The organism is Actinosynnema sp. NPDC023587 (assembly GCF_040640215.1).
GTDB lineage: Bacteria > Actinomycetota > Actinomycetes > Mycobacteriales > Pseudonocardiaceae > Actinosynnema.
This window is the reverse complement of the sequence record NZ_JBFABG010000013.1, coordinates 1-56,944: the sequence shown is the minus strand read 5'-3', so window position 1 is coordinate 56,944 and position 56,944 is coordinate 1. Positions and strand designations below refer to the sequence as shown.

The 56,944-nt window shown below is 73.9% G+C and carries 51 protein-coding genes and 1 pseudogene (1 of these 52 cut by a window edge); 38 read left to right on the top strand and 14 right to left on the bottom strand.

What is annotated here, in order from left to right:
- The 4 genes in view from AB0G01_RS28060 to AB0G01_RS28045 are tightly spaced (at most 2 nt apart) and all read right to left on the bottom strand, a layout consistent with a single transcriptional unit that may run on beyond the window.
- Nucleotides 1-391, bottom strand: partial view of a hypothetical protein gene (locus tag AB0G01_RS28060; RefSeq protein ID WP_360951224.1) — the 5' portion only. Its footprint begins 122 nt before the window's first position; only the first 391 of its 513 coding nucleotides appear in the window; it begins with the start codon at nucleotides 389-391; its stop codon lies beyond the left edge, outside the window.
- Between the two features lie 2 nt (nucleotides 392-393).
- Nucleotides 394-1,122: a metallophosphoesterase gene (locus tag AB0G01_RS28055; protein ID WP_360951221.1), complete on the bottom strand. Its 729-nt coding sequence runs from the start codon at nucleotides 1,120-1,122 to the stop codon at nucleotides 394-396.
- Nucleotides 1,119-1,367, bottom strand: a complete 249-nt coding sequence (locus tag AB0G01_RS28050; RefSeq protein ID WP_360951218.1) for a BON domain-containing protein — start codon at nucleotides 1,365-1,367, stop codon at nucleotides 1,119-1,121. The genes AB0G01_RS28055 and AB0G01_RS28050 overlap by 4 nt, the downstream gene beginning before the upstream one ends.
- Nucleotides 1,364-1,918: a nucleotidyltransferase family protein gene (locus AB0G01_RS28045; protein ID WP_360951215.1), complete on the bottom strand. Its 555-nt coding sequence runs from the start codon at nucleotides 1,916-1,918 to the stop codon at nucleotides 1,364-1,366. Before AB0G01_RS28045 ends, AB0G01_RS28050 begins: the two co-directional genes overlap by 4 nt.
- Before the next feature lie 236 nt (nucleotides 1,919-2,154).
- Between AB0G01_RS28045 and AB0G01_RS28040 the strand changes: the two genes are divergently transcribed.
- Nucleotides 2,155-3,753: an ABC-F family ATP-binding cassette domain-containing protein gene (locus tag AB0G01_RS28040; protein WP_360951212.1), complete on the top strand. Its 1,599-nt coding sequence runs from the start codon at nucleotides 2,155-2,157 to the stop codon at nucleotides 3,751-3,753.
- 59 nt (nucleotides 3,754-3,812) lie between these two features.
- On the opposite strand, the gene AB0G01_RS28035 is transcribed toward AB0G01_RS28040, so the two are convergent.
- Nucleotides 3,813-4,856, bottom strand: a complete 1,044-nt coding sequence (locus tag AB0G01_RS28035; RefSeq protein ID WP_360951209.1) for a polysaccharide deacetylase family protein — start codon at nucleotides 4,854-4,856, stop codon at nucleotides 3,813-3,815.
- Between the two features lie 198 nt (nucleotides 4,857-5,054).
- Here AB0G01_RS28035 and AB0G01_RS28030 point away from each other — a divergent pair, with 198 nt between their 5' ends.
- Both AB0G01_RS28030 and AB0G01_RS28025 read left to right on the top strand, forming a co-directional pair.
- A complete protein-coding gene (locus AB0G01_RS28030) occupies nucleotides 5,055-6,575 on the top strand; it encodes a putative glycoside hydrolase (protein WP_360951206.1) in 1,521 nt (506 codons plus the stop codon).
- On the top strand, nucleotides 6,572-7,363 hold the full coding sequence (locus tag AB0G01_RS28025; RefSeq protein ID WP_360951203.1) for a DUF3152 domain-containing protein: 792 nt from the start codon (nucleotides 6,572-6,574) through the stop codon (nucleotides 7,361-7,363). Before AB0G01_RS28030 ends, AB0G01_RS28025 begins: the two co-directional genes overlap by 4 nt.
- A 79-nt stretch (nucleotides 7,364-7,442) precedes the next feature.
- Here AB0G01_RS28025 and AB0G01_RS28020 read toward each other — a convergent pair whose 3' ends face one another.
- Complete coding sequence (locus tag AB0G01_RS28020) at nucleotides 7,443-7,952, bottom strand: hypothetical protein (RefSeq protein WP_360951200.1); 510 nt, start codon at nucleotides 7,950-7,952, stop codon at nucleotides 7,443-7,445.
- A gap of 145 nt (nucleotides 7,953-8,097) precedes the next feature.
- On the opposite strand from AB0G01_RS28020, the gene AB0G01_RS28015 reads away from it, so the two are divergent.
- A complete protein-coding gene (locus tag AB0G01_RS28015; protein ID WP_360951197.1) occupies nucleotides 8,098-9,060 on the top strand; it encodes a DNA topoisomerase IB in 963 nt (320 codons plus the stop codon).
- A gap of 105 nt (nucleotides 9,061-9,165) precedes the next feature.
- Here AB0G01_RS28015 and AB0G01_RS28010 read toward each other — a convergent pair whose 3' ends face one another.
- Nucleotides 9,166-9,516: an STAS domain-containing protein gene (locus tag AB0G01_RS28010; protein ID WP_360951194.1), complete on the bottom strand. Its 351-nt coding sequence runs from the start codon at nucleotides 9,514-9,516 to the stop codon at nucleotides 9,166-9,168.
- Between the two features lie 338 nt (nucleotides 9,517-9,854).
- Between AB0G01_RS28010 and AB0G01_RS28005 the strand changes: the two genes are divergently transcribed.
- The 5 genes from AB0G01_RS28005 to AB0G01_RS27985 all read left to right on the top strand — a co-directional run bounded on the left by AB0G01_RS28005 (nucleotide 9,855) and on the right by AB0G01_RS27985 (nucleotide 17,286).
- Nucleotides 9,855-14,018, top strand: a complete 4,164-nt coding sequence (locus AB0G01_RS28005; RefSeq protein ID WP_360951191.1) for a SpoIIE family protein phosphatase — start codon at nucleotides 9,855-9,857, stop codon at nucleotides 14,016-14,018.
- A complete protein-coding gene (locus tag AB0G01_RS28000; protein WP_360951188.1) occupies nucleotides 14,015-14,314 on the top strand; it encodes an STAS domain-containing protein in 300 nt (99 codons plus the stop codon). The genes AB0G01_RS28005 and AB0G01_RS28000 overlap by 4 nt, the downstream gene beginning before the upstream one ends.
- 745 nt (nucleotides 14,315-15,059) lie before the next feature.
- Nucleotides 15,060-15,695 (top strand): ATP-binding cassette domain-containing protein, encoded by a 636-nt coding sequence (locus AB0G01_RS27995; protein ID WP_360951185.1) that lies wholly within the window; start codon nucleotides 15,060-15,062, stop codon nucleotides 15,693-15,695.
- Nucleotides 15,692-16,510, top strand: a complete 819-nt coding sequence (locus tag AB0G01_RS27990) for a metal ABC transporter permease (RefSeq protein ID WP_360951182.1) — start codon at nucleotides 15,692-15,694, stop codon at nucleotides 16,508-16,510. The genes AB0G01_RS27995 and AB0G01_RS27990 overlap by 4 nt, the downstream gene beginning before the upstream one ends.
- Before the next feature lie 2 nt (nucleotides 16,511-16,512).
- Complete coding sequence (locus tag AB0G01_RS27985; protein ID WP_360951179.1) at nucleotides 16,513-17,286, top strand: zinc ABC transporter substrate-binding protein; 774 nt, start codon at nucleotides 16,513-16,515, stop codon at nucleotides 17,284-17,286.
- On the opposite strand, the gene AB0G01_RS27980 is transcribed toward AB0G01_RS27985, so the two are convergent.
- Nucleotides 17,276-18,925 carry a class I adenylate-forming enzyme family protein gene (locus tag AB0G01_RS27980; protein ID WP_360951176.1) on the bottom strand — a complete coding sequence of 550 codons (1,650 nt, stop codon included), beginning with the start codon at nucleotides 18,923-18,925 and terminating at the stop codon, nucleotides 17,276-17,278. The two genes, AB0G01_RS27985 and AB0G01_RS27980, sit on opposite strands and share 11 nt — an antisense overlap.
- Nucleotides 18,925-20,538: a CoA transferase gene (locus AB0G01_RS27975; RefSeq protein ID WP_360951173.1), complete on the bottom strand. Its 1,614-nt coding sequence runs from the start codon at nucleotides 20,536-20,538 to the stop codon at nucleotides 18,925-18,927. The genes AB0G01_RS27980 and AB0G01_RS27975 overlap by 1 nt, the downstream gene beginning before the upstream one ends.
- A 56-nt stretch (nucleotides 20,539-20,594) precedes the next feature.
- Here AB0G01_RS27975 and AB0G01_RS27970 point away from each other — a divergent pair, with 56 nt between their 5' ends.
- On the top strand, nucleotides 20,595-21,701 hold the full coding sequence (locus tag AB0G01_RS27970; protein WP_360951170.1) for an acyl-CoA dehydrogenase family protein: 1,107 nt from the start codon (nucleotides 20,595-20,597) through the stop codon (nucleotides 21,699-21,701).
- Here AB0G01_RS27970 and AB0G01_RS27965 read toward each other — a convergent pair.
- Nucleotides 21,692-22,528 (bottom strand): hypothetical protein, encoded by an 837-nt coding sequence (locus tag AB0G01_RS27965; RefSeq protein ID WP_360951167.1) that lies wholly within the window; start codon nucleotides 22,526-22,528, stop codon nucleotides 21,692-21,694. The two genes, AB0G01_RS27970 and AB0G01_RS27965, sit on opposite strands and share 10 nt — an antisense overlap.
- Nucleotides 22,525-23,670 carry an MFS transporter gene (locus AB0G01_RS27960; protein WP_360951164.1) on the bottom strand — a complete coding sequence of 382 codons (1,146 nt, stop codon included), beginning with the start codon at nucleotides 23,668-23,670 and terminating at the stop codon, nucleotides 22,525-22,527. Before AB0G01_RS27960 ends, AB0G01_RS27965 begins: the two co-directional genes overlap by 4 nt.
- Nucleotides 23,671-23,869: 199 nt before the next feature.
- On the opposite strand from AB0G01_RS27960, the gene AB0G01_RS27955 reads away from it, so the two are divergent.
- From AB0G01_RS27955 to AB0G01_RS27930, 6 genes are all read left to right on the top strand, one after another.
- The gene (locus AB0G01_RS27955; RefSeq protein ID WP_360951161.1) at nucleotides 23,870-24,361 is read left to right on the top strand and encodes a hypothetical protein; all 492 of its coding nucleotides are present in this window, start codon (nucleotides 23,870-23,872) and stop codon (nucleotides 24,359-24,361) included.
- Nucleotides 24,358-25,557 (top strand): enterochelin esterase, encoded by a 1,200-nt coding sequence (gene fes, locus AB0G01_RS27950; RefSeq protein ID WP_360951158.1) that lies wholly within the window; start codon nucleotides 24,358-24,360, stop codon nucleotides 25,555-25,557. Before AB0G01_RS27955 ends, fes begins: the two co-directional genes overlap by 4 nt.
- Before the next feature lie 186 nt (nucleotides 25,558-25,743).
- Entirely contained in the window at nucleotides 25,744-26,226 is a 483-nt protein-coding gene (locus AB0G01_RS27945; RefSeq protein ID WP_360951619.1) for a GNAT family N-acetyltransferase, read from the top strand.
- Nucleotides 26,227-26,492: 266 nt separating this feature from the next.
- On the top strand, nucleotides 26,493-27,452 hold the full coding sequence (locus tag AB0G01_RS27940) for a TIGR03885 family FMN-dependent LLM class oxidoreductase (protein ID WP_360951155.1): 960 nt from the start codon (nucleotides 26,493-26,495) through the stop codon (nucleotides 27,450-27,452).
- A complete protein-coding gene (locus AB0G01_RS27935) occupies nucleotides 27,449-28,981 on the top strand; it encodes an alpha-amylase family protein (RefSeq protein ID WP_360951152.1) in 1,533 nt (510 codons plus the stop codon). The genes AB0G01_RS27940 and AB0G01_RS27935 overlap by 4 nt, the downstream gene beginning before the upstream one ends.
- 214 nt (nucleotides 28,982-29,195) lie before the next feature.
- Nucleotides 29,196-30,014, top strand: a complete 819-nt coding sequence (locus AB0G01_RS27930) for a lipase family protein (RefSeq protein ID WP_360951149.1) — start codon at nucleotides 29,196-29,198, stop codon at nucleotides 30,012-30,014.
- On the opposite strand, the gene AB0G01_RS27925 is transcribed toward AB0G01_RS27930, so the two are convergent.
- Nucleotides 29,971-30,885 carry a phosphotransferase gene (locus AB0G01_RS27925; RefSeq protein ID WP_360951146.1) on the bottom strand — a complete coding sequence of 305 codons (915 nt, stop codon included), beginning with the start codon at nucleotides 30,883-30,885 and terminating at the stop codon, nucleotides 29,971-29,973. The genes AB0G01_RS27930 and AB0G01_RS27925 overlap by 44 nt on opposite strands.
- A gap of 377 nt (nucleotides 30,886-31,262) precedes the next feature.
- On the opposite strand from AB0G01_RS27925, the gene AB0G01_RS27920 reads away from it, so the two are divergent.
- The 19 genes from AB0G01_RS27920 (at nucleotide 31,263) to AB0G01_RS27830 (ending at nucleotide 51,905) form a co-directional block, all read left to right on the top strand.
- Nucleotides 31,263-33,191: an FAD-dependent oxidoreductase gene (locus AB0G01_RS27920; protein ID WP_360951143.1), complete on the top strand. Its 1,929-nt coding sequence runs from the start codon at nucleotides 31,263-31,265 to the stop codon at nucleotides 33,189-33,191.
- A gap of 206 nt (nucleotides 33,192-33,397) precedes the next feature.
- Nucleotides 33,398-35,026 (top strand): NB-ARC domain-containing protein, encoded by a 1,629-nt coding sequence (locus tag AB0G01_RS27915; RefSeq protein WP_360951140.1) that lies wholly within the window; start codon nucleotides 33,398-33,400, stop codon nucleotides 35,024-35,026.
- Complete coding sequence (locus tag AB0G01_RS27910) at nucleotides 35,023-36,321, top strand: tetratricopeptide repeat protein (RefSeq protein WP_360951137.1); 1,299 nt, start codon at nucleotides 35,023-35,025, stop codon at nucleotides 36,319-36,321. The genes AB0G01_RS27915 and AB0G01_RS27910 overlap by 4 nt, the downstream gene beginning before the upstream one ends.
- A gap of 88 nt (nucleotides 36,322-36,409) precedes the next feature.
- On the top strand, nucleotides 36,410-36,700 hold the full coding sequence (locus tag AB0G01_RS27905; protein ID WP_360951616.1) for a metalloregulator ArsR/SmtB family transcription factor: 291 nt from the start codon (nucleotides 36,410-36,412) through the stop codon (nucleotides 36,698-36,700).
- The gene (locus AB0G01_RS27900; RefSeq protein WP_360951134.1) at nucleotides 36,697-37,086 is read left to right on the top strand and encodes a VOC family protein; all 390 of its coding nucleotides are present in this window, start codon (nucleotides 36,697-36,699) and stop codon (nucleotides 37,084-37,086) included. The genes AB0G01_RS27905 and AB0G01_RS27900 overlap by 4 nt, the downstream gene beginning before the upstream one ends.
- A 689-nt stretch (nucleotides 37,087-37,775) precedes the next feature.
- Nucleotides 37,776-38,765, top strand: a complete 990-nt coding sequence (locus tag AB0G01_RS27895; RefSeq protein ID WP_360951131.1) for an ABC transporter ATP-binding protein — start codon at nucleotides 37,776-37,778, stop codon at nucleotides 38,763-38,765.
- Nucleotides 38,758-39,747 (top strand): ABC transporter ATP-binding protein, encoded by a 990-nt coding sequence (locus tag AB0G01_RS27890; RefSeq protein ID WP_360951128.1) that lies wholly within the window; start codon nucleotides 38,758-38,760, stop codon nucleotides 39,745-39,747. Before AB0G01_RS27895 ends, AB0G01_RS27890 begins: the two co-directional genes overlap by 8 nt.
- A complete protein-coding gene (locus AB0G01_RS27885) occupies nucleotides 39,744-41,354 on the top strand; it encodes an ABC transporter substrate-binding protein (RefSeq protein WP_360951125.1) in 1,611 nt (536 codons plus the stop codon). Before AB0G01_RS27890 ends, AB0G01_RS27885 begins: the two co-directional genes overlap by 4 nt.
- Nucleotides 41,355-41,356: 2 nt before the next feature.
- Nucleotides 41,357-41,743, top strand: a complete 387-nt coding sequence (locus AB0G01_RS27880; RefSeq protein WP_360951122.1) for a hypothetical protein — start codon at nucleotides 41,357-41,359, stop codon at nucleotides 41,741-41,743.
- Between the two features lie 3 nt (nucleotides 41,744-41,746).
- Complete coding sequence (locus AB0G01_RS27875; RefSeq protein WP_360951119.1) at nucleotides 41,747-42,751, top strand: ABC transporter permease; 1,005 nt, start codon at nucleotides 41,747-41,749, stop codon at nucleotides 42,749-42,751.
- Nucleotides 42,748-43,650 carry an ABC transporter permease gene (locus tag AB0G01_RS27870; protein WP_360951116.1) on the top strand — a complete coding sequence of 301 codons (903 nt, stop codon included), beginning with the start codon at nucleotides 42,748-42,750 and terminating at the stop codon, nucleotides 43,648-43,650. The genes AB0G01_RS27875 and AB0G01_RS27870 overlap by 4 nt, the downstream gene beginning before the upstream one ends.
- Nucleotides 43,626-44,624, top strand: coding sequence for an LLM class flavin-dependent oxidoreductase (locus tag AB0G01_RS27865; protein ID WP_360951113.1), 999 nt, complete (start codon nucleotides 43,626-43,628; stop codon nucleotides 44,622-44,624). Before AB0G01_RS27870 ends, AB0G01_RS27865 begins: the two co-directional genes overlap by 25 nt.
- 45 nt (nucleotides 44,625-44,669) lie before the next feature.
- Nucleotides 44,670-45,203, top strand: coding sequence for an XRE family transcriptional regulator (locus AB0G01_RS27860; protein ID WP_360951110.1), 534 nt, complete (start codon nucleotides 44,670-44,672; stop codon nucleotides 45,201-45,203).
- A gap of 365 nt (nucleotides 45,204-45,568) precedes the next feature.
- Nucleotides 45,569-46,711: an aminotransferase class V-fold PLP-dependent enzyme gene (locus tag AB0G01_RS27855; protein ID WP_360951108.1), complete on the top strand. Its 1,143-nt coding sequence runs from the start codon at nucleotides 45,569-45,571 to the stop codon at nucleotides 46,709-46,711.
- A gap of 11 nt (nucleotides 46,712-46,722) precedes the next feature.
- Nucleotides 46,723-47,154 carry an OsmC family peroxiredoxin gene (locus AB0G01_RS27850; RefSeq protein ID WP_360951105.1) on the top strand — a complete coding sequence of 144 codons (432 nt, stop codon included), beginning with the start codon at nucleotides 46,723-46,725 and terminating at the stop codon, nucleotides 47,152-47,154.
- Entirely contained in the window at nucleotides 47,151-47,852 is a 702-nt protein-coding gene (locus AB0G01_RS27845) for a cupin domain-containing protein (protein WP_360951102.1), read from the top strand. Before AB0G01_RS27850 ends, AB0G01_RS27845 begins: the two co-directional genes overlap by 4 nt.
- A gap of 115 nt (nucleotides 47,853-47,967) precedes the next feature.
- Nucleotides 47,968-48,729: a cyclase family protein gene (locus AB0G01_RS27840; RefSeq protein WP_360951099.1), complete on the top strand. Its 762-nt coding sequence runs from the start codon at nucleotides 47,968-47,970 to the stop codon at nucleotides 48,727-48,729.
- Complete coding sequence (locus AB0G01_RS27835) at nucleotides 48,726-50,342, top strand: thiamine pyrophosphate-binding protein (RefSeq protein WP_360951096.1); 1,617 nt, start codon at nucleotides 48,726-48,728, stop codon at nucleotides 50,340-50,342. Before AB0G01_RS27840 ends, AB0G01_RS27835 begins: the two co-directional genes overlap by 4 nt.
- Before the next feature lie 366 nt (nucleotides 50,343-50,708).
- Nucleotides 50,709-51,905 carry a S8 family peptidase gene (locus tag AB0G01_RS27830; RefSeq protein ID WP_360951093.1) on the top strand — a complete coding sequence of 399 codons (1,197 nt, stop codon included), beginning with the start codon at nucleotides 50,709-50,711 and terminating at the stop codon, nucleotides 51,903-51,905.
- 57 nt (nucleotides 51,906-51,962) lie between these two features.
- On the opposite strand, the gene AB0G01_RS27825 is transcribed toward AB0G01_RS27830, so the two are convergent.
- Nucleotides 51,963-53,123, bottom strand: a complete 1,161-nt coding sequence (locus tag AB0G01_RS27825; RefSeq protein ID WP_360951090.1) for an epoxide hydrolase family protein — start codon at nucleotides 53,121-53,123, stop codon at nucleotides 51,963-51,965.
- A gap of 62 nt (nucleotides 53,124-53,185) precedes the next feature.
- Between AB0G01_RS27825 and AB0G01_RS27820 the strand changes: the two genes are divergently transcribed.
- Nucleotides 53,186-54,148, top strand: coding sequence for a YafY family protein (locus tag AB0G01_RS27820; RefSeq protein WP_360951087.1), 963 nt, complete (start codon nucleotides 53,186-53,188; stop codon nucleotides 54,146-54,148).
- A 190-nt stretch (nucleotides 54,149-54,338) separates the two neighbouring features.
- On the opposite strand, the gene AB0G01_RS27815 is transcribed toward AB0G01_RS27820, so the two are convergent.
- Nucleotides 54,339-55,313, bottom strand: coding sequence for a helix-turn-helix domain-containing protein (locus tag AB0G01_RS27815; RefSeq protein WP_360951084.1), 975 nt, complete (start codon nucleotides 55,311-55,313; stop codon nucleotides 54,339-54,341).
- Nucleotides 55,314-55,665: 352 nt separating this feature from the next.
- On the opposite strand from AB0G01_RS27815, the gene AB0G01_RS27810 reads away from it, so the two are divergent.
- Both AB0G01_RS27810 and AB0G01_RS27805 read left to right on the top strand, forming a co-directional pair.
- Complete coding sequence (locus tag AB0G01_RS27810) at nucleotides 55,666-56,046, top strand: hypothetical protein (protein WP_360951081.1); 381 nt, start codon at nucleotides 55,666-55,668, stop codon at nucleotides 56,044-56,046.
- A 687-nt stretch (nucleotides 56,047-56,733) separates the two neighbouring features.
- Nucleotides 56,734-56,944, top strand: a pseudogene (locus AB0G01_RS27805) (ABC transporter family substrate-binding protein); the annotation flags it as partial.

Here is a 56,944-nt window from a genome sequence, read left to right as displayed (position 1 = left end):
CGACGACGTCCTCCGCCAGCAGGCGTTCCAGCACCGTGAGCACCACGTCCGGGTGGCCGAGGGGCAGCGGCGCGGCGAACGTCTGCACCGAGCGCACCTGGTCCCTGTGCCGGTTGGCCAGCTCGCCGACGTCCGCGCCGGCCGCCGCGCCCGCGACCAGGTGCACCTCCTGCCCGGCGAGTTCGGCCAGCACGTCCTCGGCCGCGCGCAGCGGTTCGTCCACCACCGGCAGCCGGCACCACACCACCCGCAGGTGCTCGGTCAACGGCCGCCAGGTGGCGGGCAGTTCGCCGTGCGGCGCGGCACCGGCCGGGTCGAGGACGAGCACCACCGGCGCGCCGGTCGGGCCCGATCGCACCACGGACGGGCCCGAGGGCTCGGTCTCCGTCATTCTCATGCCTCCACGGCCGCGGGTTCGACGCAGTAGACCGTATACGCGGAGCGGATGATCGGCTGGGCGACGTTGCGCACCCGCACCCCGCCCGGCGTCATCCCGTGCTCGACGCCGAAGTGCGCGTGCCCGTGCACGGCGAGATCCGTGCCGGTCGCGTCGATCGCCTCGCCGAGCAGGTAGGAGCCGAGGAACGGGTAGATCTCGGGCGGCTCGCCGCGCAGCGTGTCCGGCACGGGGGAGTAGTGCGTCAACGCGACCTTGACGTCCGTGCCCAGGCTGCCCAGTGCGCTCTCCAGGCATTCGGCGATCTCCATCGTGTGGCCGATGAACGCCTTCATCTCCGGTTCGCCGAACGCGCTGCCGCACTTGCCCGCGAACCCGCCGCCGAACCCCTTCACACCGGCCACGCCCAACGTGTGCCCGTCGATGTCGAAGGTGGCGGTCTCGCCCTCCAGCACGACCACACCGGCGTCCCGCAGCACCCGGGTCACCTCGGCGGGCTGGTCGGAGTGGTGGTCGTGGTTGCCCAGGACCGCCACGACCGGCACCGGCAGGCCGCCGAACTCGTCGGCCACCACCCGCGCCTCGGCCACCGTGCCGTGCCGGGTCAGGTCACCCGCCAGCAGCAGCACGTCCGCGTGCTCGCCCACCTTCTCCAACGCGGGTCGCAACAGGCCCCTGGCGTCCTCCCCCAGGTGCACGTCCCCGACCGCCCCGACGCGGATCATCGCAACTCCTCCCGGCCCTCCGGCTCTCCCGCCGGCACCACCCGCACGTCGTCCAACACCGTCAGTTCGGGTGCGATCTCGTGGATCACCGCCTCCAGCTCCTCTCTGCGCCCGGCGCAGGCCACGTCCCCGGAGAGCAGCACGTTGTCACCGCGCACGGTCACCCGCACGCCCAACTCGGTGGTGCGCGGGTCTTCGGCCAGCGCCCGGCGGAGGCGCGCGGACAGGTACTGCTCGGCGGTCATGGCGTGCTCCTGAGGTTCAGGCGTTCGGTCAGCACGAGGAACGCTTCGGCGTAAGGGGAGTGGGCGGTCGCGTCGATCACGTGTGCCCAGTCGATCTGCTCGCGCAGCGCACGGGCGAAGGGGAGCAGCTCGCTGAAATCGCACCGGTGCCCGTCCAGCACGAGCAGCTTGCTCACCATCACGTCGGTCGCGGACATCACCGGCAGGGTCACCGAGCCGACGGCCAGCGCCTCGGCGCGGGCCAGGGTCTCATCGGTGACCGGCAGCTCGTTCGGGCGGAAGAGCAGGTCCACCAGCGAATCGCCGTCGTAGACCTTCAACAACCAGTCCTCGGGCGCGTCGGCGGCCCGCATCCCCGCCGCCACCAACGCGCTCACCGCGGGCTTGGCATCCTCTTCGCGCACCAGGATGTCCACGTCGTGCTCGGTCGCCGGCCCACCTCGGGCGTACACCGCGCACCCGCCCGTCAGCGCGAACGGAATTCCCTGTTCACGAAGCCCGTTGGCCGCTTTGACCAACGTGCGCAACAACTGGTCTTGAACGCCGCTCATGCCGATGACTACCCCGACGGGTCGCGGTTCACACAGGCGTGGACGGCGGCGACCGCCGTCCCCGGCCGGTCGGGGCCCGCAAATCCAGGTGACCAGGGCTGTCGTCCCGATTACCGTGGAGCACGTGATGTCGCAGTTGTACTTCCTCTGAGGGACGACGCCTCCACCGGCACCCGCGAGTCGCGGTGCCGGCCTCGTCCTGTTCGCGCATCACCTCTCGTTGGAGGCAGTTCCCCATGTCCGCTCGAATCCCGCCCGCCCCCGCGCGGGCGGCGCACGTCCGCGCGTCGGACGTCCACGTGTCCTACGGCGGGCGGCCCGTGCTCGCCGGGGTAGACCTCGTCGCCGGTCGCGGCGAGCGGGTCGCCGTGGTCGGCGAGAACGGCCGGGGCAAGACCACCCTGCTCCGGGTGCTCGCCGGCGACCTGCCCGTCGACCGCGGCGAGGTCCACCGCGCGGGCTCGGTCGGCGTCGCCGACCAGCAGCTCCCGCTCGGCCCGGCCGACACCGTCGGCGCGCTGATCGACCTCGAACTGACCGCCGTGCGCGCCGCGTCGGCCCGCCTGGAGCGCGCCGCCGACGCCCTCGCCGCCGGCGGACCCGGTGCGGCCGACGCCTACGCCGAGGCGCTCGCGGCGGCCGAGGCCGTGGACGCGTGGGACGCCGACCGGCGGGTCGAGGTCTCGCTGGCCGCGCTGGACGCCGTGGCCGACCGCACCCGCCCGCTCGGCACCCTCTCGGTCGGGCAGCGCCACCGGGTGCGGCTGGCCTGCCTGCTCGGGGCCGGGCACCCCGTGCTGCTGCTCGACGAGCCGACCAACCACCTCGACGCGAGCGGGCTCGACCACCTCACCGAGCGGCTGCGCGCCCACCCCGGCGTGGTCGTGCTGGTCAGCCACGACCGGGCGCTGCTCGCCGACGTCGCCACCTCCGTGCTCGACCTCGACCCTTCCAGCGACGGCCGGCCGAGGGCCTACGGCGGGGGCTACGCCGCGTACGTCGAGGCGCGTCGGGCCGAGCGCGCCCGGTGGGAGGCGCTGCACGCCGAGCAGCTCGCCGAGCGGCAGCGGCTGGCCGACGACCTGTCGGCGGCGCGGAACCGGCTGCGCGACAACTGGCGGCCCGCCAAGGGGCACGGCCGGCACACCCGCGCGACCCGCGCTCCCGGCCTGGTGCGGGCCGTGCACCGGCGGCAGGAGGACCTGGCCGCGCACGTGGTGGCCGTCCCGTCGCCGCCGGCCCGGTTCACCCCGCCCGAGCTGCCCGGACACGGCGGGAACCTGCTGCGGGCCGACGGCGTGACGGTGGCGGCCAGGCTCGCGCGTCCGGTCGACCTGGCGGTGGGCTCCGGCGACCGGCTGGTGGTGACCGGGGCCAACGGCGCGGGCAAGTCGACCCTGCTGGCGGTGCTGGCGGGCGACCTGGAGCCCACCGCGGGCCGGCTCACCCGCGCCCGACCGGTGCGGGTGGGGAGGGTGGGCCAGGAGTCCGCGCCGCCGGACCCGCGCACCCCGGCGCGGCTCTACGGCGAGCACGTCGCCCGCTCGGGGGTGCCCGCGCCGGAGCTCGGCGACCTGGGCCTGCTGGACCACCACGACCTCCACCGGCCGGTGGCCGAGCTGTCGGTCGGTGCCCGGCGGCGGCTGGACCTGGCCCTGGTGCTGGCGGGCCGGCCGCACGTGCTGCTGCTCGACGAGCCGACCAACCACCTGTCGGCCGCCCTCGTCGACGAGCTGACCGCCGCGCTCGACCGCACCCCGGCCGCCGTGGTGATCGCGACGCACGACCGGCAACTGCTGCGGGACACCCGGTCCTGGCCGCGCCTCGCGCTCTGAACGGACCGCACCCCGTTCCGACCGACCGCCGGGTGGCCGGTGGACGCCCGGCGGCGCGGTCAGTACGCGACGGCCTTGGCGGCGAACCGCTGGGCGGGTTGCCCACCGGACGCGGCCGGGTAGCTGATCCGGTCGGCCACGCCGTCCGAGGTGTACCGGCCGGCCGGGCTCGCGGCCAACTGGTCCAGCCACGACGTCGAGCCGTACTTCGCCTCCTCGCCGGACGCGTCCTGCGAGCGGATGCGGGGCACGTTGAGCGGGTCGAAGTCGTCGGCGTAGGGCGAGGGCGCGGGGTTCGCCCCCACCAGCAGGACGCACGAGTGCTCGTAGGTCACGCCGTTGTGCGACCCGCGCAGGGCGAGCGGCCCGTTGCCCGGGACCGCGCCGAACGGCAGGGCGAGGCTGGAGACCCGGTACCCCGGCACGGCGCTGTCGATCTCGCGCTGGCCCGAGGCGATCGCCTCCTGCACCTCCGCGTCGCCGGCGGCGGACAGGTTGGTGTGCTGCTGCGTGTGGTTGCCGACCTCGAAGTCGTGGTCGCGCAACCAGGGCAGCACGCCCTTGCCGTCGGGCGTGCCGAACGGGGCCGCGTTGACGTACAGGCTGGCGACGGGGCGGAAACCCGGGTGGCGGGCGGCCACGTCCAGCAGGATCGCGATCGCCGTGCCCGGTGCCGGGCCGCCGTCCGGCCCGAGCGCGAACTGGGTGGGGTCGCCGTCGTCGAACGTCAACACGACCGGGTGACGTCCGGCCGGGACGTCGATGCGGCCGGTGGCGTACTCGGTCGCGGTCACCGGGACGTAGCCCTCGGCGGCCAGGCGCTCCAGCTCCGCGCGGTACCCGTCCGGGGTGCGGTCGTACACCGACGTCGGCTGCGCGGTGAGCCGGTGGTACATCAGGACCGGGACCTGACCCAGCTCGTTCGCGCCGATCGAGGCCGGGTCGGGCGGCGGGGTCGAGGTCTGCGCCGCCGGTGCCGCGGGGGCGACCGGCGTCGGGGCGGGGGTCTCCGCCGCCGGTGGAGCGCCGCACGCGCAGCAGACGGCCGCGACGAGGGCGGCGGCGAGCGGGCTGCGACGGGTGGGCGCGGGTGCGTCGTTCACACCCCAGATAGTGGCGCGTCGGCGCGGACCGGAAAGCCGAGGTGGGCAACATACCCACCTTCGGATGACGTTGCGTTTGCCGGGCGACGCGGCGGGCTAGTCGCTGCTTGACTGTGCCGGACCCGGACCAAGGAGTCGCCGGTGTCGCATACACCTTCCAGGACCAAGCGCGTCCTGGTACCCCTAGTCGCAGTCGCGGTGCTGTTGTTGGTGGCGGGCACCGTCACCACGATCGTGCACAGCCGCGACGTCAGCCTCGCCGTCACCGACCTCGCGGAGGGCGGCTCCATCACACCGGCCGGCGTGCAGCGCGTCGCCATCACCACCGCCGACCCGGCCGACCTCGACCACGTCTCGGTCCAGGTGGACGGCCAGCCGGTCGAGGTGAACCACGACGGCGGCCGGATGACGCTCGTGGGCGTCGACCTGGCCGAGGGGGACCACACGCTGTCCGCCACCGCGCCCAACCCGCTGCCGTGGATGCCCGACGAGACCGTCGAGCGGACGTTCACCATCGACGGCACCCCGCCCGCCGTGGCGGTCGAGCCCGCCGAGGCCACGTCGCCGCGCGGTCCGCTGACCGTGCGCGGCACGGTCGACGGTGCGGACACGATCCTGCTCGGCGACCGGGAGGTCCCGGTGCGCGACGGCAGGTTCGAGGCGTCGCTGGACGCCGTGCCCGCCCAGTTGAAGGTGCGGTCGGCCGACCGCGCCGGCAACACGGCGCAGCAGGACGTCGCCATCAAGGTCACCCATCCGGGGATGCGCGCGGTGCACCTGTCCGCCACCGCGTGGGCCACCCCGGAGTTGCGCGACCCGGTGCTGGCCCTGGCGCGCGAGCACCGCATCGACACCGTCCAGCTCGACATCAAGGACGAGAGCGGCGAGATCGGCTACGACTCCCAGGTCCCGCTGGCCCGCCAGATCGGTGCCAGTCGCGGCTACTACGACGCCCGCGCCGCGCTGGACCAGTTGCACGGCATGGGACTGCGGGTGGTCGGCCGGCTGGTCGCGTTCCGCGACCCGGTGCTCGGTCGGGCGTCGTGGGAGTCCGGGGCGCGCGACCGGGTCACCCAGGACACCGGCGGCGCGGCCTGGTCGGCGCACTACGGCGAGTACGCCTTCACCAACTTCGCCAACACCGAGGTGCGCGACTACAACATCGCGATCGCCAAGGAGGCGGCGGGGCTGGGCTTCGACGACGTCCTGTACGACTACGTGCGCCGTCCCGACGGCCCGATCGGCCGGATGGTGTTCCCCGGGTTGACGGGCACGCCCGAGCAGTCCATCACGGACTTCCTGCGGGACAGCCGCGCGGCCGTCCGCCCGCTCGGGGCCTACCTCGGCGCGTCGGTGTTCGGGATAGCGGCGCACAGCCCCGGCGACGTGGCGCAGGACATCCCGGGCATGTCGCCGCACGTCGACTACGTCGCCCCGATGGTCTACCCGTCGCACTGGGGTCCCGGTGAGTACGGGGTGGACAACCCCAACGCCAAGCCGTACGACATCGTCCGGGCGTCGGTCGCGAACTTCGTGGACCTGACCCGGGGGACCGGCGCGGTCGTCATCCCGTGGCTGCAAGCCTTCTCGCTGGGCCACCACTACGGCCCGGGTGAGATCCAGGCCCAGGTCGCGGCGACGCGGGACGCGGGCGCGCCCTCGTTCCTGCTGTGGAACGCGGCCTGCGCGTACGGCGGGGCCGGTCTGGAGCCCGCATGAGAGCTGGGCCCGTTGCCTACCTGACGGCGGTGTGCCTGGCCGCGACCGCCGTGCTGGTGCCGGAGTTCGGCTCGGTGACCCGCACGGTGGCGGTCCGGTGGCCCACCTCCGGCGTGCCGGCGGTGGCCGAGGCGGTGCCGCCCACCGCGCCGCCCACCGCGTCGTCGGCCGGCCGCCGGATCGCCGAGCTGCCGCCGGGGCCGCCGTTCCCGGAGCACGGCGCGGGCACGTGGCGGGTGCTCCCCGGTGCGTTCGGGACCGGCGGCACCTCGTACTCGGTCGAGGTCGAGGACGGGATGGCGCTGCCCGGCGGTGACGGCGGCTTCGCGGCCGTCGTGGACTACGCGCTGGTCCACCCGCGCGGCTGGGCGCGGGCCGGGCACGCGTTCCACCGCGCCGACGGCACCGCCGAACCGGAGCTGCGCATCCGGCTCGCCTCGCAGGAGACCGCGCGGCGGCTGTGCGGCTTCGAACTGCCGTACGACACCTCGTGCCGGATCGGGTCCGAGATCTACCTCAGCGTGCCGAGGTGGTTCCGCGGTGCGCACGCGTTCCAGGGCGAGCTGCGGGCCTACCGGCTCTACATGGTCAACCACGAGGTCGGCCACTTCCTCGGCCACGGGCACGAGCCGTGCCCGGTGGACGGGGCACCCGCGCCGGTGATGATGCAGCAGACGTTGAGCACCGACAACGACGAGCTCGCCGCCATCACGTCCGGAGTGGACCAGGGCACCACGGTCACCGCCGACGGCAAGTCCTGCACCGCGAACGCGTGGCCCACCCCTTGACGGCACTCCGGTGCCGCAGCGGCTCCCCGGCCCTGTCGAGCACGGGCCCGGTCGAGTACGGGTTCAGTCGAGTACCGGCTCAGTCGAGCACGGGATCGGCGGGCACCGACGGCTCGGAGCGGGGTTGTGCGCTCGCGGTCGGTCGCACCAGCGGTTCGGTGCCCTGCCAGAGGGGCGGCTCCGCGCTCACCGGCAGGTCCGCTTCCTCCCGGGGCAGCGGCGGGTCGATCGACGGCTGGAGCGGCGGTCCCGCCGGGTGCTGGAGGTTGATCAGCACCGGGTGGCCGTCCGTGTCGAACTCGATCACGCCGGACTGCCCGGACGTCAGCGCCCGGTCGACCTCGGCGAGGATCTCCAGCAGCACCAGTTGGGCGCGGTCCAGCGTGTCGGCGTGCGTCACGACGTACTCGTGGCCCCGGCCCCGGTGCCCGTCCGAGTCGCCGTGCAACTGCACCACGACCCCGTACGGCAGGGGCGGGTCCGGGGTGAGCAGCAGGGCCGCGCCGATCCGCAGCAGCAGGTCGGCGCGCACCAGGCCGCGGTCGTAGGTGGGTAGCCACACCTGCGGAATCCCTGGCTGCACGGTCACTTCCACACTGTAGAAGCCGCTGTGCCGGGCCGGGCACGACCCGATCCGCAAACTCCCCGATCGGGTGAGACCCGCACGCCCCGACCGGTCGACGGGCACCCCTCGCGGACGTTTCGGCGGCCCGGGGCACGGGCACTTCGGTGGGGTGAGACTGCGCCGCAGCGATCCGCACGGCCCCGGCTGGCGACGACGTCCGAGGGGCCGGGGGTTCAGCTACACCGACGCCGACGGGGCCGCGCCGGACGAGGACGAGCTGGCCCGGATCAAGTCGCTCGCCATCCCGCCCGCCTGGCGCGACGTCTGGGTGTGCCCGCACGCCAACGGCCACCTCCAGGCGGTCGGCACGGACACGGCCGGCCGCCGCCAGTACCTCTACCACGACCGGTGGCGGCGGGAGCGGGACGAGGCGAAGCACGACCGGGTGCTGGAACTGGCCCCGCTGCTGCCGGCGTTCCGGGCCGAGGTCGCCCGCGCGCTGCGCGGTCGGGGCCGCGAGCACGACCGGGTGGTCGCGGCGGCCCTGGCGATGCTGGACCGCGGGGTGTTCCGGGTGGGCGGCGAGTCCTACGCGGAGGACAACGGGACGCACGGGGTGGCGACCCTGCTGTGCGCGCACGTGGCGGTGCGCGGGTCCGCCGTGGACTTCCACTACCCGGCCAAGGGCGGTATCGAGTTCACCACCAGCGTGACCGACGGCGACCTGGCGCGCGCGGTCAAGTCGTTGCTGCGCACCAGGTCCGGCGACGAGCGGTTGCTGGTGGACCGGTCCGGCCACGGGGTGACCGCGGAGGACGTGAACGAGCGGTTCAAGGAGCTGGTGGGGGACGGGTACTCGGTCAAGGACCTGCGGACCTGGCACGCGACGGTGCTGGCGGCGGTGGCCCTGGCGCGGGCGGAGCGGCCGTCGTCGCGGCGCGGGCGCAAGCGCGTGGAGGCGGCGGTGATGCGGGAGGTCTCCGACCACCTGGGCAACACCCCGGCGGTGGCCAGGAAGTCCTACGTGGACCCCCGGCTGCTGACGGCGTTCGACCAGGGCGTCGTCCTCGCGGACGTCGACGGCGACCGGGAGACGGTCGAGAAGGCGGTGGTGCAGTTGCTCGACAGGTGACCCGCGCCGGTCGCCCTCGACCGCCGCACCCCGGCACCGGTCTGCCGGGGTGCGGGCCACCCCCACGTCACCGGGGCGCGGCCGGCCGGCGTCGCGCCTCCCGGATCACGTCCGCTGGGTCTCGTCCGCCTGGTCGACGCCGGGGCGGAAGGAGAAGAGCTGGTCGAGCCCGGCGATGTGGAACACGCGCATGAGCTCGGGCGTGACGCCCGCCAGTTCGAGGGTGCCGCCGGCGGCCTGGGCGCGCTGGTGGGTGGTGATCAGGGCGGTGATGCCCGTGGAGTCGCAGTAGCCGAGCCCGGCCAGGTCGATCACCAGCTCGGCGTCGAAGGCCGCCCCGTCGAGTGCTTCGAGCAGCCGGGGCACGGTGTGGAGGTCGAGCTCGCCCGCCGCCCGCAGCACGGTCAGACCCGGCGCGGGCCGGTCTAGGGCAACAGTAAGGATGGGATCGTTCACCGGGTCTCCTGTGCCGTGGGTGGTGCTGGTGCCGGACGGGTGGTGCCGCGTCCGCGGTCCGGGTTTCCCGGAGGGGCCGGTGGGTACACCGGGGCCGTCCGCCGCTGCCCGGAACCCGGTCCGGGCAGCTCGCGACAACTCCAGTCCGTCATCCTCGACATGCTCCTCCCGGGTCCGATCGGTATCCCCGGGAGCGCGCACAGCGGTGTGCGCGTCCCCCGGGGCGCTGTCCTATCCTATGAATCATTTCACCGAGCTGCCGCCACGACGGAAGTCCCGCGGCACGAGTGCCGGGGGCGGCCTCCGGGCGCGGGCCGGTGTGGACGAAGGGGTGGCCCGTGGTGAGTCCCGGCGACGCTGAGGTCGACCAGCCGGCGGTCCCGGGCGTCGACGTGTTCGCCGTCGACGACGAGGTGGGCCCGGACCTGGCCCTGGTGGACTGGGAGGCGACGCCGCTGGGCCTGCCGGCGTCCTGGCCGCAGAGCCTGCGGACGGCGGTGAGCATCCTGCTGTCCTCCCGTTTCCCCATGTGGCTGGCGTGGGGGCCCGAGCTGACGTTCTTCTGCAACGCCGCCTACCGGCGCGACACCCTGGGGCGCAAGTACCCCTGGGCGCTGGGCCGGCCCGCGACCGAGGTGTGGGCGGAGATCTGGGGCGACATCGGTCCGCGCATCGAGACCGTCCTGACCACCGGGAAGGCGACCTGGGACGAAGCGCTGCTGCTCTTCCTCAAGCGCTCGGGGTACCCCGAGGAGACCTACCACACGTTCTCCTACAGCCCGCTGCGCGACGACGGCGGCGCGGTCGTGGGCATGCTGTGCGTGGTCAGCGAGGACACCGAGCGGGTCATCGGCGAGCGCCGGATGGCGACGCTGCGCGACCTCGGCTCGGACCCCAGCGTGGTCCGCACCGACCAGGAGACCCTGGCGTTCTCCGGCCGGCAGCTCGACCGCAACCGGCGGGACCTGCCCTTCACCCTGACCTACCTGTTCGCGGAGGACGGCTCGGCGCACCTGGCGGCGGCGACCGGGATCACACCCGGGCACCCGGCCGGCCCGACCGCGATCCCGGTCGACGACCAGGACGGCCCGTGGCCCGTCGCCACGCTCGCCCGCGGCGAGTCCGCGCTGGTCGAGCTGGACGGTCCGGTGTTCGCCGGGTTGCCCACCGGGAGCTGGGAGGAGCCGCCCACCCGGGCGCTGGTGGCCCCGTTGCAGCAGCAGGGGGCCGCGCCGCACGGGTTCGTGGTGGTCGGGCTCAACCGCTACCGGCAGTTGGACGAGGGCTACCGCGGGTTCGTGGAACTCGTCGCCGGGCACATCGCGGCGGGGATCGCCGCCGCCCGCAGCTACCAGTCCCAGCAGCGCCGGGCGGAGGAGCTGGCCGAGCTGGACCGGGCCAAGACCGCGTTCTTCTCCAACATCAGCCACGAGTTCCGCACCCCGCTGACCCTCATCATGGGCCCGGTGCGGGAGCTGCGGGACCGGCTCGCGGGCTCCGAGCCCCGGGTGAGCGAGGAGCTGGAGGTCGTCCACCGCAACGGCCTGCGGCTGGGCAAGCTGGTCAACACCCTGCTGGACTTCTCCCGCATCGAGGCCGGCCGGATGGGGGCGAGCTTCGAACCGGTCGACCTGCCGGTCGTCACCGCCGAACTGGCCAGCGTCTTCCGCTCGGCGATCGACAAGGCCGGGCTGTCCTTCGAGGTCGACTGCCCGCCGCTGCCCGAACCCGTGCACCTGGACCTGGGCATGTGGGAGAAGGTGGTGCTCAACCTCCTCAGCAACGCGCTGAAGTTCACCTTCGAGGGCTCGATCCGGGTCGCCGTGCGCACCGCCGGCGGCCAGGCGGTGGTGACCGTCGAGGACACCGGCATCGGCGTGCCGCCCGACGAGATCCCCCGGCTGTTCGAGCGCTTCCACCGCATCGAGAACGCCCGCTCGCGCTCCAACGAGGGTAGCGGCATCGGCCTGGCCCTCGTGCGCGAGCTGGTCGGCCTGCACGGCGGCACCATCTCCGCGGCGAGCGAGGAGGGCCGGGGGACCCGGTTCACCATCCGCCTGCGGTTCGGCTCCGCGCACCTGCCCGCCCCGTCCACGACCTCCGGCGCGACCCGCTCGGCGGTGTCCGCCACGGCCGAGCCGTACGTGGGGGAGGCCCTGCGCTGGCTGCCCGACGAGCGCGGCGGGCCGGTACCCGGCGAGCTGCCGCCGGTCGTCGAGAGCGCCCGGCGCGATTCCGCGGTGCCCGCCACGGTGCTGGTCGCCGACGACAACGCGGACATGAGGGAGTACCTCACCCGGCTGCTGGAGGGTGCCGGCTACGCCGCCCACGCGGTCCACGACGGGGTGGAGGCCCTGGAGGCGGCCCGCGTCCGGGCACCCGACCTCATCGTCAGCGACGTGATGATGCCCCGGCTCGACGGGCTGTCCCTGGTCGCCGCCCTGCGGGCCGATCCGCGCACGGCGGCGGTGCCGGTGGTGCTGCTGTCCGCCCGCGCCGGGCAGGAGGCGTCCATCGAGGGCCTCCAGGCCGGTGCCGACGACTACCTGGTCAAGCCGTTCGCCGCGGCCGAGCTGCTGGCCAGGGTCCGGGCCAACGTGGAGCTCGCCCGCCTGCGCAACCACCACGCCCGCTGGCGCACCGCGCTGATCGACTCCCTCCAGGAGGCGTTCTTCGTCTGCGACGAGCGCGGCAGCGTCATCGAGGTGAACTCCGCGTTCGCCGACATCCTCGGCTACGGCCCGGAGGGGCTGCCCTACCACCCGGTGCACCCGTGGTGGCCGGACGTCGCCGACGCCGACGCCCACGGGCGGTTCGCCGAGGCGTTCGACGGCCTGCTCTCCGGGAACCAGGGCAGCTACACCACGCCGGTGACCCACCGCGACGGGCACCGGCTGTGGATCAGCGTCACGTTCAACCCCGCCCAGGACCCGGACAGCGGGCGCACGGTCATCGTGGGCACGTTCCGCGACGTCACCGCCGAGCACCACGCCATCCAGCGCGACACCGCCCTGGCGGTGCTGGGCATGCGCCTGTCGGAGGCCGCCAGCCTGCCCGAGGCGCTGGCCGGCGCGCTGGAGGAGTTCAAGGTCCTCTGGCACGCCCGGAGCGTCACGGCGGCGGTCTTCACCGACCGGGGCGCGCCCGCGGTGACCGGCACCGGTCCGGAGCTGTCCTGGGACGACCTGCCCGAGCGGCGTCGCGCCGAGTTCACCGCGCTGCGCGAGCGGCCCGGCCTGGGCCCGGTCGTCGACGGCGCGACCGGCGTCGGGATCGCCCTGGAGCACCCGGAGGGCCCCCTGGCGCTCCGGCTCGACCTCGACGAGCACCGCCCGTTCAGCGGTGAGGACGAGCTGTTGCTGTCCCTGCTGGCCGGGCACCTGGCCCAGGGCCTGTCCCGCGCCCACCAGATCGACCAGCAGCGCGAAACCGCCCTGGCGCTCCAGCGCGCCATCCTCGGCCCCTCCAGCCTGCCCGACGGGTTCGCCGTCCGCTACGAGCCCGCCGCGCGCCCGCTGGAGATCGGCGGCGACTGGTACGACACGGTGGCCTTGTCGGACGGCCGCATCGGGATCGTCGTCGGCGACTGCGTCGGTCGCGGGCTGAAGGCGGCGGCGGTGATGGGGCAGTTGCGCAGCGCCTGCCGGGCCCTGCTCCTCCAGGAGATCGGGCCGGCCCGGACCCTGATGGCCCTGGACCACTTCGCCGCGAGCCTCCCCGGGGCGATGTGCACCACCGTGTTCTGCGGTGTGCTGAGCCCGGACACCGGTCTGCTGACCTACTCCAGCGCCGGGCACCCGCCCGCCATCCTCGCCCTCCCGGACGGCACCGCCGCACTGCTCGACCAGGGGCGCTCGATCCCGCTCGCGGTGCGGCCGGGAGCCGCCCGCCCGGAGGCCGAGTGCACCGTCACGCCCCGGGCGACGCTGCTGATGTACACCGACGGGCTCGTGGAGCGGCGTCGCCGCCCGCTGACCGTGGGCATCGACAAGGCCGGCGAAGCCGTCGCGCAGGGCCGGGACACCGCCCTTGACGACCTGGCGAGCCAGGTGATGGCCCGCCTGGCACCCGCCGACGGGTACGACGACGACGTGGCGCTGCTGCTCTACCGCCACCCCGCGCCACTTGACCTGACCTTCCCCGCCGAGTCCGGCCAGCTCGCCCCGGTGCGCAAGACCCTGCGAAGCTGGCTCGCCAAGTGCGGCCTGCCGCCGCAGGCCGTGCAGAGCGTCCTGGTCGCGGCGGGCGAGGCGTGCGCCAACGCCATCGAGCACGGTTGCCGCGACAGACCCGGCAACGCCGTGCGGCTGCGGGCCGAGGCGCTGGTCAGCGACCTGTACCTGAAGGTCGCGGACAGCGGGCACTGGAAGACGCCCCAGCCCGAGCTCAACCCGCACCGGGGTCGCGGCGTCGAGCTGATGCGGGCGATGATGGAACAGGTCACCGTCACCCCCGGACCGGTGGGCACCACCGTCGACATGCACCTGAGGATTCCCCGATGACCACACCGCTCAGCCTCACCCCGGGCCGAGGCCCGGACGGGACCGCGTTCCTCAAGGTCGTGGGCGAGATCGACATGAGCAACACGCCGACCTTCGCCGCCGCCCTCGACGACATCCCGGGGCGGCTCGTGGTCGACCTGACCGAGGTCGAGTACCTCGACAGCGCGGGTCTGAGCGTCCTGTTCGCCCACGCCGACCGCATCGAGCTGGTCACCACCGACCTGCTGGAACCCGTGGTGACCGTCTCGGGGCTCAGCACCGTGACCACGGTCCGCGTGCCGGACTCGAACGCGTAGGGGTCCGCGCGGACGGGATCGCCCCGGCGCGGGAACCGAGGTCGCGCGGAGCGGCTCGGTCCGGCCGACGTCCGGTTCGGCGTGGAGCTGGTCGGCGGCGACGGCGCGCGCAGCGGGGTGCGGGACGCGCGGGGCATCGGGATGGCGGGACCGCGCGACGTCTCGCACAACCTCGACGTCCTGTCCGCCGCCGATCTGGGCCGCCAGTGCCGAGGAGAGCCACCGGCGGCTGCTCGACGCGATCGAGGCCCACCGCGCGCCGCACCTGTGGCCGGCCGCCGCACTGTCCACAGTGGACCTGTCAGGTACCGGTTTCGTTCTGCCGGCGGGACCTCGGGCGCGCCGGCGCGCGGCGGTGCGGCCCGGGTGCGCGCGCTGCCCGGTCGGAACCGCCCGCGCCGGTCGGGATGAGGAGCCTCCCGGCCGGCGCGGGGGTCCGCGGCGGTCCTGGACACCGGGTCGGTGGAGAGCGACCGGCCCGGCGTGCCCTGGCGGCCCGACGACGGGCCTCGCTCCAGTAGTCGGTCCGTCCGGCCCCCGGGTTCCCGGTGGATGTCCGGACGATCCGGCAGCGCGGCGCACACCGGTGACGTCCTGGCCGACCTCCGGGTTGCGGCCGACCCCGGCTGCGGGCCGGCGGGGTGCCGGAGGTGGGCCGAAGTCCTCGGGAACTAACCCGGTCGAGTGAACGACCTGTGGGGGAGCGCGCGCTGGGCGCGCCGACGCCACGACCGGAGAGGTGGCCGTGACCGCGTTGTCGGTGCTGCTCAAGGAGGTGCACTGCCGCTACGGCAGGCACCCGGCGGTGAGCTCGGTCGACCTGGACGTACCCCCCGGCGGACGCGTCGCGCTGGTCGGCACGAACGGCTCGGGCAAGTCGACGCTGCTGCGCGCGGTGCTCGGGTTCCACCCGGTCGCCGACGGGGTGGTCGAGGTCGACGGCGAGCGCGCGGCCACGGCGGCCCAGTGGCGCGGGCGGCGTCGGCGGGTGGCCTGGATACCGCAGTTGCGGTCGACCGGCCGGTTCCCCCTGCTGCTGGACGAACTGCTGGCCAGCAGCGGGCACCCCCGGGCCGCCGGGACCGCCGCCGACCGGTTGGGGCTGGGCGGGTTGGGCGGGCGCGGCGTGCACACGCTGTCCGGCGGCCAGTTGCAGCGGGCGTGGCTCGCGCGGGCCGCCGGGTGCGTCGCGGCCGGCGCGGGCGTGCTGCTGGCCGACGAACCCACCGCCGCGCTGGACTTCGCGGGCCAGGAGGAGGCGGCGGCCGTGCTGGCCGGCCTGCCGGTGACGCTGGTGGTCGCCACCCACGACCGGGCGGTCGTGGACGCGTGCGACCGGGTGGTCGAGATGGCCGCCGGCCGGCTGCGGGACGTCCCGTGAGCGGTGCGGCGCAGTGGGGCGAGCTGCTGGGGCTGGTACCGGTGCAGCGCGCGGGCCTCGGCCTGCTGCTGGGCGCGATCGCGCTGCCCCCGGTCGGCGTGCTGATCGTGGGGCTGGACATCTACCCGGTGCGGTTCGCGATCATGCACGTGGCGCTGCTGGGCAGCGCGATCGGTCTGCTCACCGGGACCGACCCGCTGCTGTGGGCGCTGCTGCTGTGCGCGGTCGCGGGCGGTGGGCTCGCGCCGTTCGCCACCACCCCGAGCGGCCTGTCCGGTGCGATGGGGTTGTTGATGAGCCTGGCGATCGCGGTGGCGCTGCTGGTGCTCTCGCTGTCCGGGGTGAACGCCAACGGCGCGTTCGAGCTGCTGTGGGGCTCGATCCTGTCCACCCGCGTGGTGGACCTGGTGGTGCTCGGCGCGCTGGCCGCGGTGATCCCGGCCCTGTTCTGGTGGCGGCGGCGGGACCTGTCGCTGCTGCTGCACGACCGCGAGCTGGCCGCGTCCTCGGGCGTGCGCACCGGGCCGCTGACCGCCGCGCTGCTGGTGGTGATCGCGGTATCGATCGCGGGGGCGGTCAAGCTCACCGGCGCGCTGCTGGTGGACGCGCTCACGCTGCTCCCGGCGCTGGCGGCGCGCCGGATCGGTCGCGGCCTGACCGGGATGGTCGTCGCCTCGGTGGTGATCGGCCTGGTGGTGGCGGTCGTCGGGCTGCTGCTCGCCCTCGCGCTGGACCAGCCGCCCGGTCCGGTGCTCGTCCTGCTGGCGGGCGTGATCGCGCTGCTCGCCCAGTTGCTACCGACAAGGAGGACCTGACCGTGAAGACCAGACACCTCGGGGGTGTGCTGCTCGGCGCGCTGCTGGTGCTGACCGCGTGCGGCGGTGCCCCGGCGGCCCAGCCGGACGTGCCGGAGGGGAAGAAGGTCGTCGCCGCGACCGCCTGGGAGGGCGCGCTGGCCAAGGCGGCGGGCGCGCTCGACGTCACGGTGATCGTGCCGGCGTCCGCGGTGCACGCCGCCGACTACGACCCAAAGGCCTCCGACCTGGTGGCGGTCGGGCAGGCGGACCTGGTGCTCTACGCCGAGTTCGAGGGCTTCGCGGGCAAGCTGCGGGACGCCGCCGGCGGTAGCGCGAAGGTCGAGGCGGTGCGGCTGGAGAACACCCCGGACGTGGTGAAGTCGGAGGTGCGCCGCCTCGGGGGCCTGCTGGGCACCGAGGCCGCCGCCGAGGAGTGGGTGCGGGAGTTCGACGCGACGCTGACCGGCGTGGCGGCCACCGTCAAGGCCGCCTGGCGCGACGGCAGGGCACCCCGGGTGGTCAGCCAGGCGTTCGTCGCCTACATGGCCGCGATCACCGGCGCGCAGGTCGTCGGCGGCTACGGGCCGGAGCCGGTCACGCCCGCCAAGCTCGCCGAACTCGCCGCCGCGCGGCCGGACCTGGTGCTGGACAACGCCCACATGTCCACCGGCACCGTGCTGCCCGACTCGCCCGCCGAGCAGGTGCAACTGGTCAACTACCCCGGCGAGGACCTCGATCTCCTCGGCGTCTTCACCACCAACGCCGAGGAGATCGCGCGGGCCCTCAGGGGCTGAGGCCACCGGCGCGGGCCGCCGCCACCGCCTGGACGGCGCGGCGGTCCACCTTGCCCGCCGGACCCAGCGGCAGTTCCCCGAACCGCACCACGCGTTCGGGGAACTTGCGCGGTTCCAGGCCCCGGTCGGCCAGGTGCCCGGTCAGCTCCGCCAGCGCCAGGTCCCGGTCCGCGACGACGCACGCGCACAACCGCTCGCCCAGCACGGGGTCCGGCACGGGCACGCACACCACGTCCCGAACCGAGGGGTGGGTGGCCAGCAGCCCCTCCACCTCGGCCGGGCTGATGTTCAGGCCACCCCGGATGACGACGTCCTTGCGCCGGCCCACGACGTGCAGGTAGCCGTCGTCGTCGACCCGCCCCAGGTCGCCGGTCCGCACCCCGCCGCCCGGTAAGCGGTAGCGCGCGTCCAGCTCGGGCGCGCCGACGTAGCACATCGGGGTCATCGGGCCGAGCGAGGTGATCTCCCCGACCTCGCCGCGCGGCACCTCGCGCAGCTCGTCGTCCACGATCCGGATGCGCGCGACGTCCGGGTTCGGCCGCCCGGCGGTGTCCGCGCGGTGCGGCGGGTCGTCGATCGCGGTGTGGCAGTTGACCCCGTCGGCGGACCCGTACACGTTGACCACCGCGCAGCCCAGCGCGTCGCGGACCCGCGCGGCCGTGGTGGCGTCGAGCGCGGCCCCGCCCAGGGCCACCACGCGCAGGCTCGTGGTGTCGTACCGGGCGAGCGCGGGGTGGTCGGCGATCATCCGGAACATCGTGGGCACCGCCAGCACGTGGGTCGGCCGGGCGCTCCCGATCATCGCCAGCGCCGCCTCGGCGCTGAACCCCGGCATCAGCACCAGGGTGCCGCCGTGCACGGCCAGCGTGACCGACGTGCCGTTGCTGCCGTAGGAGGACGCCAGCGGCACCATGACGAAGTTGCGCAGCACCGGCACGTCGCCGACCAGCGCGCCGATGAACCGGCCGCGCCCGCCGACGAGGGCGTTGTGGGAGTACAGCACCATCTTCGGCTCGGCCTCGGAGCCCGAGGTGACCAGGATGCGGGCCGGTCCGTCGGGGTCGGGCAGGGCGGGCACGAACCGCGTCGGGTCGGCGCGCAGCAGCGCCGCGAGCGGCACGCACCCGGCGGGCGTCGGCCCGTCGCCGACCGCGACGACCGTGCGCAACTGGGGCAGGTCGCCCGCCAGCGCGCGGGTCCGCTCGGCGCAGGGGTAGTCGCCGTGCGCGGTGGCGGTCACGGCGGCCACCGCGCCGGATCGGCTGAGCAGGCTCCACGCCTCCCGGTCGCCCCGGCCGACCGGGTAGGGCAGGACCACCGCGCCGAGCGCGGCGACGGCGAGGTCGAAGGCGCAGGCGAGCCGCCCGTTGGGCAACTGCACCGCGACGACGTCGCCCTGCTCGACGCCCAGGCCGGCCAGCCCGACGGCCAGGCACCGCACCACGGCGTCGAGCTCGCCGTAGCCGGTGGTGCCGTCGGCGTCGACCACGGCGGCCCGCGCGGGGTGGGCGGTGACCTGCTGGTGGAACAGCGAGTACAGGTCGCGGTCCCGGTAGCGGCCGGTGGCCGCCCAGGAGCGGCGCAGCTCGCCGGGTACCAGGTCGACCAGGTGGCGGACCGGGGGAGCGGCGACGGTCATCAGAACCTCCACGGGGTGCCGAGCACGGGACAGCCGCGATCGTCGCGGCCCAGGACGGCGGCGAACCGGGCGTCGCCCGGCAGCGCCGCGAGGTCGTCGACCACCGGCACGCCGTCGACCAGGCCGTCGACGGGCACCCGGAACCCCGCCGGGCGGTGGGCGGGCGCGGTCCGGCTCAGCAGCGCCGCCGCGCCCAGCAGGCTGCTCCGCACGGCGACGCCCCGGCCGGTGGCGCGGCGGGCGAGCAGGCCGGCCAGCACCGCCTCCGCGCCGATCAGCCCGCCGAGCACGTCGACCAGCGTCATCAGCGACGGGGCCGGGGCCTCGTCGGCGGCCCGGACCAGGTGGGCCAGGCCGGTGCGGGCCTGGACCATGAAGTCGGTGCCCACCGGCAGGTCGGCCGCGTCCGCGCCGCCCCAGCCGGAGGTGTAGGCGTGCACGAGACCGGCCGGCAGGTCGGTGGCGGCCAGACCCCACCGCTCGGCGGTGCCCGGTGCCCAGTTGTGCAGGAAGACGTCGGCGGGCGCGAGCGACGCGCGCAGACGCCGCCGCCCGGCCGGGTCCTTGAGGTCGATCTCGACGGCCCGCTTGCCCCGGTTGAGCGCCAGCCACCGCGCGGAGACACCGCCGCTGGTGGGCGGCATCCCGCGCAGCGGGTCGCCACCGGGCGGCTCGACCCGGACGACGCGCGCGCCGAGCAGCCCCAGCAGGTGCGCGGCCAGCGGGGCCTGGACGCGCCGGCCGGCCTCCCAGACCACCAGGTCGGCCAGGCCCGCCGGGTCGGGCGCGGCACCGGGGGTGGGCACGACCTGCCAGGGGTCGTGGCAGGGCGGCAGGTCCTCCACGCCGCGCAGGGCGCAGGTGCTCGCGCCGCTGGCCGCCCCGGCGGCCACGACCCGGGCGAAGGTGGCGGCGCGGGCGGCGTCGTGCAGGGCGGCGGGCAGCGGGGCGGTCGCGGTGGCGTAGCGGAACTGGTAGGGCCGCCAGCCCGCGCCGACCGCCGCCCGGTCCGCGCCGAGCGCGGTCCAGAACCCGGCCCACACCTCGGGGACCAGCGCCTCCACCTCGAACCGCACGCCGTCGGCGCTGGTGAACGGCGGGCCGCCGGGTCGCGGGTCGACGGCCTCGCCCTCGTCCGCCCCGGCGGCGGCCAGGTACTGCGCGACGGTCACCAGGGCGGCCTCGGCCACGCTGGTGCGGACCTCCGGCCCGCCTTCGGGGTGGCGCAGGGCGCTCGCCAGCAAGCCGGTCGTCGCGAGCACGCCGGCGGCGGTGCCGCAGTGGTCGACCGCGAGCCCCCGGGGCGTGCCCCCGCGCCGGCCGTGCACGTGCATCACCCCGCACGCGGCCTGCGCGGTGGCCTCGTCGCGCAGACCGGGCACGTCGACCGGGCCCGCCCAGGCGACGGTCACCGCGTGCCGCCCGCCCCGCAGGTCCAGGACCGCGCGGGCGGCCACGTCGTCGTCCGGCCCGCCGCCGCCGCGCCCGCCGGCGACCTCCGCGCCGAGGGCCGCCAGGTGCTCGCGGAGCACCTGCGCGGCGGCACCGGCCCCCGACACGACCGCCGTCGCGCCGTCGAGCGCGGCGACACACGCCGTTCTGCTTCCCGTCATGACAGACAGGTCGCACCAACCACTGTCTGGGTTCCCGCGATGGTGTGATGTGAGACGTGAATCGTGACAGCGAGTTGCGCCGGGCGGTCCGGGAATTCGTCGACGACGTCGTCGTCCCGGCCGAGGCGGACCTGGACGCGGGGACGCTCGACCTCCGCGACCGCGCCCGGACCGCGGGCCTGTGGGCGCTGCCGCTGCCCGCCGCGCTGGGCGGCGGCGGCCTGCCGCTGACCGACTACCTCGCCCTCGCCGAGGACGAGGGGCGCAGCGACCACGGACCGGACGTGCTCGGCTCGTCGAGCCTGCTCACGGTCCGGATGCTGGCCGCGCACGCGGACCCCGGGCTGCGCGCGGAGATCCTCGCCCCGCTGGTCTCGGGCACGTGCCGGGTCGCCTACGCGATGACCGAACCCGGGGTCGCCGGCTCCGACCCGACGGCCCTGCGCACCACCGCCGAGCGCGGCCCGGACGGCTGGTGGACCGTCACCGGCCGCAAGTGGTACACCACCGGGGCCGGTCGCGCGGACGTGGTGCTGGTGGTGGCCCGGACGGGTGACGACTTCTCGGTCGTGGCCGTGCCGACCGACCGGCCCGGCTTCCGGGTCGAGCGCGAACTGGACGTGCTGGGCGTCGGCGGGCAGCACGAGATCGCCTTCGACCGGGTGCGCGTGCCGCCCACCCACCTGGTCGGCGAACCCGGCCGGGGCCTGCGGCTCGCGGGGGAGCGGCTGGCGCTGGGCCGGACCCTGCGGGCGGCGCGCTGGGTCGGCCAGGCCCAGCGCTGCCTGGACCTGCTCGCCGCGCGGGCGGGCGCGCGGGTGCTCGGTGCCGGGGTGCTCGCCGACCGGCAACTGGTGCAGCGCCTGGCGTTCGAGTCCGAGCTGGCGGTCCGGTCGGCCCGCCTGCTCACCCGCGAGGCGGCCGACCTGGTCGCCGCCGGGGAACGCGCGCCGGTCGAGGTGAGCCTGGCCAAGACCGCCGCCGCGCGGGCGCTGGGCGAAGCGGTGGACGCGGCGATCCAGGTGCACGGCGCGGAAGGGCTGGGCGCGGCGTCAGGGCTGCCCCGGATGCTGCGGGTCGCGCGGTCCGCGCGCATCCTCGACGGCGCGGACGAGTGGCACGTGGCCACCACGGGCCGGCGGCTGCTGCGCGGTCACCAGTGATCCGGTCCCACCAGCCCGACCACCAGCGCCGCTCCCAGCGCCGTGAAGAAATCGCCCCACACGACCCTGAGCCCGGTCCGCCCGGCGTACTCGGCCGTTCCCCGCGCCGCCGCGCGCACCAGCTCCTCGCCGGCCGCTCGCGTGCGGGCGTGGTCGGACTTCAGCAGCGCCACCGCCGCGATCGCGGTCGCCGAGCTGTCCGAATCCGGCGCGGTCCACTCCCCGGCCAGCGCGCGGGACCGCTCGGCGAAGCCGTCCCACCGCCGCGAACCGTCCACACAGGACAGCAGGAGCCACGCGGCACCCCGCCGCCACCCCGCCGAACCCAGGCGCAGGTGGGTGTCCAGGTGCCGGCGGGCGATCTCGTCGTACCCGTGCGCGGCCAGCAGCGGCACCACTCCCGCTGCACCGTCCGGCCGCACCGGCGGGCCCTCGGGAGCCAGCGCGGTGCCCCACGGGATCGCGCCCACCCGGTCGTCGTACGCCTCGGCCAGCCGCCGGGCGACGTCCGCGGTGGACGGCTCGGGCGCGTGCGCGCCGCACCGCTCACCGCCGCTGCCGTACCAGAAGACCAAGCCCCGGCACACCGTGTCCGCCTCCGCCCACACGTCCAGCCGGCGGCGCACCGGCACCGGGTCGCCGGCACCGGTCGCGACCGAGCGCAGCGCCAGCAGCCCCGCCCAGAACCCGCCCGCCCACGAGCCGCGCGCCGTCGTCGTCCACGACCCGCCCTCGGCGTAGAGCGGAAACCTGGTCCCGGCGGCCCGTTCGACCTCGGCGACCCGCTCGCAGGACGAGCGCAGCAACTCCTCGGCCCAGTCGCTCACACCGCCACCGCCGTGCGCCGGGTCACCCGGACCGCCACCGCCGCCGACACCAGGAACGCCGACCCCACCGCGGACCACAGCCACCCGTAGCCCGCGTGCTGCACCACCAGCCCGGTCACCGGCGGGCCCAGCGCGAACCCGCCGAAGAACCCGGCCGACGCCACCGCCGCCGCCCGGCCCGCCGCCCGCTGCGGCACCGCCCGCATCACCGCGACCATCGACACCGCGTTGCCCGACACCGCGAACACCCCGATGCCGACCGCGCCCAACCACACCGACCACGGCCACCACTCGGCCGCCGCCACCAGCCCGACCGACCCGGCCGCGCCCAGCGCCAGCCACGGCAGCACCGCCGCCGGGTCGTCGGCCCGTCCCGCCGCACCGCTCCACACCACCCGCCCGGCGATCCCGAGCACGCCCATGACCGCGATCAGCCACGCCGCCACGGGCGCGGCCAGCCCGAGCCGGTCGACGCCGTAGAGCGCGAAGTAGGTGTTCACCGACGCCAACCCGAAGCCCAGCGCCAGCGAGAACCCGGCCAGCACCGCCACCCGGTCGCCCACGCCGCCGACCGGGCCACCCGCCTTGCGCGGGGGGACCCCCACCGGCAGCCGCGCCGCCACCGCCGCGCCGACCAGGCACAAGACCGCCAGCACCGCGACACCCCACCGCCAGTCGACCACCGCCGCCGCACCGGCCAGCGGCACCCCGGCGACGAACGCGCCCAACTGCACCCCGGACTGCTTCCACCCGGTCACCGAGCCCCGGGCCGCCGGCTCGACGGCGGCCAGGACCAGCTTGTTCGTCGCCGGGTTCGCCAACGCCTGCGGCACCCCGCCCAACGCCACCCCGACCGCCACCCACCACGGCGAGCGGGCCACCGCGAGCACGCCCAACGACACCGCGCTGAGCGCGAACAGCCAGACCAGGCCGCGCTTCGGCCCGATCCGGTCCACCAGCGCCCCGACCGGCAGCGACAGCAGGGCGGCCACCCCGAACCCCGCCGCGACCAGCACGCCGAGCTGCCACCGCGCGAGCCCCGACCCGGCGACCAGCACGGGGCCGAGCGCGCCGAGCACGAAGAGCTGGAGCATCGACACGGCCATCGCCGCCGTGGACAGCACCGCCACCTTCGTCTTCACCGCGACATCACAGCACTCACGACGTCCGTCCTGGGGGCGGGAACCTCGGGGGCGTGGCACTCGTGGGGCATCGGACGGATCACCTCTCCGGGAAGTCGCTCCCCCAGTAGGTCGGACGGCGGTCGCCGTAGTTCCGCTCGACTTCCGGGCGACTTCCGTGAGGGCGGCCGGCCGCGCGGGCTCGGCTAGCGTTCCCACCATGACCGACAGCGGTGTGGTGACCCGGTTCGCGGCCGGTTCGCTCCGGGCGCGCGAGTACCCGGCGGGACCGACCGCGACCTTCCCGGTCGAGGTCGGCGCGGAGCCGGTCGGCCGGGTCGGCGCGGTGCTGTGGCGGCTCGACTTCGGACCCGTTATGCGGGACCGGTACCCCGCCTCGGCCGACCGCGCGTTCCCGGCGGACGGGGAACCGGTGTGGCTGTACCGGCCCGACGTCATGGCCGGGCGCGGTGCCGGCACCGACGAGTGGCCGGTTCTGGACGCCGCCACCGGTGCGGTGCGCGCGCGGGCGGCGCTGGGCGGCGAGGGGCACGGCGGTCGACACCTCGTCCACCCCGATGGCGTGCACGTGCCGCTCGGCGACGGCTCCCGGCTCACCTCCGACGCCGACGGCCACCCCCGCCGTCACCCGGTCGACCCCGGTCCGGCGGCGGTCGCGACCGGCGGCCCGGCGACGGGCGACGGGTCGTGACACCCGGGTCGGCGGGCCGCCGGCCGGACTTCCCGCGCGCGGAACCGGTCACGGCGGTGCCCTCCCGGCTCGTCGCGGGCCTGCGCCCGGGACCGACCGGGCGGTTCTGGCGGCGGGTCGCGGAGTCGGGCACGCCGCTGGTCGAGCCGGACCCGCTCGGGGACCCCGACCACCGCGCGGTGACGTTCCTGTGGCGCGACCGCCCGGTGGCGGGCCGCCCGGCACGCGCGGTCGTGCTGCACGCCAACAAGTTCACCGACTACGACGACCTCGCGGCGACGTCGTTGACCCGCCTCCCCGGCACGGACGTCTGGCACGCGACGTTCCGGCTGCGCGCCGACTGGCGGTGCTCCTACCTGCTGGGTCCGCTGACCGAGCCGCCCGCGGTGAGCGGCCGGCGGCACCGCGACGAGTTGCTCCGGCACGCCGGGCCCGACCCCTTCAACCGCACGCCGCTGCGCGGCCGGCACAGCGGGCGGACGTTCTCGGTCGCGGAGCTGGACGCGGCTCCCGGGCAGTTCTGGGTCGACGCCGACGCGCCGCCGCCGCGCGAGCTGCCCGGCGACCGCCCGGTCTGGGTGCACGGCCCGGTCGGCGGCGGGGAGCCGGTGCTGGTGCTGCTCGACGGGGACGTGTGGGCGCGGGAGCACCCCATCGCACCGACGCTGGAGGCGCTGGCCGAGTCCGGCCGGCTGCCGAGGCTGACCACCGTCCTGGTCGGTCCGTCCGCGTCCGGCCGGACCGCCGACCTGACGTGCCACCCGGACTACCCGGACCGCCTCGTCGCCGTGCTGGACGAACTCGGCCTGCCGCCCGACCCGGAGCGGACCACCGTGGCGGGGCAGAGCTTCGGCGGACTGGCCGCCGTGCACGCGGCCCTGTGCCGGCCCGACCGGTTCGGCACAGCGGTGGCGCAGTCGGGTTCCTTCTGGTGGCCCGGCGACGACTCCGGCACCGGCTGGCTGTCCCACTGCCCGGAACCGGACCGCGCGGTGCGGGTGGTCCTCCAGGTGGGCGACCAGGAGTGGGGGATGCCGCCGATCGTGGCACGGGTGCGGGACGCGTTGACCGAGCGGGGACACCGGGTGTCCACAGCCGAATACCACGGCGGTCACGACCAGGCGTGGTGGCGGGGCGCGCTGATCGCCGCGCTGCTCGACCTCGCCCCCGGGTGGTCGACGCCGACAACACGGTGACCCCCACCCCGCACGCCACCCCGTCGCGCTCCACCCGCCGGCGCTGGGAGATCGAGGCCGCCTACCCGGAAGGATCACCGCGACCGGCTCCCGGCCGGTGGTCCGCCCCTGGTCACGCGGTCCGCACCGGGTTCTCCGCCACGACGGCCGCCACCGGCGGCTGGGGTAGCGTGGCCGTTCGTGGAGATGTCGATCGGGCAGGCGACCGTGGAGGACGCGGGCGAGGTCCTGCGGTTGCGGCGAGGTGCCGAGGACTGGCTGGCCGGGCGCGACATCGAGCAGTGGCCGCCCGGCGGGCTGGAGCTCGTCGAGGTCCGGAAGCAGATCGAGGCCGGGCAGTGGTACGTGGCGCGGGCGGGCGACGCGGCGTGCGGCGCGTTCCGGCTGCTGTGGTCGGACGAGGCGGTGTGGCGCGCGGAGAACACCTTCGCGGCCTACGTGCACGGCCTGGTGACCGATCGCGGTCACGCGGGTACCGGGCTCGGCAGTCGCCTGCTCGCCTGGGTCGCCGAGCACGGTCGCCGGGCCGGGGCCGGCCTGCTGCGGTTGGACTGCGTGGCGCACAACGCACGACTTCGCCGCTACTACGCGGACCTGGGCTTCCGGGAGGTCGGAGAACTGGTCTACGGGCGCGGCTGGGTGAACGTGCTGCTGGAGAAGCCCATCTGACCGCACGCGTCCCGGCCCGCCCGCCGGGTTCGGCGCGACGAACGCTTCCACAGTGGACGCGACGCGCGATGGTCAAAGCACGGTGGTCACTGCTCGGTGATCGACGCGCAGTGATCAATGGTCCACGGGTGGTGGTCGGCGGGCGTCCGCGCCCGAGGAGCCGGACCGCGTCCCGCGAGCCACCTGATCACCGCACCGGACGTTCCGGGCATTTCCGTGCGCCGCGATCGGTGTCACCCGGTCGTGTCGGGGGTACGTGTCCCGGTATGACCGTCATAGGTGTGCACGCCTCGCACGAGCAGATACACCCGTCACGGCTGCTGGACGCGGTCCGCCGGGCCGAGGAGGTCGGCTTCGACGCCGCCATGTGCTCCGACCACTTCTCGCCGTGGAGCGCGCGTCAAGGGCAGTCGGGGTTCGCCTGGTCCTGGCTGGGTGCCGCGCTCCAAGCCACCAGCCTTCCCTTCGGCGTCGTCAACGCCCCTGGTCAGCGGTACCACCCGGCGATCATCGCGCAGGCCATCGGCACGCTCGGGGCGATGTACCCGGGCCGGTTCTGGGCCGCCCTGGGCACCGGTGAGGCCAGCAACGAGCACATCACCGGCGAGCGCTGGCCGCGCAAGGACCTGCGGTCCGCCCGGCTGCGGGAGTGCGTCGACGTGATCCGGGCCCTGCTCGCCGGCGAGGAGGTCAGCCACGACGGCCTCGTCACCGTCGACCGCGCGAAGCTCTGGACCCGACCGGAGGAGCCGCCGAAGCTGATCGGCGCGGCGGTCAGCGCCGAGACGGCCGGGTGGTGCGCGGACTGGGCGGACGGCCTGGTCACGGTGAACGCCCCGGTAGACCACCTGCGCGCGCTGGTCGACGCCTACCGGGGGGCCGGTGGCATCGGGAAGCTCGCCCTCCAGGTGCACCTGAGCTGGGCCCCGGACGCGGACCGCGCCGAGGCGGTCGCCCACGACCAGTGGCGCGGCAACGTGTTCGGACCGCCGGTGTGCTGGGACCTCGACACCGCCGAGCACTTCGACGTGCTGTCCGAGCACGTCACGCCCGAGCGCGTGCGGCAGACCGTGAACGTGTCCGCCGACCTGGGCCGGCACGCCGAGATCCTGCGCGAGTACGCCGACCTGGGCTTCGACGAGCTCTACCTCCACCACGTGGGCCAGGAGCAGGACGAGTTCCTCGACGCGTTCGGCGAGCACGTGCTGCCGGAGGTGCGGCGATGAAGCTCACCCAGACCGCGGACCTGTGGTGGAAGAACGCCGTCGTCTACTGCCTGGACGTGGAGACCTTCCACGACTCCGACGGTGACGGGCACGGCGACTTCCGCGGTCTGATCGACAAGATCGACCACCTGCACCGCCTCGGCGTCACCTGCCTGTGGCTGATGCCGTTCTACCCCACCCCGGACCGGGACGACGGCTACGACATCACCGACTTCTACGGCGTCGACCCGCGCCTGGGCACGCTGGGCGACTTCGTGGAGTTCGTCCGCACCGCGAAGGACCGGGGCATGCGGGTGATCGCCGACCTGGTGGTCAACCACACCTCCGACCAGCACCCGTGGTTCCAGGAGGCCCGCTCCTCGCGCGACCACCCGCGCCGGGACTGGTACGTGTGGCGCGACGAGCCGCCGGCCGACGCCGAGCAGGGCGTGGTGTTCCCCGACAAGGAGAAGTCCTTGTGGGAGCTGGACAAGAAGACGAAGCAGTACTTCCTGCACCGCTTCTACAAGCACCAGCCGGACCTCAACGTGGCCAACCCCGAGGTGCGCGACGAGATCGCCCGGGTGATGGGGTTCTGGATGGAGCTGGGGCTGTCCGGGTTCCGGGTCGACGCGGTGCCGTTCCTGCTCGAAGCCCCGGTGGAAGACCTGCCCGATCCGCACGACTACCTGTGCGACCTGAGGGCGTTCCTGTCCCGCCGCAACGGCGAGGGCGTGCTGCTGGGCGAGGTCAACCTGCCCTACACCGACGCGATGGCCTACTTCGGCGGGTCCGACGGCGTGGGCGACGAGCTGCACATGTGCTTCGACTTCATCGGCATGCAGCAGATGTACTTGTCGTTGGCGCGCAAGGACGCCAGCCCGCTGGCCCACGCGCTCAAGGAACGCCCCCAGCCGCCCCGCGACTGCCACTGGGCGACGTTCGTGCGCAACCACGACGAGCTGATCCTGGACAAGCTGACCGAGCCCGAGCGGCAGGAGGTGTTCGCCGCGTTCGGCCCGGACGAGGACATGCAGCTCTACGGCCGGGGCCTGCGCCGCCGCCTGCCGTCCATGATGGGCGACCCGCAGCGCACGAAGATGGTCTACAGCCTGCTGTTCTCGCTGCCCGGCACGCCGGTGCTGTTCTACGGCGAGGAGGTGGGCATGGTCGAGGACCTCTCGCAGGAGGACCGCCTTTCGGTGCGCACGCCGATGTGGTGGGACGCGGCGGACGAGCAGCGCTACGACCCGGACTCGTTGCTGGCGTGGGTGCGGCTGCTGGTCGAGCGCTACCGGGAGTGCCCGGAACTGGCGTGGGGCAAGTTCCAGGTGATCGACAGCCCCGAGGCCGCCGTCTTCGCGCACCGCTGCGACATCGACGGTGGCACCGTGGTCGTCGCGCACAACCTCGGCGACACCAAGGTGAAGGTCGATCTGTCCAGTGTGGACGGCGTCTTCACCGACGTCCTCACGGGCGCGCCCGCCGAGGCGAAGATCACGCTGGAGCCGTACGGCTGCCGCTGGCTGCGTGCCGAGGTGGCCGGGTAGTCGTGGTGTTCCGGGCCGCTCGTGCGGCCCGGAACACCCCGCACGGCGGACGGCGTCGTGGGTTCTCGGCCGCGCGGAGCGCGAAAGGGCCGGCACGAACGGGTGTGGTCGTCACACCAGTGAGTGGTTGATGCCCGGATGAGCGCAACCGCACCTGTCACCTCCACTAGAACGGAGACCGGCACCTCGTCAACGGAGCTCAAGGAGGTCGACGATGCCGGTCCAGACTTTCGACCACACCGCCAAGGGGTACAGCGTCCGGCAGGCGTACCGGATGGCCGAGGCCGCCAAGCTCGCCTACGAACCGCCGGACGTGGTGGAGGCGACCGTGCGGGACTGGGGCTTCGACCGGGTCCGCCACCACGAGACGACGTTCCGGCCGCCGTTCCCGCTGGAGGACACCCAGGCGTTCACCGCGGCGAGCGACGACATGATCATCACCGCGTTCCGGGGCACGGAACCGGTGAAGATCCAGGACTGGCTCTCCGACAGCACCACCCCGCCCTGGCCCGGACCGGCCGACAAGGGCTTCATCCACTACGGCTTCGGCGAAGCGCTCCAGTCGATCTACCCGCAGGTGCGCGACGCGATCGCCGACTTCCTGGACGACGGGCAGACGATCTGGTTCACCGGCCACAGCCTCGGCGGGGCGCTGGCCGCGCTGGCCGCGATGCGGTTGAACTTCGAGGAACCGCGCCTGCTCGCCGACGGCGTGTACACCTTCGGCCAGCCGCGCGTCTGCGACCGGACCCTGGCCGACGCCCACGACGAGGCGTTCGGCGACCGCACCCACCGGTTCGTCAACAACAACGACATCGTCGCCCAGGTCCCGCCCGAGCCCGCGTTCCACCACGTGCGGACCCTGCACTACATCGACTCGGACGGCCGGCTCCGCGACCGGGTGTCCACCCTCGGCGGGCTCGCCGACCGGGCCAAGGGCCTGACCGCCGACGCCTTCGCCCCGGCGAGCGACGGCGTCCGCGACCACCTCATGGACCGCTACCTCGAAGGGCTCCGGAAGAACCTGGACTGACCGCTGCGCCCGTCGGCGCAGCCACCGGGCGGCCCGGCCGGTGCACGACGTCGGCCCAGTGGCCGGCCAGGGCCGCGAGGTAGGCGTCGAGGTCGTCCGGCGGGACGTCGGCCCCGGCGGGGTGGGTGGCGAAGAGCCGTTCCGGGTCGTGCCCGTCGGTCGCGGCCGAGGGCAGGAACGTGGCCAGGTCCACCCACGGCGCGCCGAGGCACGCGCGGCTCCAGTCGACCACCCGGGCCCGCCCGGCGGCGTCGATCAGGTAGTTGTCGGCGCGCGGGTCGAAGTGCAGCAGGCTCGTCCCGGCCACGGCCGATGCCCGGCGCGCCTCCCGCTCGGCCAGGTGGTGCAGGTGGTCGGCCTGCCAGGGGGTCGGCCGGTCGGGGGACAGGGCGCGCGGGCGGCCCGCCGCGAGGTCGCGCCAGACGGTGAACCTGCCGGTGCCGGCCATCAGCTCCGGCAGGCCGCGCAGGGCCCGGAGCGGGCTGGGGGTGAGCAGGCGCGCGCGGTGTGCGAGGGAGGCGAGGACGGCGGCGACGTTGCCCGGCCGCCACGGCTGGGCCGGTGGCGCGCCGGCCACGGCGTCGAAGCACAGCACGATCCAGCCGGCGCGCTCGAACCAGCAACGCAACCGGGGCGTGGCGAGTTCGCGCGGCAGCGCGCTCGCGACCGCGGCTTCGGTGCGGTAGTCGGCCCGGTGCCGGTGCCGGGTCGCCTTCACGAAGACGGCGGACGCCCCGGCGAGGGTGAGGACGGCGGCGAAGTCGGAGGCGTACACACCGGGGGCGGGGTGCACGGCGGCCACGGTCCGGCCGAGCCGTCGTTCGAGTTCGGCGGTGAGGTGTCGGGGGAGGGTCTCGACTCGCGGGTTCACGGGCGTGGTCCCTTCCGGTCGCCGGGTCGGTCCCGGCACCCCGGGAAGCGCGCGGCACCGGCGGTCCCGGGCACTGGCCCCGAACCCCGGCCCGAACCTCGCGCGAATAAGCTTGCGATTACCTACCGTATTCACGATTCGAGTGTTTTCACTCTTTAGTGAGACTTGGCCGAAGTGCGCTTTGTGCTACCGTCATGGCCCCCTCATCGAGGGGAATTGTCCGAGCTCACAATACCGGCCCGGAGCGCTGTCGCGCCTTGCCGGACGCCCTTGCTCCGCGCATTCGGTCCGAGGTCTTCCCGTCGGTTTTCCGGAGTGGTGCGCCGGTGGTCCCGCGCGCCGCGCTTCTCCGCGGAGGAAGGATGTGGGACATCCCCATGGCGAATGACGACGCACCGGCGGGTCTGCCGTCCGTACTCGTGGTCGGGGCCGGGATCGCCGGGCTGGCCGCCGCGCGGGCGCTGCACGACCTCGGCCACCCCGTCACGGTCCTGGAGGCGCGTGACCGCGTCGGCGGGCGCATCTGGACCGACGAGGACGGGGTGGACCTCGGCGCGCACTGGATCCACGGCACCGACGGCAACCCCGTCACCGAACTCGTGGAGACCCTGGAGATCCCCTACAGCTACGTCGGCGGGGACAGCGCGTACACCGGCGGTTTCGACCGGCTGCGCCTCATCGGCGCGGACGGGCGGGTCATCGGCCACGCCCTGAAGAACCAGATGCTCGAACTCGCCGACAGCGTGCTGCACGAACTCGAACAACAGGCCGAACTCGCCCGGACGCGCGAACTCCCCGACATCTCGCTCGCCGAGGCCGTCGACCGGATCATCGCCGCGCGCGAATTCGGCGAAGAGCAGGAGCGCGGCATCCGGTACCACCTGAACGTCATCCTCCGCGAGGACGTCGCGGAGGACGCGAGCAAGCTCTCGCACAAGTTCTGGGAGGACGGCTACCTGGTCTACGGCTACGGGGACAGCATCCTGCGCGACGGCTACCGGTCCGTCGTGGACGCCCTCGCCGCCGGGCTCGACGTCAGGCTGGGCCACGTCGTGCGCCGGATCGGGCGGGGCGGTGCCGGGCGGCCCGCGCTGGTGGCCACCGACGGCGGGGACTTCGAGGCGGACGCCGTGCTGGTCACGCTGCCGCTCGGGGTGCTCAAGGCCGGCTCGGTCGTCTTCGACCCGCCGCTGCCCGAGGCGAAGCGGACGGCCGTCGCCCGGCTCGGCTTCGGCACCCTGAACAAGATCGCCCTGCACTACCGGGCCCCCTTCTGGCCGCCGGACCAGTACGTGTTCGGCTACCTGTGCCGGGAGACCGACCGCTACCCCACGGTCGTCATCAGCATGTGGAAGTCGCACGGCCGGGCGACCCTGGTGATGCTGCTCGGGGCGTCGCTCGGCCGCGAGATGGAGGGCTGGAGCGACGAGGAGGTGTCCGACTACGCGACCACCGTGGTCCGGGACATGTTCGGCCCCGACGCGCCCGCTCCCGAGCACCTGTCGCGGACGGCCTGGTCCGCCGACCCGTACGCGCGCGGGTCGTACGCCTGCATCGGCGTCGACGGCTCGCCGAAGGACCTGCACACCCTCTCCGAACCGGTGGGGGACAGCCTCTTCTTCGCGGGCGAGGCCACCAACAGCCACCACTGGGGCTGCGTCCACAGCGCCTACGAGTCGGGCTTGCGCGAGGCCGCGCGGATCAGCGGCGACAGCTCCCTCTACCGGCCGCCCACCGCCGAGATCTCCCGCCGGCAGCGGCGGGACATCGACCGGATGAAGCGCTTCGCGGGGATGCGCATGAGCCACCTCGGCGACGCGGAGCTCCAGCGGCGCGTGGCCTGCCTGCGGGAGAGCGTCGACCCCTACGGCGTGCGCGTCTTCGCGCCGCTGGTCGGCACCGAGCTCGACACGCTCGCGTCGATGTTCGACGAGCTCACCTTCTCCCCGGGTGACGTCCTGTGCCGCGAGGACGACGCCGCCCACGGGATCTACCTGATCCACTCCGGCGACGTGGACGTCGACTTCGGCGGCATCTACGAGCACGCGACGATGGCCAAGGGCGCGTTGCTGGGCGGCCACGACCTGTTCTTCAACGCCCGCACCAGCACGGTCACCGCCGTGGGCGAGGTCGAGGCGTACTTCCTGGACCACTACCGCTACAAGACGTTCCTCTACGCCTTCCCGGACGTCATGATGCTGATGATCACCAACCTCGTCGCGCGGTGGGAGCAGTTGGAGAGCACGCTGGGCGCGGTCGCGCTGCCGGGCGCGCAACGAATCCACGACGGCGTCGCCTCGCGGTAGCCGGTGGTCGTCCGTCCACAGAGGACGGACCGGGGCCCGGTGCCGGCTCCCGGGGTGCCTCGGCACGGGGGTGCCCCCGCACTGCCAAGCCGCCGGTGCCGGTCGGTGCCGGTCGGCGAGCGGGACCGCGATCCGGCGGAACCGGGCGCGACTGGTCGGGTGAATTCCGCCGGGCCGGTGACCGTTCGCTCGTATGCTCTGGAGGCATGGTCGTGCTCGAACCCGAACACCGGGCGCTGTTCGCGGTCGACATCGAGCGGTCGGCGGACCCCCGGCGGCACAACGCCGCGTCGGTCGCGATGCGGCGGGCGCTGCGCGAGCACCTGAGCTCGGTGTTCCACGCGGCGGGCATCGACTGGAGCGGCTGCCACGACCACGATCGCGGTGACGGCCTCGTCGTCGCCGTGCCCGCGCACCACCCCAAGCGGCTGCTGCTGCACCCCGTGCTGGAGGCGTTGGACGACGCCCTGCGCGCGCACAACGACCGCTCGCCCGAGCCGGAGCGGATGCGGGTGCGGGTCGCGGTGCACGACGCGGACGTGGTGCTCGACGACTTCGGCTACACCGGCCGCCCGCTGGTCCTGCTGGCCCGCCTGCTCGACGCCCCGCCGCTGCGGGAGGCCCTGGCGTCCGCGCCGCGCGCGGTCACCGTCGCGGCGATCGTCTCGGAGCGCTTCCACGAGGACGTCGTCGCGCAGGGCCACCCGGACATCGACCCGGAGCGCTACCACCGGACCGAGGTGCGGGTGAAGGAGAGCCGCCTGGTGGGCTGGCTGCACGTGCCGGGCCGGCCGGCGGCGGTCCCGGCCGAGGGCGGCTGGCGGGTCCGGGCGGCGGTCAACCACGACCGGCTGTTCGGGGTCGACGCGGCGACGGCCCGCCTGCGCGAGGCGATCGCCAACCCGACCGGCTCGTGGATCCTCGCCGTGCGCGGCTCCGGCGGCGTCGGCAAGACGACCATCGCGTTCGAGGCCGTGGACCGGGCGCAGCGCGAACACCTGGTCGACCGGGTGCTGTGGACGACCGTGCGCGGTGACGCCCCGGAGGACGACGAGCCGGACGCGCGGGCGTGGTGGATGGAGGCGGTGGTCGACCTCGCCGACCAGCTCGACGTGACGCTCGGCCCCAACCCCCGGCAGTGGGGCGAGGCGTTCCGCGACGCCCTGGCCGGGCGCGAGCCGGTGGTCACCGTCGTGGACAACGTGGAGACCGTGCGGCAGGCGTCCGCGCTGGTGGCCCGGCTGCACGGGATCGGCCTGGTGCGCCCGCACAAGCTCGTCGTCACCAGTCGCAGCCGGGTCGAGGACCCGAACGGCCTCGTGCAGCAGCACACCGTCCGGGGCCTGTCGGAGGACGACTCGATCGCGCTGGTCCGCCACATCGGCCGGGACGACGGGCAGTTGGCGACCGCCTCGCGCGACCTGCTGCTGCCCGTCGTGGGTGTCACGGAGGGCAACCCGTACCTGCTCAAGCTGGTGGTCGGGCACTACCTGTCGACCGGTCTGCCGCTGAGCCGGGTCGCGGCCGAGCTGTCCGGGCCGCCGGGTGACGGCCTGGGGCAGCGGGCGAAGGACCACCTCTTCGACCGCTCGCTGGCGGAGCTGGAGCTGGTCGCGGGCGAGGCCAACGCCCAGGCGCTGATCACCGCGTTCTGCGTGAAGCGGCGGGGCGACGAGATGGCGGGGGAGGAGCTGCGGGACATCTGCGGGCTGTCGGCGGGGGTGTTCGACACGACCCTGCGCTCCGCGCTGGACCTCGGCCTGGTGCAGGCGTCCCGGCTCAACTCGCGGTACTCGATCCACAGCCTGCTGCACGAGTACACCCGGCCGCGATGACCGCGACCGGCCGGTCGTTCCGGGGCTACGGCGGCGCGAACCGGTCGCGGCTGCACGACGCGGTGCGGCGGTCGTTCGACCGGTCCGCGCGCGGCACGGACGACGACGCCCCGGAGGACGTGCTCCAGGCGATGGTCAACGACCTGGACAACGTGGGGCGCTACGACGTCCGGATCGACGACCCGGTGCTGGTGCGGTTCGTGGACCGGCTCACCGAGCTGGCGATCAGCGCGATCGAGCAGGGCGACCGGCCCGGCGTGGCGGACTTCCCGGGCGTGATGCGGTCGGCGGCCTCGCTGCTGGCCTCGGCGGGCCGGTCCACGTGGCCGGCGCACGTGGCCAAGGCGTCGTACTACGCGCGCGTCGCGCAGGGCGACGAGCTGCGCCGCGCCGAGCTGCACCAGGCCGTGGGCGCGTGCCGCACCCCGCTCGACCGGGTCGAGGTGGACCTGGTGCGGGCCCAGTTCGCCATCGACACGACCGAGTACCCGGCGGCCTCGCGCCTGCTGGCGCGCTGCCTCGACACGTGCACGACCGACCCGGACTGCCGCCCCCGGCTGCCGCAGGTGTACGTGTGCCTGGGGAACCTGCACTACGTCCAGGGTGGTCTGCGCACCGCGCTGGGCCACTACCAGGCGGCGCTCGCCGTCGACGTCCCGGCCGATTCGCACCGCACCACCCGCGTCCGGGCGCGCGCCCACCACTACAGCGGGCGCATCCGGCACATGCTCGGGCGTGACGAAGAAGCGTTGCGGGACCTCGTCACGGCGTTGGACTACCGGTACGCCACGCACGCCGAGTACGAGCGCAAGAGCGGTTTCTACCACATCGCGATCGGGGAGGTGCTCGTCGTCGGTGGTGCGTACGACCAGGCCGAGGCCCACTTCGCCGTGGCCCGCCGCACCTTCGCCCGCTTGCGGAACAACACCGGCGCGCACGCGATCCTGGACGCGGCGGTGTCGCGGTTGGAGGTCCGGCGTGGACGGTACGACGAGGCGCTGACCCTGGTGGACAGTGCCGTGCGCGGGGCGCGGGAAGGCGGCTACCGCCGGGGTGCGCTGTTGTTCGAGCTGCACCGGGCAAACCTGCTGGTGCGCCGGCGCGCGTTCGGGGCGGCGGCGCGCAGCGTCCTGGTGGCGCTCGGCGTGTGGCTGCGCTTCCTGCGCCGGGGCAACGGGTTGCGCGCGGTGCGGGGTGCGGTCGAGTACGCGTGGGCGTTCGTGCGGCAGAGGGCGGAAACCCGGGACAGGCCGCACCGCCGACCGCTGACGTGCCCGTGCGGTGCGCACGGGTGAGAGCCCGGTGGGAACGCGACGGCGAGCGCCGGTGCGCGCGGCCCCCTTGACAGGCAAGTGGTGACTTGCCTATAACTGCGGGGTGGACGTGGACCCCGACCTGTTCAGGGCCATCGGCGACGCGACCCGACGCACCATCCTGGACGAGTTGACCGAAAAGGACGGACAGACGCTGTTCGAGATCTGCGGCCGGCTGACCGTGAAGCACGGCCTGGCCTCCTCGCGGCAGGCCATCTCGCAGCACCTCGCCGTCCTCGAACAAGCCGGCCTCGTGCGCACCCGCAGGCAGGGCCGGTACAAGTTCCACCACATCGACACGAGGCCGCTGCGCTCGATCGTCGAGCGGTGGCCCATCGACCGAGAGGGACCGAACCCGTGATCAGGATCAACATCACCAGCGTGCTCGTCGACGACCAGGCGAAGGCGCTGGCGTTCTACACCGAGAAGCTGGGCTTCACCAAGAAGACCGACGAGCCCGCCGGTGAGGCGCGCTGGCTCACCGTGGTCTCCCCGGCCGACCCGGACGGCGTCGAGCTGCTGCTGGAGCCGGACGGCCACCCGGCGGCGGGACCGTTCAAGAAGGCCCTGGTCGGCGACGGCATCCCGTTCACCCAGTTCGCCGTCGAGGACGTGCACGCCGAGGTCGAGCGGCTCAAGGCGCTGGGCGTGGAGTTCACCCAGGACGCGACCGACCTCGGGCCGGTGGTCGTCGCCGTCTTCGACGACACCTGCGGCAACCTGATCCAGCTCGCCGCCCTGAAGTAGTCGCCCCCTCCCCGTCGCCGGCACCCGCCCGGCACGGGTTCCGCCGCCCGCCCGTCCTGCCGGGTGGGCGGCCTCGGGCCGCCGATCGCGCCGCGCCGTGCGGCCGTGGTGGTTCGGTTCTACGTCACCGCACGGCGGAGGGCAAGAGGTCGTGGTGCACGGGCACCAGCGCCCGGCCCCGGCGACGGCGCTGCCGGCACGCGCCCGGCGTGACGCGGCGAGCGTGCGGTCACCGAGGTCCTCCCGCTCGGGGGAGCCCGGGTCGGCTCCACCGCCGAGACGTCGCACCACCTGAGATTCCCCCACACCCGCGCGGGTGCCGAGCGCCGACCGTCACGTCACGGATGCGGCGGGTCGCGCGGAGTGTTCGCACCGGCGGTGCCGGCCCGGCCGCACCGTCGCTTTCTCTTTCTCCCGCACGGTTCTCCGCGCTTCCCGCGTCGATTTTCCGCCGGCGCGCCGCCTCGCGGCGGACGACACCCCGGTCGGACCACCCTCCGGTGCGACGCCGCTCCGACCGGGGGTGAACTGCGCGAATCCTTGATCATCGGGCACTTCCGGTGGCAGCGCCCGACATCGTCGCGGGTGCGCGGGGCCGGATCGGGCCGGGTCGTCCGGACTTCTCCGAGGCGTTGACAGTGTGGCTAAACGGATTTAGCCTTCCCAAAATCTGCAAGGGTGGAGGCGGCATGAACGAGTCCACTTCCGACACCGCACTGCTCGCGATCGAGGACCTCCGCGTGACCTTCCACGGCGAACGGGAGGTGCCCGCCGTCCGGGGCGTGTCGTTCTCCCTGTCCGCCAGGGAATCCGTGGCCGTGCTCGGCGAGTCGGGGTGTGGCAAGACCGCCACCGCCCGCGCGGTGATGGGTCTGCTCGATCCGGGCACCGAGGTGGCCGGTCGGATCGTCTACCGGGGCGAGGACGTGCTCGCCCTGCCCGCCAAGCGCCGCCGTGCGCTGTGCGGCAGCAAGATCGCGATGGTGTTCCAGGACGCGCAGACCGCGCTGAACCCCTCGTTCACCGTCGGCGACCAGATCGCCGAGATGTTCCGCGTGCACGCCGGCGCGTCCAAGAAGGTCGCGCGGGAACGGGCCACCGAACTCATCTCCCGGGTCGGCATCCCGGACGCGCGGCGGCGCTCCCGGGAGTACCCGCACCAGCTCTCCGGCGGGATGCGCCAACGGGTCGTGATCGCGATGGCCGTCGCGCTGGGCCCCGAGCTGCTGCTCGCCGACGAGCCGACGACGGCGCTCGACGTCACCGTGCAGGCCCAGATCATCGAGCTGCTCCAGGAACTGCGCCGGGAGTACCAGACCGCGCTGGTGCTGATCACCCACGACCTCGCGGTGGCCGCGCAGGTCGCGTCGCGCGGCGCGGTGATGTACGCCGGCCAGGTGGTGGAAACCGGTCCGCTGGACCGGCTCTACCGCGCGCCGCGCCACCCGTACACGATCTCGCTGCTGGAATCGGTGCCCAGGGTGGAGCGCCGGGTCGAGGAGCTCGGCTCGATCCCCGGCTCCCCACCGGACCCGGCGGCGCTGCCCGCCGGGTGCGCGTTCGCCGCGCGGTGCCGGTTCGCCGTCGAGCGCTGCCGGGTCGAGCAACCGGTGTTGCGCGCCCTCCCGGACGGGTCGCTGGTCTCCTGCCACCGCGCGGAGGAGGTGGCCGGTGGCTGAACCGCTGCTGCGCGCCGAGAACGTGGTCAAGCACTACCCGGTCCGCAACGGGCGCGAGCGCGGCCTCGTGCGCGCGGTGCACGACGTCAGCTTCGAGCTGGGCCGGGGTGAAACCCTCGCCCTGGTGGGCGAATCGGGCTGCGGCAAGTCCACCCTGGCCCGAACGCTGGTGTGCCTGGAACAGCCGACGTCTGGTCGGGTGATCCTCGACGACGTCGACCTCGCCGCGCTGTCCGAACGCGGGCGCAGGCCGCGCCGCAAGCGGATCCAGATGGTCTTCCAGGACCCGTTCGCCTCGCTCAACCCGAAGATGAGCATCGGGGACCTGATCGGCGAGGCGTACGAGGTGCACGGCCTGCCCGAGGGCGTCACCTCGGCGCGCGCGGCGGTCGGCGAACTGCTCGAACGGGTCGGCCTCGATCCCGCGATGGCGGGCCACCACCCCCGGCAGCTCTCCGGCGGGCAGCGGCAGCGGGTCGCGATCGCCCGAGCGCTCGCGCCGCACCCGGCGGTGCTCATCTGCGACGAGCCGACCTCCGCGCTCGACGTGTCGGTGCAGGCGCAGATCATCGCGCTGCTGCGCCAGTTGCAGGCCGACCTGGGCATCGCCTACGTCTTCATCAGCCACGACCTGGCCGTGGTGCGCCAGATCGCCGATCGCGTCGCGGTGATGTACCTCGGCCGGATCGTCGAATCCGGTACCGCGCAGGACGTCTTCGACTCCCCGGTGCACCCCTACACCCAGGCCCTGCTCGCCTCGATCCCCACCTTGACCCCGGGTCGGCCGCCCCGGCTGGAGGGCGAGGCACCCAGTCCCCTGAACCCGCCGGCGGGCTGCCACTTCCGACCCCGTTGCCCGCACGCCCGGCCGGAGTGCGGCGCGAGCCTGCCCGACCTGGCCGCGTTCGCGCCGAACCACTCGGCCGCCTGCTTCTTCCCCCAGATCCGCCGCCCGCACATCCCCCCGGAGGGACCATCGTGACCGGTCACCACTCACCCCTGACCAGACGGGGTTTCCTGCGCGCGGCCGGTGGTGCCGCGCTGCTCGTCCCGTTCGCCTCCGCGTGCGGTGACACCAGGACCACCAGCCAACCCGGCGCGGGCGGCGCGCTGCGCTACGCGCTGTCCGCCGAGCCGAAGGGGCTCGACCCGGCCACCACCGGCGAGTCCAACTCGGGCATCGTGATCCACAACGTCTACGACCGGCTGCTGGAGCTCACCGGCGACGGCAAGGACGTCGCCGCCGGCCTCGCGGAGCGGTGGGAGGTCACGCCGGACGGCATCGGCCACACCTTCCACCTGCGCCAGGGCGTGAAGTTCTCCGACGGCAGCGTGCTGGACGCCGCCGCCGTGGTCGCCTCGCTGCGGCGGACGATGGAGGTCGGGCAGGGCGCGAGCGACCTGCTCGTCGACCACGTCCAGCCGGGCAACATCGTCGCCAAGGACGCGGGCACGGTCGTCATCACGCTCGACGCGCCGTTCTCGCCGTTCCTGCGGACGCTCGCGCTCGACGCCGTCGGCTCGGTGGTGAACCCGGCCGTGGTCGCGGCGAACAAGACCCAGGCCGACCCGACCGCGGCGAAGTACCTGGCGCGCAACATGGCCGGCAGCGGCGCGTTCCAGTTCGTCCGCTGGACGCCCAACCAGGTCATCGAGGTCAAGGCGTTCGAAGGGCACTGGCGCGGCCGGCCGAAGCTCTCCGGCGTGCTGTTCAACTCGCCGGTGGAGCCCTCGACCGCCGCGTTGCAACTGGAGCGCGGCGACCTCGACGTCGTCGGCAACCTGCCGGTCAACCTGATCGACCGGTTGGCGCAGAACGAGAACATCACCGTCCTGGCCACGCCGCTGCTGGACATCACCTACTGGATCTTCCAGACCGAGCAGCCCCCGTTCGACGACGTCCGGGTGCGCCAGGCGATCTGCTACGCGATCGACCACGAGGCCATCATGGCCAACGTCGTGAAGGAGAGCGGCATCCCGCTGCGCGGCCCCATCCCCGGCAGCCTCGTCGACGGGTACGCCGACCACCAGGACGTCGTGGTCTACAAGCGGGACGTCGCGAAGGCCAAGGCGTTGCTGGCGCAGGCCGGTCACGGCAACGGCCTGAAGATCGACAGCACCTACGTGCCCGGCTACGGCACGCTGAAGCAGATCGCCGAAGTGATGCAGGCCAACCTCAAGGAGGTCGGCGTCGAGTGCACGATCGGCGAACTCCCGCTGTCGACCATCATCGACAAGGTGGGCAAGGGCGAACTGCCGTTCTTCTCCTGGAAGTCCACCCTGAACTACGCCAGCCCGGACGCGCTGCTGTACGGCAAGTTGCACGGCAAGGCGTCCCGGTCGGTGGAGGGCAACCTCGCGCACTACCGCGACGACGAGGTCGACCGGCTCCTGGACCGGGCCCGCGGCTCGGCCGACCGCGCCGAGCAGGACGCGGACTGGCTCGCGGCCTCGGCCCGGATCAGCCAGGACGCACCGTGGCTGCCGCTGTACCAGGACGTCGACCGCCGGGCGGTGCGCAAGAACATCAGCAACTACAAGGAGTCCGCGCTGACGCGGCCGGACCTGTTCACCGTGGCGAAGGGTTGATCATGGCAGAGGACAACAGCATCATCGAGGTCGAGTCGTGGACCATCCGGGACGGGGTGGACCCGCGCGAGTACCACGAGGGGATGCGGACCTGGTTCCGCTGGGTGGCCGAGCACCGGGCCGAGCTGTTCCCCGAGTGGAAGGGAGCGTCGTACTACCACGAGGTCGACCAGGCGACGTTGACGCCGACCGGCCGGTACACCATGTTGTTCGAGTACCACTCGGAGGCGGAGCGCCGCGTGTACAAGGAGCGCCGCAAGGACTGGTCCGGGCCGTACGCGGAGTACAAGAAGGTGGACCCGTACGAGCCGTTCCTGGCCGACGTCACGCTGAACTTCTGGGAGCCGGTCGAGCGCGGGCTGTGGCTCCCCGGACGATCGCGGTCGTAGTCCATGGGCCGATTCGTGGTGCTCCGGGTCCTCATCGCCGTCCCGCTCGTGCTCGCGGTCTCGGTGATCACGTTCCTGCTCACGCACCTGGTGCCGGGCGACCCGGCCCGGGTGCTGGCCGGGCTGAACGCGAGCGAGGAGGCCGTGCGGCGCATCCGGGAGCAGGCCGGGCTGGACCAGCCGCTGGTGAGCCAGTTCGGCCTGTACCTGCTGCGGCTGGTGCGCGGTGACCTCGGCGACTCGCTGACCAACCAGCAGCCGGTGCTGGCGAACCTGGTCAGCGCGCTGCCCGCGACGATCGAGCTGACGGTCGCCTCGCTGGTCATCGCCCTGGCGCTGGGCATCCCGCTCGGGGTGCTCGCGGCCACCCGGCGGGGAGGCTTCTTCGACCACCTGGGGCGGGTGCTCAGCCTCGCCGGGGTCGCCGTCCCGGTGTTCTGGGTCGGGATCGTGCTGGTCGTGGTCTTCTACGCGCAGCTCGGCTGGTTGCCGAGCGAGGGGCAGACCGACGTGGCCGGGGGAGGCGCGGCGATCACCGGGTTCGCCTCGCTGGACGCGGTCCTGCGCGGCGACGGGCCGGGCCTGCTGGACGTGCTGCACCACCTGGTGCTGCCCGCCACCACGCTGGCCCTGCCGACCCTGGCCCGGGTCATGCGCACGACCCGGGCGTCGATGCTGGAAGCGCTGGCCGAGCCGTACGTGGCGACCGCGCGGGCGAAGGGCGTGCCGGAGTTCCGGGTCGTCTACGTGCACGCGCTGCGCAACGCGATGATGCCGGTGGTCACCGTCACCGGGCTCGCGTTCGGCTACCTGCTCGGCGGTTCCGTGCTGGTGGAGAAGATCTTCAAGTGGCCCGGTGTCGGCCGGTACGCCTACGAGTCGATCACCGTGCTGGACTACAACTCCGTGATGGGGGTGACCCTCGTGGCAACAGTGGCGTTCCTCGTGGTCAACCTGCTGGTCGACGTGCTGCACGCGGTGCTCGACCCGAAGGTGCGGCTGCCATGACCACGACCGCGCTGCCGCGCCGCATCCGCCGCCGGGTCACCCTGGCCGGGTGGCGGCCGTCCACCGCGATCGCGCTCGCCGTGCTGGGGGCGACGGTCGTGATGGCCGCCGTGCCCGGCCTGCTCGCCCCGTACGACCCGAACGCCATCGACCTGGGCGCGAGCCTGCTGCCGCCCTCGGCCGACCACCTGTTCGGCACCGACAACAACGGTCGGGACCTGCTGAGCCGCATCGTGCACGGCGCGGGCATCTCACTGGCGATCGGCGTGTCGGTGGTGCTGTTCTCGGCCGTCGTCGGCGGCGGGCTCGGGTTGGTGGCGGGTTTCCGAGGCGGCTGGGTGGACGAGGTGATCATGCGGGTCACCGACGTCTTCCTGTCGGTGCCCTACATCCTGCTGCCGATGGTCGTCGTGGTCGCGCTGCAACCGAGCCTGGTCAACACCACCATCGCGCTGGCGGCGGTGTGGTGGCCCTCCTACGCCCGGCTGATGCGCGGGCAGGTGGCGTCGGTCCGGCGACGGCCCTACGTCGACAGCGCGATCGTGCTGGGGGTGCCGACCCGGCGCATCCTGCTCCGGCACGTGCTGCCCAACGCGGTCGGGCCGGTGGTCGTGCTGGCCACCACCGACGTGGGGTTCGTGATCCTGGCCAGCGCCGGGCTCGGCTTCCTCGGCCTCGGCGCACGGCCGCCGACGCCCGAGTGGGGCGTGATGACCAGCGACGGGCTCGGGTTCATGCTCGACGCCTGGTGGTACTCGCTGTTCCCCGGTCTGGCCATCGCGCTCGTGGTGCTCGCGTTCACCATCCTCGGCGACGACGTCGGGGACCGGCTCTCCGGCGGCTCCGGGGGCAAGAAGCGAAAGGTGCGTCAGAAGTGGTCGTCACCAGCATCCGATTGACCCAGTTCGTCGGCGGTCCGGCCGAACTGGTGGACCTCGCCGTCACGGCCGAGGAGGCCGGTTTCGACCAGGTGTGGTTCGCCAGTGACCCGTTCATGCTGCACACCTGGTCGCTGTGCACCGCCGCCGCGCTGCGCACCTCGCGCATCCACGTCGGCGCGCTCGGGATGAACCCGGCCACCGCGGACCCGTCCGAGATGGCCGCCCACCTGGGCACGCTCGACCTGCTCTCCGGCGGTCGGGCGCTGGCCGGGATCGGCGCGCACACCGACGGGATGGTCCCAAAGCTCGGCCTGGTCGGGGAGGACATCCCGGGTCGCACCGCCGAGGCGGTCCGGCTGATCCGCGCCCTGATCGCCGGCGAGGACGCGCCGACCGACGGCGAGCACTTCCGGTGGGAACCGGGCTGCTCGCTCGGGTTCACGCCGCCGAGGCGGCGCATCCCGCTGCACGTCACCGCGTACGGCGAGGAGTTCCTCACCGCGGCGGGCGGCTACGGCGACGGCGTGCTGCCGATCCTGTTCCCGCCGGAGACCGCCGCCGAGGTGGTCGGGTGGGTCCGGGCCGGTGCGGTGGCGGCGGGTCGCGATCCGTCCGAAGTGGACGTCGCGGGCTGCGTCTGGGTGTCGGTCGCCGACGACCCGGCGGTGGCCGGGGACCTGATCCGGCCGACGATCGCGTTCTTCGGTCCGTACCTGTCCGACCACGAGCTCGCGGTGGTGGGGTTGGGCACCGAGGACTTCGCCCCGGTCACGGCGGCGATGCGGGCCGAGGGCGTGGCGGCGGCGGCCGAGCTCGTCACCGACGACATGCTGCGCCTGGCGGTCGTGGGCACGCCGGACGACGTGGTCGTCCGGCTGCGCCGACTGGTCGACGCCGGCGTCACCCAGCTCAGCATCGGCGGCCCGCTCGGTCCCGACCCGGACGCGGCGATCCGCCTGCTGGGTGACCGGGTGCTGCCGGCGCTGCGTTGACTATGGTCTGACCGGTCCGACGACGACAGGAGAGCACACACCGTGATGGGCGAACGGATTCGGGAGCTGCGCGCGGCGCGGTCGATGACGGCGACCGAGCTGGCGAAGGCGGCCGACGTGTCGGTCGGGTTGATCAGTCAGGTCGAGCGCGGGATCACCGACCCGAGCCTGGAGACCGTTCGCAAGATCGCGCGGGCGCTGGACACGCCGGTGTTCAACCTCTTCCAGGACACCGACCTGGAGCGGGTCGCGGTGGTGCGCAAGGACCGCCGGATGGACATCCGCTCCCCGCAGGGCGGCCTGGTCTACCAGCGGGTGTCGGCGGGCGTGGGCAAGATCGAGGTGCTCGAAGGACTGCTCGAAGCGGGCGCGGCGTCCTCGGAGACGGGCTGGAGCCACCCGTCGGACGAGTGCGTCGTGGTGCTCACCGGCCGGCTGGTGCTGGAGGTCGACGGCGAGCGCTACGAGCTGAAGCCGGGCGACAGCGGGAGCTTCGACTCCCGGATGCCGCACCGGTACCTCAACGAGACGACGAAGCCGGTGCGCTTCCTGCTGTCGGTGACGCCGCCCAGCTACTGACCTCGGGAGACCACCCGGGCAGACCGGGATCGGGGCGGCGCGGAGGGGCACCGGCAGCGCCGAACACCGAAATCCCGGGCCGCAACACCACCAGCGGGCCCGCGCGGGGGACGTTCCGCGCGGGCCGCTCGAACGTCACCGCGATCACCTGCGATCACCACCGCGATCGCGACGCGGGCCATCAGCGCACCGCAGGCCGTTCGCGCCGATCCGCCTTGCCCGGCCGTCGTGGCCATCTGTCGGGTTTTCCGCGCCTGCGAACACCTCCGGCGGGGCGTCGCCGCGACGGCACGCGGTCAACACCTTGACTTGACTCGTCGCGGCTACCTACCATCGTTTAGCCACACTAAAAGTTTTGAGGTGTCATGCCAGTGAAACTCACCAGCCGCCAGTTCCGGGAGTGCTTCCCCGTCCTGGCCGACACCGTGCACCTGGCGAGTTGCAGCCAGGGCGCGCTGTCGGGCGAACTGCTGGCCGCACTGTCGGAGATGACCTTCACGATGCGCCAGCACGCCGCGCCGTGGGACCTGTGGATGGCCGAGGTGGACGAGGCGCGGCGGCAGTTCGCCGCGCTGGTCAACGCCGACCCCGACGAGATCGCGGTGGTGCACTGCGCCTCGGACGGCGCGTACCAGGTCGCGTCCACAAAGGACTGGAGCGCCCGGCCCGGCATCGTGACCACGGACATGGAATTCCCGTCCGTCGGCCACGTCTGGCTGGCCCAGGCCGCGCGCGGGGCCCGGGTCACGCACGTGCCCGAGCGGGACGCGGCGGTCGACGTCGACGAGCTCCTCGCGGCGATCGACGAGCGGACCGGCCTGGTGTCGGTCCCCGTCGCGTCCTACCGCAACGGCGCGAGGCTGCCGGTCCGCGCCGCGGTCGACAAGGCGCACGAGGTCGGCGCGCGGGTGTTCGTCGACGCGTACCAGGCCGCCGGGGTGCTCCCGGTCGACGTCCGCGAGCTCGACTGCGACTACCTCGTCGCCGGCGCGCTGAAGTACCTGCTGGGCCTGCCCGGCGTCGCGTTCCTCTACGCCAGGGGCGGGCTGGCCGACGACCTGCCGCCGCAGCTCACCGGCTGGTTCGGCCGGGTCGACCCGTTCCGGTTCGACCCCCGGACGATCGACCACCCCACCCAGGCGCGCCGGTTCGAGACCGGCACCCCGGGCATCCCGTCGGTCTACGCCGCCAACGCGGGGATGCGCCTGCTGTCCCGGGTCGACCCGCACGACGTGGAGCGCCACGTCGGCGAGCTGGCGACGCTGGCCACCGAACGCCTGCTCGCCGCCGGTGAACGGGTGTGGGCACCGCGCGACCCGGCGCACGCCGGCCCCCAGGTGGCGCTGCTCGACGAGCACCCCGACGCCCTCGCCGCCCACCTGGCCGGCCGCCGGATCGTCGCGGCACCCCGGGGCACGGTGCTGCGACTGGCTTTCCACTACTTCAACGACGAGTCCGACGTGGACGCGGTGTGCTCGGCCATCGCCGAGCACCGCGCGCACGGCTGAGGAGGAACCAGGTGCTGCACATCCGCAAGTCGTCCCGGGCGAGCTGGAGCGGTCCGGCGTCCACCGGGAGCGGGACGCTCGACCTCGGCAGGCGCGGCGCGTCCCTGCCGTTCAGCCTGCGCGGCCGGGTCGGCGACGAACCCGCGACCAACCCCGAGGAGCTGCTCGGCTCCGCGCTGGCCGGGTGCTTCTCGATGTCCCTGGCCAACCTGGCCGAGGAGAACGGCACGCCGGTGGAGTCGATCTCCGCCGTCGCGGTCGTGCACCTCGTGCAGACCGAGGAGGGCTTCCGCATCCCCACCGTCGAGCTGTCCTGCGTGGTCCGCGTGCCGGGCGTGGCGCAGGAGGTGGTGCGCGAGATGGCCGAGCGCGCCGAGCGCACCTGCCCGGTCCGCCTCCTCTACACCGCCGACGTCACCCTGAGAGTCGAGGTCGAATCGTGAGCAAGGTGTTCCACTACCGCGAGATCACGCCGTCCTGCGCGGACGGCGACACCGTGGACGTCCGCGAGACGCACCGGGACGACGAGAACGGGTTGCGGCAGGCGGTCTACCGCGTGCGCGCCGGCCGTTCCCGGCCCCGGTCGCCCGGTGCCGGCCGGCTGGAGACGTTGTTCGTGCTGTCGGGCAGCGGAACGCTGCACGTCGACGGACAGGACCACGAGCTGCGCCCGGAACTCGCGCTGCTCGTCGTCGGCGAGGACACCTACGAGATCTCGACCGACGGCGAGGTCGAACTCGTGTCGGTCTCCGCCGAGCAGCACCCCGACGTGGCGTGCGCCGACCCCCGGCCGTGGATCGACCTCGCCGACCAGGTCAAGCAGGACGCGGTCAGCGACCGCGAGTACCAGACCCTGTTCGACCCGGCGAGCGGGTGCTCCGGGGTGACCCAGTTCGTCGGCTACATCCCGACGCTGCGCACCCCCATGCACCACCACCCCTACAGCGAGATGGTGTTCGTCCTGTCGGGCACCGGCCAGGTCGAGATCGCGGGCGCGACGTCCACGATCGGCGCGGGCTCGTGCTTCTACCTCCCGGCGGGCGTCCACCACCTGGTGGAGAACCTCGGCGACCAGGGCTATTTGCGGCTGCTCGGGGTGTTCGTGCCCGCCGGCAGCCCCTCGGAGAACACGCCCGCGTGACGTGTCGTGCGGTGCACGGCCCAGTACCCTGCGCGTCGGGTGTTCCCCCGACGCTCCGCGATGGACCGCACCTCGTGGGCACGGCGGTCCACGCCCCGTGAGATGGGAGAGGTAGATGTCGATTCTGTCCGACCTGCTCGGCGCGCTCGGCTCGGGACGGGTCGAGGTGGTCGACCTGACCGCCCCGCTGCACCCCGGCACCCCGCTGCTGCAACTCCCGGAACCGTTCGCGAACACCATCCCGTTCCGGCTGGAGGAGATCAGCCGCTACGACGACCGGGGACCGGGCTGGTATTGGAACGACATCCACACCGGGGAGCACACCGGGACCCACTTCGACGCGCCGGTGCACTGGGTGACCGCCCGGGACGGCGAGGACGTGTCCCAGGTCGACCCCGCGAAGTTCGTCGCGCCGGCGGCGGTGCTGGACTTCACCGCGCAGGCCGCGAGCGACCCGGACTTCCTGCTGGAGGTCGCGCACGTCGAGCGGTGGCAGCGGGAGCACGGCCCGCTGCCGGCCGGCGGCTGGCTGCTCTACCGGACCGGGTGGGACGCGCGGGGCGAGAGCCAGTCGGAGTTCGTCAACGGCGGCCACAGCCCCGGCATCTCCGTCGAGTGCGCCCGTTGGCTGGCCGAGGAGAGCCCGATCATCGGCGTCGGGGTGGAGACGGTGGGCACCGACGCGGGCGCGGCGCACTCGTTCGAGCCCGCTTTCCCTTGCCACTCCTACCTCCTGGGCGCGGGCAAGTACGGCCTGACGCAGTTGCGCAACCTCGCGCTCCTGCCGCCGACCGGTGCCGTCGTGCTCGCCGGGCCGCTGCCGATCGTCGGCGGCTCGGGCAGCCCGACGCGGGTGCTGGCCCTGGTCGAGCGATGACCGTCGCGGACGCGGTCGGCCGCGCGCTGGCCGACCTCGGTGCCGACCACGTGTTCGGCGTGGTCGGCAGCGGGAACTTCCACGTCACCAACGCCCTGGTGGCCGGGGGAGCGCGGTACGTCGCCGCCCGGCACGAGGGCGGTGCGGCCACCATGGCCGACGCCTACGCGCGGACCAGCGGCAAGCTCGGGGTGCTGTCGGTGCACCAGGGCTGCGGGCTGACCAACGCGATGACCGGCATCGCCGAGGCCGCCAAGAGCCGCACGCCGCTGCTCGTGCTGGCCGCCGAGGTCACCTCGCCGCGCTCGAACTTCTTCGTCGACCAGACCGCGCTGGCCACGGCCGTCGGTGCCGCGTCCGAGCGCGTCACCTCCGCGTCGTCCGCCGTGGACACCGTCGTGCGGGCGGTCCGCCGCGCCACGCACGAACGCCGCACCGTCGTGCTCAACCTGCCGCTGGACCGGCAGGCCGAGCCCGCCCCGGTGGTCCCGGTCGACCCGCTGCCGCCCCACCTCCCGCCCGCGCCCGACCCGGCGGCCGTCGACGCGCTCGCGGACGCCATCGCGCGGGCCCGCCGCCCGGTGTTCGTCGCCGGCCGGGGTGCCCGCCACGCCCGCGCGGAGCTGGAAGACCTCGCCGAGCGGTGCGGCGCGCTGCTCGCGACCTCGGCCGTGGCCAACGGCCTGTTCACCGGGAACCCGTGGTCGGTCGGCATTTCCGGCGGTTTCGCCACCCCGCTCGCGGTCGAGCTGATCACCGGCGCGGACCTCGTGGTCGGCTGGGGCTGCGCGCTGAACGCGTGGACCACGCGGCACGGCAGCCTGCTCGGCCCCGGTGCCGCGGTCGTGCAGGTCGACCTGGACGCGGACGCGCTCGGCGCGCACCGCCCCGTCGACCTGGGCGTCGTCGGCGACGTCCGGGCCGTCGCCGCCGCCGTGCGGGTCGAGGGCGCACCGGGCTACCGCTCGCCCGAACTCGCCGCGCGCATCGCGGGTGCCGGCCGCTGGCGCGACGTCCCGCACGTCGAGGAGTCCGAAGTGGACCGGATCGACCCGCGCACCCTGTCCACCCGGCTGGACGACCTGCTCCCGGCCGAGCGGGTGGTCGGCGTGGACTCGGGCAACTTCATGGGCTACCCCAGCGCGTACCTCTCGGTGCCCGACGAGCGCGGGTTCTGCTTCACCCAGGCGTTCCAGTCGATCGGCCTGGGCCTGGCCACCACCATCGGCGCGGCGCTCGCCCGACCCGACCGCCTGCCGGTCGCGGCGCTCGGCGACGGCGGCGGCCTGATGGGCATCGCCGAGCTGGAGACCGTGGTCCGGCTCGGCCTGCCGATGGTCGTCGTGGTCTACAACGACGGCGGCTACGGTGCCGAGGTCCACCACTTCGGCCCCGGCGGGCACCCGCTGGACACCGTCCGGTTCGCCGACACCGACGTGGCCGCCATCGGGCGCGGCTTCGGCTGCACCGCCCTGACCGTGCGCCGCCCCGAGGACCTGGCCGGTCTGACCCGGTGGCTCGACGGCCCGCGCGACACCCCGCTCCTGATCGACGCCAAGGTCGCCGCCGGCCGCGCGTCGTGGTGGCTGGAAGAGGCTTTTCGCGGCCACTGACGGCCACCGGCGGGTGAGGGGGCGACGACCGAGGCCGTGCTCGCCGACCTGCTCGGGGTTTGGCGCGCGGCGCACTCCTCCGTGCTCGCGGTGCGACGGCCGTCGCGGCGGCGACACCGGGGAACAGCCCGATGTGGGACGAGCGCACGTCCCTGAGTGCGGGGGACGGGCCTGAAGTCCGCCGCCGAGTGATGAGGCGGTCGGCGGCGGCCGGACATCGCTGAGCGTCGCCGGGCGGTGGCGGTGGACCCGGACGGGGGAACGCCGAGCCCCGCCCGGGTTGTCGGTCGTCGCCGGGCCGGGTGAACCGCCTCAAGTCGATCCGCCGTCGGGACGAAAGGAGGTGAACGGGACGAATCACGTGCGATGGCTTCGCCGCCGGTGGAGCGCGCACGCGCCGAAACGGGGTACCGGATGCGCACGTTCTCGCGGATCGTCGTCGCCGCCGCGCTGGTTCCCGCGCTGTGCGCCGCCCCCGGCGTGGTGGCGACCGCCGCTCCCGGCCCGATGGCCCCGCTGCGCCACAGCGCCGACGCCGTCCCCGGGCAGTACATCGTCACCCTCAAGCAGGGGCACGATCCGGTGGCCACCGCCGGTCAGGTCGTCGGGGTCCGGACGCTGTTCACCTACACCGCCGTGTTCTCCGGCTTCGCCGCCCGGCTCAGCGCCGCCCAGTTGACGGCGGTGCGCCGGCTCCCCGGCGTCGCGGCGGTGGAGGACGACGCCGCGATCACCGCCGACGCCGTGCCGAGCTGGGGACTGGACCGGATCGACCAGCCCGCGCTGCCCCTCGACGACAGCTTCACCGTCGCCGGCACCGGCAAGGGCGTCACCGCCTACGTCCTCGACACCGGCATCGACTTCGGCCACAGCGAGTTCGGCGGCCGGGCCCAACCGGGCTTCGACGCCGTGGACGACGGCCGCAACGGCTTCGACTGCCACGGCCACGGCACCCACGTCGCCGGCACCGTCGGCGGCGCGACCTACGGCGTGGCGCAGGAGGTGTCCCTGGTCGCCGTGCGGGTCCTCGGCTGCGACGGCAGCGGCGAGAACTCGGGGCTGCTCGCCGGCCTGGACTGGGTCGCCGGCCACGCCCGGCACCCCGCCGTGCTCAACGGGTCGCTCGGCGGTCCGCGCGTCGAATCCCTCAACGCCGCCATCACCGCGCTGTCCGACCAGGGCGTCCTGCCGGTCGTCGCCGCCGGGAACGACGCCGTCGACGCGTGCGACGTCTCGCCGGCGAGCGCGGAGCGCGTGGTCACCGTCGGTGCCACGGACAGGTCCGACCTGGAGACCGACTTCTCCAACTACGGCCGGTGCCTGTCGCTCTACGCCCCCGGCCGGGCGATCGTCTCGGCCAGGCTCGGCGGCGGCGACGTCGCGCTGAGCGGCACGTCGATGGCGTCCCCGCACGTGGCGGGCGTCGTGGCCCTGTACCTGGCCGCCAACCCCGCCGCGACCTCCGGGGAGGCCGAGGCGTGGCTGGCCGAGCACTCCACCAAGGACGTCCTCCAGGTGTCCGAGGGAAGCCCGAACGAGCTGCTCTACACAGACGGCCTCTGACGCCCGCCCCCTCGGGATTCGGGGCCCGACCGGTCCGGTTCCTCGACCCCCCCTATCTCAGCGGAGCTCCCGGAAGAACACGCGCACGTCGTCCACCAGCGCCGCCGGTGCCTCCAGGGCGAGGAAGTGCCCGCCGTGGTCGAGTTCGGTCCAGCGCACGACGTGGTGGTCGCGCTCGGCCCAACGCCGCACGGTGACGTCGTGCGCGGACACCAACACGCCCGTCGGGACCCGGACCGGTGCCGCTCCGCTCCAGTCACCGGCGTCGGCGCTCCAGTCGTTCGCGGAGATCTCCTCGTAGTAGATCTGGGCCGAGGAGCCCGCCGTGCCGGTGAACCAGTACAGCGAGACGGTGGCGAGCATCCGGTCCCGGCCCAGGACCTGCTCCGGGAGGCTCTCCTCCGGCACGGTCAGTTCCTTGTACTTCTCCATGATCCAGGCGAGCTGCCCGACCGGCGAGTCGTGCAGCCCGTAGGCCACCGTCTGCGGGCGCTTGGAGTTGCACTGGAGGTAGCCGTCGTTGAAGTTCTGCATCGCCTCCCACCGGCGCTGGTCGGCCTCGGGCAGGTCGTCCAGCTCGCCGTCGAGGCCGATCGGGAACGAGATCATCGCGTTGAGGTGCACGCCGATCACGCGCTCCGGGGCCAGCTTGCCGAGCTGCGGCGCGACCCACGAACCGGTGTCGTACCCCTGCACGCCGTAGCGCCCGTACCCCAGGTCCGCCATGAGCCGCACCAGCAGCCCCGCCATCCGCTCGGCGTTCATGCCCGGCCCGGCCAGCGGCGTGGAGAAGCCGAACCCCGGCAGCGACGGGATCACCAGGTGGAAGGCGTCGGCGGGGTCGCCGCCGTGCGCGCGGGGGTCCGACAGCGGCCCGATCACGTCGAGGAAGTCACCGACGCCGCCCGGCCAACCGTGCAGCAGGACGAGGGGGGTGGCACCCGCCTCCGGCGAGCGGACGTGCAGGAAGTGCAGGCGCTGGCCGTCGAGGGTGGTCACGAACTGCGGGTGCGCGTTGAGCTCGGCCTCCTGCGCCCGCCAGTCGAAACCGGTGCGCCAGTGCTCCGCCAGGTCCCGGAGGTAGTCGACCGGCACGCCCCGGCTCCAGCCGACCCCGGGCAGCTCGTCGGGCCACCGGGTGGCGGCCAGGCGCGCGGCGAGGTCGTCGAGCCGGCTCTGGGGGACGGTGATGGAGAAGGGGTGGATGTCCGGTGTCATGGGAACCACGCTAGGTCCCGGTTAGGTCAGCTCCGGTCCTAAGTGGCCGGCAGGATGGAACCATGTGGGAGACGTCCGCGCGGCTGCTGAAACTGCTGTCCCTGCTCCAGGCGCACCGCGACTGGTCCGGGGCGGACCTGGCCGACCGCCTCGGCGTGACGACCCGGACCGTGCGGCGCGACGTCGAGCGGCTGCGCGGGCTCGGCTACCCGGTGCACGCCCTGCGGGGCACGCCCGGCTACCGGCTCGGCGCGGGTGCCGCCCTGCCGCCCCTGCTGCTCGACGACGACGAGGCCGTCGCCGTGGCGGTCGGCCTGCGGACCGCCGCGAGCAGCTCGGTCGCGGGCATCGAGGACACCGCGTCGCGGGCGCTCACCAAGCTGGAGCAGGTGTTGCCGGCACGCCTGCGCCACCGGGTGAACGCGCTGCACACCGCGACCGTGCGCGCCGGGGTGGCTCCGGGCCCGCAGGTCTCGGCGGACGTGCTGGTGGTCCTCGCCGACGCCTGCCGCCGCCACGAGCGGCTGCGGTTGGACTACACCGGCCCGCGCGGCGGGACCTCCCGCCGGACCGTCGAGCCGCACGGCGTGGTCCACTTCGGCCGGCACTGGTACCTGGTGGCCTTCGACCCGGACCGCGACGACTGGCGCACCTTCCGGGTGGACCGGCTCGACCCGCGCCCACCCGCCGGCCCCCGGTTCACGCCGCGCGACCTGCCCCACGGCGACGCGGCGACCTACCTGGCGCACCAGCTCTCCGCGCGCACGTGGCCGTGCCGGGCGGCGGTCCTACTGCACGAGGCCGCCGACGCCGTGGCGGACCGGGTGTGGCCGGGGATGGGCGTGGTCGAAGCCGTCGACGGGCGCAGCTCCCTGCTGCACCTCGGCGCGGAGACGCCCGCCGACCTGGTGTGGATGATCACCTCCGTGCGGACCGACTTCACGGTCGTCAGCGGCCCGGCCGAACTCACCGACGCCTTGCGCCGGCAGGCCGAGCGCTGCCTCGCCGCGATCGGCGGCCGGTAACCCCGTTGCCCTTCCACAGGTCCTGATCGAAAAGTTGTGGTCGCCTGGGCACGACAGCCTGAAAACCGTTCTCCAGCAACGCGAACAGCTCGCCCCCTGCCCGGAATCGGCGACACCACCGGGTTCACGACCTCCGGCCACCTGACCGCCTGCGCCGGGCGGTGTCGTAGGACGTGAAAAGCGCCGTGTGTCAGGGATTCCGGCCGTGCGGGGTGGTGATGCGGTAGGCACCCGGCGGTGTGCCGTGCGCGGCGCGGAAGACCCGGCTGAACTCGGCCGGTTCCGGGAAGCCCCACCGCGCGCCGATCGCGTGGACGGCGACGTGGTGCAGGGCCGGGTCGGTCAGGTCGCGGCGGCACCGGTCGAGGCGTCGGGCCTTGACGTGGGCGGCGACGGAAGTCCCGTGGTACTGGAAGATCCGGTGCAGGTAGCGCAGCGAGATGTGGTGCGCCGAGGCGATCGCGGCGGGCTTGAGGTCGGGATCGGGCAGGTGCCGCTCGATGAACGCGGTGATGCGCAGGAACAGGACGCCCTGCGGTGACCGGGGTGCCGGCGGCGGCTCGCCGGTCAGGTGGTGCGAGAGCACCGCCGTGACCAGGTCGATGGTGGCGTTCCCCAGCCGGGTCGCGTCGGTCGCGGGGTACGGGGCCGGTTCGTCGGCGATGGTGGTCAGGAACTGCGCGAGGACGCGGCCGATGCCCTGCGTGCCCCGCAGCGGGACGGCCAGCAGCCGGTCCACCAGGCGTTGCGGCAGCGGCAGCAGGCGCTTGGGGAAGTTCACGAGCAACGACGAGACGCTGCGCTGGCCCGCGTCGGCCTTCGTGACGAACGGTCGGGAGCTGTCGAAGAGGATCAGCTCGCCGGGTTCGAGCAGGCTCCTGGTGCGGGACTGCTCGGCGGCCTGGACGCCCGCGCGGCACAGGGCGAACAGGTAGTGCTCGGGATCGGCCCGCCGGATCGTGCGCGGCGTCCGCGCCAACGTCAACGGCGAGAAGGTCGTCGACGTCATCTCCACGTCCCCCAACCGGACGGTGCCGACCCGGGCGTGGAAGTCCGGGTCCAGGAACCGGGTGCTCATGGCGACCGGTATGTGCTCCAAAAGGCCCGCCCAGGCCGTGGCCCGGTCGCGGACGGGTACCCCTGCGGTGTCGAGAACAGTCCTCACCTTGGCTCCCCTCGTGCCCTGATGCTGTTCGGCGACCAGTCTGCCCGCGCTCCGGTCGGCGGGCGGGCGAATGCGCCGTGCTCCACCCGGCTGCGGTGGCGGCCTACCGCCGATCGGGCGATCGGGCGCACGTCGTGGTGCGCCCGTTGCCAACGTCGGTGCACTGGTCGGCAACGACGCGGGACCGGTCGCGGCGACACCATCGGTCACGACGATCGGCGCGAGGGGAGAAGTTGGCGTGGTCCCGGCCCGCGCACCAGGTGCGCACGGGTCGGGCCCGCCGGGAATCCGCCGGGGTCGAGTCCCGTCCGGTTCGCCGGACACCCGAACACCCGAACACAGGGGGAACGACATGTCGTTCAAGCCATTGCGCGGTGTCGCCGCTGCGGCGGCGCTCGCGTTCAGCGCGGCGGCGCTCATGACCACGACCGCCAGTGCGGCACCGGCCACCGGCGAAACGGGGGTGTCGCCGCTCAGTTGCAGCCACGCCCACTCGAACCAGGACAGCGCGTGGGGTCGGATCAGCGGCAGCAACGTGAACTACCGCTCGGGCCCGCACACGAGCTGCTCCTCCTACGGGCAGTTCAACAACGGCGACAAGATCTTCTACCACTGCTACACGACGACCCAGAGCGACGGCACCTGGACCTGGGGCCGCAAGGACGGCACGGACCGGCAGGGGTGGATCAAGGACACGCTCCTCGACGACGGGGGCAGCACCCAACCCTGCTGAGCCGCGCCCCGGCGGGTCGCGGGCGAGTCCCGCTGAGCACCCGCTGAAGCGCACGGGATGACCCACCGTCCGCCCGGCCGCCCCGTTCGACCCCGGGGCTGTCGGGCGGACGTCGGCATCCGTACCCACTTCCGGCAGCGAGGACGCGGAGCGGTTGAGGGTGCCGCGCGGACGGCGAGATCATTCCGTCGGCGGTTCTCGCGGATGACTTGCCCGCCCTTCCCGGGACCGCGCGCATTCGAGGTGCGCGGAGAAGCGGACTTGTGGTGCACGGAGGGCTGAATAGCCCACGAATGTGGTGGGAGAAATCACAATCCGTGCTGTTCGGCAGTGCGCAATTCGGAGCGGCGACCGGTGGCGGACCGGGCTCGGATGTGCGCGGATCTGCGGGGAAGGTGGCCCGGCGCGCCCCGCGCGCGTTGTCCGGGATCGGTGATGAATGTCCGTTCATCACCGCCTGACAGATGTCCCACAACACCCTTGACCTGCCAGCGCACCGCATCTCACCTGCGACGACGCGTGTCGACAAGCTTCGGCACTTGTCAGGTGAGCGCGAGGCTACCGTCTGTGGCGAATGCGTGACGCCGACGCGATGATAAGGTCGGCTCGTTTGTGCATATCGTGTTCGTGGCCGGCTCGCGGCAATTCTGCTGTGCGCCGAAGTCGGCACGGGGAGGGTGCAGGTCAATGAGGCGGTCAAGGGCGGTACCGGCGTTCGCGTTGCTCACGAGTGCGACGCTGCTGGTGGGGGCGTGCGGCAGCGGTGGTGACGGAACCGGGGCGCAAGGACCCGTGCAGAACAACGACCCCGGCAAGATCGGTGGTCAGGACGAGTTGTTCAAGCGTCCGAAGGTGGACGACATCGGTGAGATCGCGGTGGCGATCGAAGAGGGCTTCC

Bases quoted from the DNA above. Each gene is read 5' to 3' on its own strand.
- AB0G01_RS27955 (WP_360951161.1), top strand. From the start codon at position 23,870: ATGACCGACAGCGGTGTGGTGACCCGGTTCGCGGCCGGTTCGCTCCGG.
- AB0G01_RS27870 (WP_360951116.1), top strand. From the start codon at position 42,748: ATGACCACGACCGCGCTGCCGCGCCGCATCCGCCGCCGGGTCACCCTG.
- AB0G01_RS27935 (WP_360951152.1), top strand. From the start codon at position 27,449: ATGAAGCTCACCCAGACCGCGGACCTGTGGTGGAAGAACGCCGTCGTC.
- AB0G01_RS28025 (WP_360951203.1), top strand. From the start codon at position 6,572: ATGAGAGCTGGGCCCGTTGCCTACCTGACGGCGGTGTGCCTGGCCGCG.
- AB0G01_RS27980 (WP_360951176.1), bottom strand. From the start codon at position 18,925: ATGACCGTCGCCGCTCCCCCGGTCCGCCACCTGGTCGACCTGGTACCC.
- AB0G01_RS27915 (WP_360951140.1), top strand. From the start codon at position 33,398: ATGGTCGTGCTCGAACCCGAACACCGGGCGCTGTTCGCGGTCGACATC.
- AB0G01_RS28000 (WP_360951188.1), top strand. From the start codon at position 14,015: ATGACCACACCGCTCAGCCTCACCCCGGGCCGAGGCCCGGACGGGACC.
- AB0G01_RS27810 (WP_360951081.1), top strand. From the start codon at position 55,666: ATGTCGTTCAAGCCATTGCGCGGTGTCGCCGCTGCGGCGGCGCTCGCG.
- AB0G01_RS27930 (WP_360951149.1), top strand. From the start codon at position 29,196: ATGCCGGTCCAGACTTTCGACCACACCGCCAAGGGGTACAGCGTCCGG.
- AB0G01_RS28055 (WP_360951221.1), bottom strand. From the start codon at position 1,122: ATGATCCGCGTCGGGGCGGTCGGGGACGTGCACCTGGGGGAGGACGCC.
- AB0G01_RS27820 (WP_360951087.1), top strand. From the start codon at position 53,186: ATGTGGGAGACGTCCGCGCGGCTGCTGAAACTGCTGTCCCTGCTCCAG.
- AB0G01_RS27860 (WP_360951110.1), top strand. From the start codon at position 44,670: ATGGGCGAACGGATTCGGGAGCTGCGCGCGGCGCGGTCGATGACGGCG.
- AB0G01_RS28050 (WP_360951218.1), bottom strand. From the start codon at position 1,367: ATGACCGCCGAGCAGTACCTGTCCGCGCGCCTCCGCCGGGCGCTGGCC.
- AB0G01_RS27855 (WP_360951108.1), top strand. From the start codon at position 45,569: ATGCCAGTGAAACTCACCAGCCGCCAGTTCCGGGAGTGCTTCCCCGTC.
- AB0G01_RS27940 (WP_360951155.1), top strand. From the start codon at position 26,493: ATGACCGTCATAGGTGTGCACGCCTCGCACGAGCAGATACACCCGTCA.
- AB0G01_RS27920 (WP_360951143.1), top strand. From the start codon at position 31,263: ATGGCGAATGACGACGCACCGGCGGGTCTGCCGTCCGTACTCGTGGTC.
- AB0G01_RS27975 (WP_360951173.1), bottom strand. From the start codon at position 20,538: ATGACGGGAAGCAGAACGGCGTGTGTCGCCGCGCTCGACGGCGCGACG.
- AB0G01_RS28045 (WP_360951215.1), bottom strand. From the start codon at position 1,918: ATGAGCGGCGTTCAAGACCAGTTGTTGCGCACGTTGGTCAAAGCGGCC.
- AB0G01_RS27910 (WP_360951137.1), top strand. From the start codon at position 35,023: ATGACCGCGACCGGCCGGTCGTTCCGGGGCTACGGCGGCGCGAACCGG.
- AB0G01_RS27825 (WP_360951090.1), bottom strand. From the start codon at position 53,123: ATGACACCGGACATCCACCCCTTCTCCATCACCGTCCCCCAGAGCCGG.
- AB0G01_RS27880 (WP_360951122.1), top strand. From the start codon at position 41,357: ATGGCAGAGGACAACAGCATCATCGAGGTCGAGTCGTGGACCATCCGG.
- AB0G01_RS27840 (WP_360951099.1), top strand. From the start codon at position 47,968: ATGTCGATTCTGTCCGACCTGCTCGGCGCGCTCGGCTCGGGACGGGTC.
- AB0G01_RS27895 (WP_360951131.1), top strand. From the start codon at position 37,776: ATGAACGAGTCCACTTCCGACACCGCACTGCTCGCGATCGAGGACCTC.
- AB0G01_RS27875 (WP_360951119.1), top strand. From the start codon at position 41,747: ATGGGCCGATTCGTGGTGCTCCGGGTCCTCATCGCCGTCCCGCTCGTG.
- AB0G01_RS27945 (WP_360951619.1), top strand. From the start codon at position 25,744: ATGTCGATCGGGCAGGCGACCGTGGAGGACGCGGGCGAGGTCCTGCGG.
- AB0G01_RS27835 (WP_360951096.1), top strand. From the start codon at position 48,726: ATGACCGTCGCGGACGCGGTCGGCCGCGCGCTGGCCGACCTCGGTGCC.
- AB0G01_RS27830 (WP_360951093.1), top strand. From the start codon at position 50,709: ATGGCTTCGCCGCCGGTGGAGCGCGCACGCGCCGAAACGGGGTACCGG.
- AB0G01_RS28040 (WP_360951212.1), top strand. From the start codon at position 2,155: ATGTCCGCTCGAATCCCGCCCGCCCCCGCGCGGGCGGCGCACGTCCGC.